The sequence below is a fragment of the Pedobacter sp. MC2016-05 genome, from assembly GCF_026239735.1.
Classification (GTDB): Bacteria; Bacteroidota; Bacteroidia; order Sphingobacteriales; family Sphingobacteriaceae; genus Pedobacter.
The window spans coordinates 1-57,671 of record NZ_JAPIVT010000023.1; the positions used below are offsets into that span (position 1 = coordinate 1).

General features: G+C 39.9%; 39 protein-coding genes and 1 riboswitch (1 of these 40 running past the window's edge). Of the genes, 14 read left to right on the plus strand and 25 right to left on the minus strand.

Features of this window, described 5'->3' with window-relative positions:
• The first annotated feature begins 376 nt into the window (after positions 1 to 376).
• The gene (locus tag OQZ33_RS21075; RefSeq protein WP_265801407.1) at positions 377 to 2,329 is read left to right on the plus strand and encodes a glycoside hydrolase family 97 protein; all 1,953 of its coding nucleotides are present in this window, start codon (positions 377 to 379) and stop codon (positions 2,327 to 2,329) included.
• A gap of 177 nt (positions 2,330 to 2,506) precedes the next feature.
• Here OQZ33_RS21075 and OQZ33_RS21080 read toward each other — a convergent pair whose 3' ends face one another.
• A complete protein-coding gene (locus OQZ33_RS21080) occupies positions 2,507 to 2,782 on the minus strand; it encodes a hypothetical protein (protein ID WP_265801408.1) in 276 nt (91 codons plus the stop codon).
• 176 nt (positions 2,783 to 2,958) lie between these two features.
• Between OQZ33_RS21080 and OQZ33_RS21085 the strand changes: the two genes are divergently transcribed.
• Both OQZ33_RS21085 and OQZ33_RS21090 read left to right on the plus strand, forming a co-directional pair.
• The gene (locus tag OQZ33_RS21085; RefSeq protein ID WP_265801409.1) at positions 2,959 to 3,108 is read left to right on the plus strand and encodes a hypothetical protein; all 150 of its coding nucleotides are present in this window, start codon (positions 2,959 to 2,961) and stop codon (positions 3,106 to 3,108) included.
• A 6-nt stretch (positions 3,109 to 3,114) separates the two neighbouring features.
• Positions 3,115 to 3,912, plus strand: coding sequence for a type 1 glutamine amidotransferase domain-containing protein (locus OQZ33_RS21090; protein WP_265801411.1), 798 nt, complete (start codon positions 3,115 to 3,117; stop codon positions 3,910 to 3,912).
• Positions 3,913 to 4,100: 188 nt separating this feature from the next.
• Here OQZ33_RS21090 and OQZ33_RS21095 read toward each other — a convergent pair whose 3' ends face one another.
• From OQZ33_RS21095 to OQZ33_RS21135, 9 genes are all read right to left on the minus strand, one after another.
• Complete coding sequence (locus tag OQZ33_RS21095; protein WP_056850087.1) at positions 4,101 to 4,331, minus strand: helix-turn-helix transcriptional regulator; 231 nt, start codon at positions 4,329 to 4,331, stop codon at positions 4,101 to 4,103.
• 257 nt (positions 4,332 to 4,588) lie between these two features.
• Positions 4,589 to 5,521, minus strand: coding sequence for a hypothetical protein (locus OQZ33_RS21100; RefSeq protein WP_265801413.1), 933 nt, complete (start codon positions 5,519 to 5,521; stop codon positions 4,589 to 4,591).
• Between the two features lie 120 nt (positions 5,522 to 5,641).
• A complete protein-coding gene (locus OQZ33_RS21105; RefSeq protein ID WP_265801414.1) occupies positions 5,642 to 6,850 on the minus strand; it encodes a DUF4998 domain-containing protein in 1,209 nt (402 codons plus the stop codon).
• 9 nt (positions 6,851 to 6,859) lie between these two features.
• A complete protein-coding gene (locus OQZ33_RS21110; RefSeq protein WP_265801415.1) occupies positions 6,860 to 8,125 on the minus strand; it encodes a DUF5000 domain-containing lipoprotein in 1,266 nt (421 codons plus the stop codon).
• A 16-nt stretch (positions 8,126 to 8,141) separates the two neighbouring features.
• Positions 8,142 to 10,067, minus strand: a complete 1,926-nt coding sequence (locus OQZ33_RS21115) for a RagB/SusD family nutrient uptake outer membrane protein (protein ID WP_265801416.1) — start codon at positions 10,065 to 10,067, stop codon at positions 8,142 to 8,144.
• A 9-nt stretch (positions 10,068 to 10,076) separates the two neighbouring features.
• Positions 10,077 to 13,319: a SusC/RagA family TonB-linked outer membrane protein gene (locus tag OQZ33_RS21120; RefSeq protein WP_265801417.1), complete on the minus strand. Its 3,243-nt coding sequence runs from the start codon at positions 13,317 to 13,319 to the stop codon at positions 10,077 to 10,079.
• 84 nt (positions 13,320 to 13,403) lie between these two features.
• Entirely contained in the window at positions 13,404 to 15,098 is a 1,695-nt protein-coding gene (locus tag OQZ33_RS21125) for a trypsin-like peptidase domain-containing protein (RefSeq protein WP_265801418.1), read from the minus strand.
• Between the two features lie 38 nt (positions 15,099 to 15,136).
• Positions 15,137 to 16,270, minus strand: coding sequence for a TlpA disulfide reductase family protein (locus tag OQZ33_RS21130; protein ID WP_265801419.1), 1,134 nt, complete (start codon positions 16,268 to 16,270; stop codon positions 15,137 to 15,139).
• A gap of 53 nt (positions 16,271 to 16,323) precedes the next feature.
• A complete protein-coding gene (locus OQZ33_RS21135; RefSeq protein ID WP_265801420.1) occupies positions 16,324 to 17,733 on the minus strand; it encodes an alpha-L-fucosidase in 1,410 nt (469 codons plus the stop codon).
• Between the two features lie 223 nt (positions 17,734 to 17,956).
• Here OQZ33_RS21135 and OQZ33_RS21140 point away from each other — a divergent pair, with 223 nt between their 5' ends.
• Together OQZ33_RS21140 and OQZ33_RS21145 are read left to right on the plus strand one after the other, a co-directional pair.
• Complete coding sequence (locus tag OQZ33_RS21140) at positions 17,957 to 19,393, plus strand: sensor histidine kinase (protein ID WP_265801421.1); 1,437 nt, start codon at positions 17,957 to 17,959, stop codon at positions 19,391 to 19,393.
• Positions 19,394 to 19,401: 8 nt separating this feature from the next.
• A complete protein-coding gene (locus tag OQZ33_RS21145; protein WP_265801422.1) occupies positions 19,402 to 20,106 on the plus strand; it encodes a response regulator transcription factor in 705 nt (234 codons plus the stop codon).
• A 36-nt stretch (positions 20,107 to 20,142) separates the two neighbouring features.
• Here OQZ33_RS21145 and OQZ33_RS21150 read toward each other — a convergent pair whose 3' ends face one another.
• Entirely contained in the window at positions 20,143 to 20,685 is a 543-nt protein-coding gene (locus OQZ33_RS21150) for a hypothetical protein (RefSeq protein WP_265801423.1), read from the minus strand.
• A 259-nt stretch (positions 20,686 to 20,944) separates the two neighbouring features.
• Positions 20,945 to 21,047: riboswitch (TPP riboswitch) on the plus strand.
• Positions 21,048 to 21,133: 86 nt separating this feature from the next.
• Between OQZ33_RS21150 and OQZ33_RS21155 the strand changes: the two genes are divergently transcribed.
• Genes OQZ33_RS21155 through OQZ33_RS21170 form a run of 4 tightly spaced genes read left to right on the plus strand, consistent with a single transcriptional unit; the run spans position 21,134 to position 23,819 of the window.
• Positions 21,134 to 21,850, plus strand: a complete 717-nt coding sequence (locus tag OQZ33_RS21155; protein ID WP_265801424.1) for a class I SAM-dependent methyltransferase — start codon at positions 21,134 to 21,136, stop codon at positions 21,848 to 21,850.
• 6 nt (positions 21,851 to 21,856) lie between these two features.
• Positions 21,857 to 22,900 (plus strand): AIR synthase family protein, encoded by a 1,044-nt coding sequence (locus OQZ33_RS21160; protein WP_265801426.1) that lies wholly within the window; start codon positions 21,857 to 21,859, stop codon positions 22,898 to 22,900.
• The gene (locus OQZ33_RS21165; RefSeq protein WP_265801428.1) at positions 22,891 to 23,547 is read left to right on the plus strand and encodes a thiamine phosphate synthase; all 657 of its coding nucleotides are present in this window, start codon (positions 22,891 to 22,893) and stop codon (positions 23,545 to 23,547) included. The genes OQZ33_RS21160 and OQZ33_RS21165 overlap by 10 nt, the downstream gene beginning before the upstream one ends.
• Positions 23,548 to 23,549: 2 nt before the next feature.
• Positions 23,550 to 23,819 carry a Trm112 family protein gene (locus OQZ33_RS21170; protein ID WP_265801430.1) on the plus strand — a complete coding sequence of 90 codons (270 nt, stop codon included), beginning with the start codon at positions 23,550 to 23,552 and terminating at the stop codon, positions 23,817 to 23,819.
• A gap of 140 nt (positions 23,820 to 23,959) precedes the next feature.
• Here OQZ33_RS21170 and OQZ33_RS21175 read toward each other — a convergent pair whose 3' ends face one another.
• From OQZ33_RS21175 to OQZ33_RS21205, 7 genes are all read right to left on the minus strand, one after another.
• Positions 23,960 to 26,260: a GH92 family glycosyl hydrolase gene (locus OQZ33_RS21175; RefSeq protein ID WP_265801431.1), complete on the minus strand. Its 2,301-nt coding sequence runs from the start codon at positions 26,258 to 26,260 to the stop codon at positions 23,960 to 23,962.
• Positions 26,260 to 28,476, minus strand: a complete 2,217-nt coding sequence (locus OQZ33_RS21180; protein WP_265801432.1) for an alpha-N-acetylglucosaminidase — start codon at positions 28,474 to 28,476, stop codon at positions 26,260 to 26,262. Before OQZ33_RS21180 ends, OQZ33_RS21175 begins: the two co-directional genes overlap by 1 nt.
• Position 28,477: 1 nt before the next feature.
• A complete protein-coding gene (locus tag OQZ33_RS21185) occupies positions 28,478 to 29,692 on the minus strand; it encodes an acyltransferase family protein (protein WP_265801433.1) in 1,215 nt (404 codons plus the stop codon).
• Between the two features lie 49 nt (positions 29,693 to 29,741).
• Positions 29,742 to 30,722, minus strand: a complete 981-nt coding sequence (locus tag OQZ33_RS21190; protein WP_265801434.1) for a purple acid phosphatase family protein — start codon at positions 30,720 to 30,722, stop codon at positions 29,742 to 29,744.
• Between the two features lie 97 nt (positions 30,723 to 30,819).
• Positions 30,820 to 32,418, minus strand: coding sequence for a RagB/SusD family nutrient uptake outer membrane protein (locus OQZ33_RS21195; RefSeq protein ID WP_265801435.1), 1,599 nt, complete (start codon positions 32,416 to 32,418; stop codon positions 30,820 to 30,822).
• Positions 32,419 to 32,429: 11 nt separating this feature from the next.
• On the minus strand, positions 32,430 to 35,471 hold the full coding sequence (locus tag OQZ33_RS21200; protein ID WP_265801436.1) for a SusC/RagA family TonB-linked outer membrane protein: 3,042 nt from the start codon (positions 35,469 to 35,471) through the stop codon (positions 32,430 to 32,432).
• A 68-nt stretch (positions 35,472 to 35,539) separates the two neighbouring features.
• Positions 35,540 to 36,427 carry an inositol oxygenase family protein gene (locus tag OQZ33_RS21205; RefSeq protein ID WP_265801438.1) on the minus strand — a complete coding sequence of 296 codons (888 nt, stop codon included), beginning with the start codon at positions 36,425 to 36,427 and terminating at the stop codon, positions 35,540 to 35,542.
• A gap of 482 nt (positions 36,428 to 36,909) precedes the next feature.
• On the opposite strand from OQZ33_RS21205, the gene OQZ33_RS21210 reads away from it, so the two are divergent.
• The 5 genes from OQZ33_RS21210 (at position 36,910) to OQZ33_RS21230 (ending at position 42,627) form a co-directional block, all read left to right on the plus strand.
• Positions 36,910 to 37,917 (plus strand): LacI family DNA-binding transcriptional regulator, encoded by a 1,008-nt coding sequence (locus OQZ33_RS21210; protein WP_265801439.1) that lies wholly within the window; start codon positions 36,910 to 36,912, stop codon positions 37,915 to 37,917.
• A gap of 120 nt (positions 37,918 to 38,037) precedes the next feature.
• Entirely contained in the window at positions 38,038 to 39,666 is a 1,629-nt protein-coding gene (locus tag OQZ33_RS21215) for a sodium/sugar symporter (protein WP_265801441.1), read from the plus strand.
• A 30-nt stretch (positions 39,667 to 39,696) separates the two neighbouring features.
• Positions 39,697 to 41,112: a glycoside hydrolase family 28 protein gene (locus tag OQZ33_RS21220; RefSeq protein ID WP_265801442.1), complete on the plus strand. Its 1,416-nt coding sequence runs from the start codon at positions 39,697 to 39,699 to the stop codon at positions 41,110 to 41,112.
• Positions 41,099 to 42,076, plus strand: a complete 978-nt coding sequence (locus tag OQZ33_RS21225) for a family 43 glycosylhydrolase (protein WP_265801443.1) — start codon at positions 41,099 to 41,101, stop codon at positions 42,074 to 42,076. Before OQZ33_RS21220 ends, OQZ33_RS21225 begins: the two co-directional genes overlap by 14 nt.
• Positions 42,077 to 42,261: 185 nt before the next feature.
• Positions 42,262 to 42,627, plus strand: a complete 366-nt coding sequence (locus tag OQZ33_RS21230; RefSeq protein ID WP_265801444.1) for a hypothetical protein — start codon at positions 42,262 to 42,264, stop codon at positions 42,625 to 42,627.
• Positions 42,628 to 42,765: 138 nt separating this feature from the next.
• Here the strand turns inward: OQZ33_RS21230 and OQZ33_RS21235 are convergent, their stop codons facing one another.
• From OQZ33_RS21235 to OQZ33_RS21265, 7 genes are all read right to left on the minus strand, one after another.
• Positions 42,766 to 45,102 (minus strand): glycoside hydrolase family 31 protein, encoded by a 2,337-nt coding sequence (locus tag OQZ33_RS21235; RefSeq protein ID WP_265801445.1) that lies wholly within the window; start codon positions 45,100 to 45,102, stop codon positions 42,766 to 42,768.
• An 89-nt stretch (positions 45,103 to 45,191) separates the two neighbouring features.
• Positions 45,192 to 47,765 (minus strand): helix-turn-helix domain-containing protein, encoded by a 2,574-nt coding sequence (locus OQZ33_RS21240; protein WP_265801446.1) that lies wholly within the window; start codon positions 47,763 to 47,765, stop codon positions 45,192 to 45,194.
• Positions 47,766 to 47,886: 121 nt separating this feature from the next.
• A complete protein-coding gene (locus OQZ33_RS21245) occupies positions 47,887 to 48,228 on the minus strand; it encodes an L-rhamnose mutarotase (RefSeq protein ID WP_265801447.1) in 342 nt (113 codons plus the stop codon).
• A 55-nt stretch (positions 48,229 to 48,283) separates the two neighbouring features.
• Positions 48,284 to 49,939 (minus strand): alpha-L-fucosidase, encoded by a 1,656-nt coding sequence (locus OQZ33_RS21250; protein WP_265801448.1) that lies wholly within the window; start codon positions 49,937 to 49,939, stop codon positions 48,284 to 48,286.
• A gap of 56 nt (positions 49,940 to 49,995) precedes the next feature.
• On the minus strand, positions 49,996 to 54,066 hold the full coding sequence (locus tag OQZ33_RS21255) for a hybrid sensor histidine kinase/response regulator transcription factor (RefSeq protein ID WP_265801450.1): 4,071 nt from the start codon (positions 54,064 to 54,066) through the stop codon (positions 49,996 to 49,998).
• A gap of 220 nt (positions 54,067 to 54,286) precedes the next feature.
• The gene (locus tag OQZ33_RS21260; RefSeq protein ID WP_265801451.1) at positions 54,287 to 56,272 is read right to left on the minus strand and encodes a glycoside hydrolase family 97 protein; all 1,986 of its coding nucleotides are present in this window, start codon (positions 56,270 to 56,272) and stop codon (positions 54,287 to 54,289) included.
• A gap of 59 nt (positions 56,273 to 56,331) precedes the next feature.
• A protein-coding gene (locus OQZ33_RS21265; protein WP_265801452.1) for a sugar-binding domain-containing protein crosses the window boundary here: on the minus strand, positions 56,332 to 57,671 show its 3' portion. 1,147 nt of this gene lie beyond the right edge of the window; the window shows 1,340 of its 2,487 coding nt (coding positions 1,148-2,487); the start codon falls outside the window, past its right edge; the stop codon is at positions 56,332 to 56,334.

Genomic DNA, 57,671 nt, shown 5'->3' on the forward strand with positions numbered 1-57,671 from the left:
ATATTAATTTGTTGAAGATCGATCAAATCCATGAGTTTTTAGTTATGTTATGGAAGTTTTTTTTATCGATTTTTCTTTAAAGCTAAGCCTTAAAAGACAGCTAAAATACTATTTATCAATACATTAAGCAGTAAATAGGATTAAATCACAACAAAGTTATCAGCTGCTCTGCATTAAAAATCAGGTAATTATAAACGTGTTAGTAACATTTAAAAAATTATCCGTAATTTTCTGCCATAAACCAAATATTAAAACCAGCCAGACAAGCGCTAAAAACCGATTTTGTTCAAATCAATTTTTGCGTGAGGGTAAGCAATTGCTATAAAGCTGACCATTTAGTGTTTGGTTTAACCAATTTTATCTAATCGACTATTTTATGACTTCGTTTAAAAAAATTTCTTGTGCATGCTTACTTCTATTTAGTTTTTTAGCATCATCAGCCCAAGAACTAATGGTTTCTAGTCCTGATAAAAAACTTAACGTTAAACTTAACTTAACAGATGGAAAACTTTTCTACGAAGTGAACTTTGCAGGCACACAAATGCTTGAAAAATCTCCTTTGGGTTTAAAGGGTACGAAAGTAGATTTGTCTGCCGGCTTAAATTTTGTAAGCCAGCAGTCGCGTTCTATTGACGAGACTTATTCGGAAGCCAAAATCAAAAAAAGCACTGTCAGGTACCAGGCCAATGAGCTTACTTGCAAATTTGCAACCGCGAATAAGAACGAACTACAGATAATTTTTCGGGTGAGCAATAACAATATAGCTTTCCGTTATCACATTCCGCAGGTTGGCGAACCCGCTAATTTTACAGTAGAAGAAGAATTGAGCGGTTTCAACTTCCCTGCAGCTACCACAACATTTTTAACACCACAAGCCACCCCAATGATTGGGTGGATGAAAACCAAACCCAGCTACGAAGAAGAATATATTGCCGATCAACCGATGGGGACAGCTTCCAAATACGGCATTGGATATACCTTTCCTGGTCTTTTTCACTTGGGCAATAAAGGCTGGGTGCTGATATCGGAAACTGGCGTAAACAGTTTGTACTGCGGATCTAAACTTGGCGAGGGTACCAAAGATGGATTGTATCAAATCGCTTTCCCGGAAATGGGAGAAAACAATGGATTAGGAAGTGCTAAACCAGCAATGTCGCTTCCAGCTTATACGCCATGGCGAACCATTACCGTTGGCAACGATTTGAAGCCAATTGTAGAAACGACCATCTCATTTGATGTAGTAGAACCTCAATATCAGGCTTCGAAAAACTACAGCTTTGGCCGTTCTACCTGGAGCTGGTTACTATGGCAAGATAATAGTATCAATTTTGATGACCAGAAAAAGTTTGTTGATTTATCATCAGCAATGGGTTATGAATTCGTATTGGTAGACAATTGGTGGGATGCCAGAATCGGCAAAGAAAAAATTGAAGCGCTGGCAAAATATGCCAAAGGTAAAAACGTGGGTGTTTGTTTATGGTACAACTCAAACGGTTTTTGGAACGATGCGCCACAGACCCCAAAAAACAAAATGAACAGTGCTTCTGCCAGAAAAAAGGAAATGGCCTGGATGCAAAGCATCGGGATAAAAGGAATTAAGGTGGATTTCTTTGGTGGCGACAAGCAGGAAACAATGAAGCTTTATGAAGATATTTTGTCGGATGCCAATACTTATGGGCTTAGCGTAATTTTTCACGGCTGTACCTTGCCGCGTGGCTGGGAAAGGATGTATCCGAATTTTGTAGGGAGTGAGGCAGTATTGGCCTCAGAAAACCTAATTTTTACACAGGCAGCAAATGATAATGAGGCATATAACGCCAGTTTGCATCCATTTATTAGAAATGCTGTAGGTGCCATGGATTTTGGCCCTGTGTTGCTGAATAAACTTCATAACAAAGAGAATAACGGAGGGAAAATACGCAAAACTACTGAAAGCTTTCAGCTGGCAACCGCTATCTTGTTTCAAACACCTGTGCAAAATTTTGGTATCACTCCAAATAACTTGACGGATATGCCTGCCCATGTAATTGATTTTATGAAGACCGTACCTACCACATGGGATGAAACGATTTTCCTGGATGGTTATCCCGGCAAATTTGTAGTGCTCGCCCGTCGCCATAAAGATACCTGGTACATTGCTGCTATTAATGCCGAAAAAACTGAAAAAGAAATTGATATTGCCTTACCAATGCTAACGAATAAAAGCCTGCAGGCTTTTAGTGATGGCACAAATCGAGAACCTCAACTTAATAAACTTTTGTTAAACAGCACCAACCATATCAAAATTAAACTACTGCCTGATGGCGGTACGGTATTAATCGGAAAATAAATTTTTGAGAGCAAAAATTTCGTGTTCAAGCGAATCTATCATTCAGCTTATCGTCGCATACCACAACTGAAGAGACTCGACCTATGCAGCAGCTTTTCTGCTCTGCATTTGATCGTCTCATCTTTTTGTCATCGAGAGTATAAATAAACTCACGTACAATTCATCGATGATTACTGATTATTCGATTTCGCCATCAGCTAAGCCTTCCAGAAACCAGCCAGATTTATATTCAAATTTGGCAAATGCTGTTCTACTTTCGTTTGTAACCGTGCCGGCAAAGTCATGAGCAATTTCTTTTTGCGACTCCAAAACCTCCTTAATCACTATCGCATATTCTTCAATGTTAAGGCCATCTTTAATTACATAGCTCAGCTCGCCATTTTCACTCCATATTGATTCTACAACACCTTGATCAAATTTTGCCTGCGTTTCTTTGCTTATTTCGCTCATCATCATTTAATATTTACCTCATTAAACTCTCCAATCCACTAAAAAGTTTGCAGGTTGTATCTTTCCAAATATTAACTGATGTTGAAATATATATTGACTCAATTAGAATTGTCATGTTTTGAACTTTTGCGAACCTTTAAAGCTTATGTAATGTTATCCATGTACTAAAACTAAGAATTATGATAGACCCAAAAGACAAAAACAACGAGGCGGAGAACGAAAAAACGCAACCTAGTGATTCGCAAGCTAAACAAGAAGAAACGAATTGGGATGAGCATCAGCGTATAGATGAGGAAGGAAACGAACTGGATGCAGAAGATATTAAATAAAGAGAGATGAAAAATATATTGATGATACTGACCTCTCACAGCGAGATGGAAAATACCGATGGCAAGACAGGCGTGTGGTTGGGTGAATTTACAGATCCATATTACGAATTTATTGATGCTGGATTTAATGTTACCCTTGCGAGTGTAAAAGGCGGAAGACCACCGGTTGACCCAATGAGTGAGCTCGCCGAAAATATTACGGGTGCAAACAGGAGGTTTCAAGAGGATGAGGATGCAAAAGCTGCATTCTCGCATACGCAGCTGCTAAATCAGATGAATGCTTCGGATTTTGATGCCGTGTTTTATCCTGGCGGCCATGGCCCGATTTGGGATTTAGCTAAAGATAACAACAGCGGAATTTTGATCCTTGATTTTATCGATGCAGGTAAACCTGTTGCTGCTGTTTGCCATGGTCCGGCTGCTTTAATTAGCGCAGAAAACCAACGCCCAGGCTTTTTGAAAGGGAAAACTATTTCTGCTTTTAGCAATACAGAAGAAACGATGGTGGGTCGAAGTGGAAATGTTCCTTTTTTATTGCAAACAAAACTCGAGGAACTAGGTGCGGAAGTTAAAACGGCATTGGTTCCATTTTTATCGCATGTGGAAACGGATGGTTTGCTCATTACAGGTCAAAATCCGTTATCCGCTGGCCCGACCGCAAAAGCACTTATTGAGTTCCTTAACCAAAATAACACAACGGCAAATCAGCAGATTAAAGATGATGAAACTCCGTTAGCTGAGCAAAAGCAATGGCAAGAAAATGCTGAACAATATATCGCGGCGAAACCTGATGATTTAATTTAAATAAACGAGATTTTGTAATAAATAAAGGGATTATTGATGAAATAACCCCTTTATTTATTGGATCAGGAAAAGGATTTCGATTGTTCTCCGTTACCTTATTTCTTGAAGTGGTTGATCTCCAAATAAAAAAGCAATCCTTTTGAAGTAAGGTTTTGTTGGTAACAAACTAAACCACACTTTTTCAACTGTTATACCTTTAGTAACCCATATCTATATGCAAACGACACCAGGGAAGCGGTATTTCTCGTTCTTGTTTTGCTGATCAGAAGCTTTCTTAGGGTTTCAACTTTGCTTGGCTTTACTTTAAGTTCCTCGCTTATTTCACTATAAGTTCGTCCTTCAGCAATTAATTCAATCATTTTAATATCCTGGGTATCAATACCCATAATACTTGGTACAACGTCTTTTTCTCGGTTCATGTCTCAAACTTAAAAAAAATTAAACGTTTAGTAGCTAAAATGACTGTTTACAACTACAAAACAGGCGTTTTTTTGACATTTATCATCATTATTCGTATGGATTTGTAATATTTAACATTCAAAATAAGATCGAAAAAGTAGACAAATGATCATATTTTGAGACGATTTTGACCGTAGACACTGTACTAGCTGAGCAAATGTTATGCACCTTTTTCTAATTTATGGACTGACAAGGAATATCTATCATCTGAAAACGATCAATAAATCACCCCTGAAAACTCTTTCTTAGCTTGTTGCAATTGGAGTTCATATTCCATTGGCCAGCCAAAAGCTTTTTCAGCGGTTTTCTTTAAATCCACGCCCGCAGCCCCACTCCAAAAATGAACAAATTCTCCATAGTTTAAATCACGTTGAAAGCGGTTACCCCTACCTTTTGGAAAATACTGTGCCAGCAACGCGAAATATTTGTTTAAAACTTTGCCCTTTCCATAACCGCTATAGATCGGATAAAACCAATTTTTAAACCATTGCGTTCTGGCTCTTGGAAAATCATCATACTGTGATTGCATCTGTGTAAACACTCTTTCCGCTTCTGCTTTCATTCCAATATTTAACAGTACATCATAATTGAAAATTTCCATAAATTTACTGTCACCCCAAAGCGCATCAGAAGGCGAGCCTTTTGCACCATGACTAGCACTGGTTACGATGTGGCCCATTTCGTGAATAGGCATACCAATTTGCTCGCCTACGGGATTAGTCCAGTTTCCAAGCCCACAATCGATTACGTTTTTATAATCGTGGCTTCGATCAAAAAATGGCGAAGGATGCCCACCACCATAATCTTTTCCATTTACCTGGTGGAGGATGACGTATAATTTTGGATCAGCGCCAAAAGCACCATAATTTTGTTTTACATAGGCCCAGCACTTACCCATCACCCCTATTGGCCAGCGTACGGAGTTTGGCATCTGGTCGTCATAGTAAACCGCAACATCATCATTGCTTCCTACTAACTTGAGTTGTTTTTTGTGCTCAAACCAATGTTCTTGCCATAGGCTATCGAGGGGCTTTTGACTGGTAGAAGAACCATCAGCAGCGAGCTGTTGAGCATGTATTTCGTTTGAAGAAAAAAATAAAGTAAGGAGCAGCACGAAGTAGAAATGATTTCCGCTAGAAAAAATGTTCATGTATAAATAGGTGTTTAAAGAATGACAGAGATTAGGATTAATTGGTGAAAAGACCAACAATAATCCGTTGAAAAATAAAGGTGGGCAAGATCATTCAGATCAATATGCCCACCCTTTATTTTATTTGTTCCAGAAAGAAACTTCGCTAATGTTGCTATAGTAAGCATCGCCACTGGCAACAGAAATTACCCTGATTCGAATATATCTAACCGTTGGTAATCCATCAGGAAATGCCACTTTGAAAGGCGCAGATCCGTCATCGCTTCGTTCAACCGTTTTAAGTAATTTCCAGCCACGACCATTAGATTCGGCGGTCCAGCCCGGAGAATCTGCCGGCGATTGCGTTTGAGCACCTGTTAAATCGGCAATCCCCCAGATTTCGAATTTGGTTGGGTTGTTACAGCAATCGCGACCAATGATTTCAAACTGGGCAAGGTTTGCCACCTGTTTTCCCATATCAAAAGTGAAGTGGTGAGGCAATGGTGTGCTATCATCACTATGAAAAATATCAGGGTAACCTGTTGGCGCCTTATTCCCATTCCATAATTTCGATAATGAAGTTTCACTGCTATACGTACCTACATCATTAGTCAGTTTTAAGGGTTTAAATAACGATTTATCTACCGGGACCATGATATTACTCAAGGAGTCGAAACCTGCGGTATAAAAGGTATCAATAGCAGATTGAACAGGAACATAGGACGACCTGAAATACACTTTAGTTCCAACCTTGTAATCTGCTAAACGTATCGAATTTGCATCAGGCCCAAGTTTTGCCTGGCGAACGGTTCCATCTTTGTAAGTATATCGGATTTCGGTGCTGATGTTGATCGTATCGGGGCGTTCAAACTGCAAAGTGATGCCATTGTCATCAAGCTGGTAAGGCGCACTAGCCACCAGGAAACGATTGGTTAAACTCGTTTTATAGCTATCTCCGTATACTTTAACATTGTTAATTTGAACCGGAACGGATTTATTTCCAGCTTTATCAAATGAGTAAATGGTAAATGAATAATTGTATTCTACCAGATTCGAAATGATTACTGAAACGTTAGCCACCGACCGGTCTGGCGCCTGTAATGCCAGTGAATCTTGTGCATTGTTCCAATAAATCATATAGCGGCTTACACTTGGATCAGGACTGGCCTTCCAGGTAAGCTTAATACGGTAGTTTCCGGGAGAGGCGGTTACCTTTTCAGGGAAACCAGGATAAATCTTTTCCTTGCCGTCTAAATAGTCTTTATAATCAAGCGCATCTTTACTACATCCGTAAAAAAATGCGATAGCCACCAAGGCTAATAAAATCCGCGTTATATTTTTAGTTGCCATGTTTTCCTTTTAATTGGTGTTTCCCCAAAATGATAGTTCCATTACGTGAGCAAAATCTGCGTTGCCCCAGGTACTGTTTACAGCCAGCCTGATAAATCTCACTTTCGGCGCATCAATGCCGATATTAAATTCGAAACCAGCTTTTACGGCTGCTAAATCTGCAGGGGTGGTTTGCCCTGGTGCATTGCCCGAAGGCGGCGGTGGACAAGTGAAGTTGCCAAGATTTACCCAGTCACCCACTACGGTACCTTTTGCAGAGGTAGTCGGCAAATTTGTATCAACAGGGGCCGTTTTAGATGAACCCCAGAGTGTCCACGTTTTTGGGTTACCATGATTATAAGAATAATCATTTCCATAGGCTTCGCCCCGCTCCCATAACTTATACCGGCTCAACTTAGCTAAAACACCCATATCGAAAGTACAAAGCTGTAAAGGCTTACCAAATCCAGCTTCGGTATGCCAGCCAGGATCGTTGGTATTGGTATCCCATAACCTGGTGGTATTCCAACCCAAACTAGTTGCACCTAAAGGAGAATCTGAAGCCAGGCGATACTCGCTAAACCTTGTTTTAGGAACCAGAGTTTCGAAAATAGGATTGATAGACTTGTACAGCGTATCAGAAATATTTCCCCATCTATCTGTAACGTACACACCGAAATCTCTCTTTAACGTATCAAAACCGCGTACACTGAAATTTATGGTTTCGGCTTCTGTGTAAAACTGTTCTACAGGCAATAATTTTCCAGTAGTTTTATCATTAGAAATGACAATAACCCCAATGGCTTTTTTTGATGGATTAGTAGCCGAGATATTTACACCACCAAAATCGGCCTGAAGTTGGATAGTGGGATAAGCCATCAGGTAAGCTGGGGTGGTTGGCCTTACATTAACTTTAATAGGATCGCTTTTAACATTCGCACGTGATACTGCGTAAAGCGTTACTTCATAATCACCAGCTTTTTCAAAACCCTCTACCCTTAAGGTATCGCTGTAATAAGAGGCTTTAGATTGGCGCACTGTACGCGAATTGATCCTGTATTCTGCCTGTACATAAAGTAGGTTTTCAGAATTGGGCAGCTGATAAGAAAGCACTGCCGCTCCTGCCTGGTTATCTACCCGCACACCTGTAATGATGCCCGGTTTCGCCATATCCTGAGATACCACATCGTTAAAACCTTCTGTTTCTTTACACGCATTAAGCGAGCATAGAAGAAGCAGGGCAGCCATAAGCTGCACCATGCTCCAACCAATATATCTTATTGAATTCGTTTTCATCATCTTAGTTTTTAAATTACCAGTAAGGGTTTTGAACAAGATTTGGATTGACAATTAAGTCGTTATATTTTATTGGCCATAAATAATCTTTAAGGCCGAAGGATGGGATCACGAGATTTCGCTGTCTGTAATAACCTTCAGGCGTAGCATCCTGAATGTTCCAGCCTTGCAATGGTTTACTTAAAACATCCTGTATAATTTTCCAGCGGCGAAGATCCCAGCCTATACGTCCTTCAAAACAAAGCTCAATTCTTCTCTCCTGTTGGATGATAGCTCTTAAACCATCTTTAGAAGCTGCCTTACCCGGATTTGATGAATATAACGACCACGATTCCTGAACACCTTTTAAACCAGCACGGGCACGAACTTTATCAATGTAACTATAGGCTTCTGCCGATGGTCCGTTTACTTCATTAAGCGTTTCTGCGTAAAGTAGATACAGGCCAGCTAAGCGCATCAGCGGCAGTTTAAAACGTGCCTGAGTAACTTCAGTTCCGAAAACGGATTGATAGTTTACCAGTTTGCTTGGCCAGTAACCCGATACATTTACTCGAATGTTATCCTTAGGACCAGCGATAGAAGTTGCGCCACGGGCTTGAACAAATAACATATTTTCAGGATCGGTTTGACCGTTTCCAAAGAAACAGCTTCCATCAAAAGATAAATCTGCATAAAATCTCGGCTCTCTATCCATGTGCATTTTAATGGTTTGATAACCGCTTTTCATATAATACTTATGATCTGCTGCAACTGTTGCAACGGCATACCTGCCGCGATAATCATAATTTGGATCTTCGTTAATTGGAACGCCATTTTTTGAATAGAAAAGTTCGGCCATCCCGATAGGTACGGCAAAGTTTCCAGGCGCTCCGCCCATATTCTGTACCATCGCAGCGGTTAATCTTGGCATTGCCATAGATTGCAAATTGAAAGTTGAATTTAACGCCCAGATCACCTCCGAATTTTTTTCCAAGTTTTCGGTTATACTCTGCCTGATATCCATAACCGTTTTTAGCGGCGCAGGGATAGTTGGAAGATTACCCGGAGATACGAAGTGGTAAAGCGACATATTGCTTTGTTCACATGCTTTTACAGCTTCCTGGCAAGCTAACATCGCTTTCGACCATTTTTCTGCCTGAAAAGCTGCAGGGAAAAGATTTACGCCGTCTTTATCCTTGAAACTGGCATAATCACGGTTGCCATTAAAAAGCGGACTGGCCTGTGTGGTCAGTATCTCGGCTTTTAAAGTAAGAGATATCAGTTGTGTAATTCTGCCTAAACTTTGTGCCGGATCCTGTATTGTTCTTGGCAAATCTGGCGTGGCCTCATCCAATAGCGAGGTGATGTATTGAAAACAAGCATCAACTGGTTCACGCTTTACCCTCACCTCTTCCGTTCCTGCATCAATAGCCAAATTATCTTTTATCAAAGGAATAGGACCATACATTCTCAACAGATAGAAATGATAATAGGCTTTTAAAAATTTCACTTCAGCAATCCATCTGTTTCGCTCAAACTGCGGCAAATCTTTTGGTTTGCTAATATTTTCTAAAAATATATTGCACCTTCTGATGGCTTTAAAAATGGGTTGGCCAAGTTGCTCCCCATCCCAGTAATTCAGCGATGGATTGTCGGTATTTTGTACCCCTCTAATTAAATGGAAACCTTGTTCTGCTTCCCTGTTCCCTAAAGTAGCTTCGGTAAGCGTATTAGGAAAATAAATTTCGCCAGAAGTGGTAAAGGCCGCATCATTGTTAGATGGCACCATATTTTGCAAGGTAGAATAGCAGGTGAAGAGATAATTCTCTGCCTCATTTCTATTTCTGAAAGCGTAATCGATGGTGGCCACATTATCCGGCGTAACATCGAGGTATTTTTTGCAGGATTGCACCATACCCGAAACAATTGCGATAAGTATGATTATTTTATAATTGAGTTTCATGTGATCTGCTTAAAGATTTACGTTGATTCCAATGTTATATACTTTCTGGATAGGATAGCTAAAGCCGTTCGAAGCCAACTCCGGATCCCAATCTTTAAACCTGCTCCATGTAAATGGATTCAAGGCATTAAGGTAAATTCTGCAGTTAGAAAGGAAAGCCTTTTTCGCCAGTTTATCAGGGAAGGTATAACCAATTTCCACCGATTTTAAACGGATAAAAGCACCGTCTCTCATCCACCACGAGCTCGTTTGCAAATTGTTGCTAATCTCTGGTGCAGTTGTACCCAAACGTGGATATTTTGCGTACAAATCCTGGTTTTCTTCTGTCCAATGGCTATCGGCAAAAACCTGTAGCACCTGGCGGTTCTGTAAAAACGGACTCACATCAGATGGATTAATGAAAAAGCTGGTTCTGCCTACACCCTGAAAAAACATCGATAAATCGATCTTTTTGAAACCCATGGATAAACCTGCACCATACACAATTTCTGGTGTAGACGGCAAACCAAGAAAAACCTGATCGGCCTCGGTAATTTTGCCATCATTGTTTAGGTCGGTGTATTTAATATCTCCTCCTTTTGGTGCAGAAGCACCTGAACCGAAAAGCTGTGCCGGCGATGCCGCTGCCTCCTGATCATCCACAAATAAACGTTCGGCTATATAGCCCCAGCGTACACCGATTTTTTGACCCGAAAGTATTCTCCAAGGTTCACGGTAAGCCGGTTGTTCGTATTGGCCATATTTGTTTTGCGAGAATGTAAAGTTCATTCTGCCTGACATCCAAAAGCCACCGCGGAAGGTTTTGCTGTAATCGGCAGAGAAATCTATCCCTCTCGAATCGGCTGTACCCAAATTTGCACTCACTGCTGATTCTAAACCCATACTGGTCGGAATCGAAGCTCTTTCCATTAAAATATTATAACGATGTTGTTTGTAAACCTCCGCGATAATGTTCAGGCTGTTAAAAAAGCTCATCTCTAAACCAATGTTCGTTTGGCGAGAAGTTTCCCAGGTTACCGCATCGTTTGCATAATTTGTAATGCTTACACCCGGACGGGTAACGCCATTATTTTGACCAAAGAAAGCTGGATTGCCGCCATTTAAATTCACATTCGAGAGATAGAAAAAGCGTTGCGCACCAATGGCATCATTACCCACCAAGCCATAACTGGCCCTAACCTTTAACTTATTCATCACCTTTTTAACACCTGCATTCCAGAATGCTTCGTTTGATACTACCCATGAGCCGCCAATGGTCGGAAAGAAACCAAACCTGTTCTTCTCGGCAAAACGCTCTGAACCATTGTATCCAAAATTGAATTCGGCAAAATAACGGCTGTCATAAGAATAGCCTAAACGACCAGATAGGCCCACGTTTCGGTAAGGAAGTGAATATTGTAAACTGGGTAAATTAGTTTGCGGATCGGTTGCATTCGCATATAACCGTTGTTGCCTGGTGGCAATAATGGTGCTGCTGATATTGTGTTTGTTACCAAATTGTCGCGAATAATCAATCACCCCCTGCATGTAAACAAAGGTGTTCACATCCTTAAAGCCTGGCTCGAAACTTAAATATTCTGAGGCCTGGCCTGGTTGATTATTGATCCAGTTTAATGAATATTGATTGCTGATTCTATCGTAAGAGGCAACATTGTAAAAGAACGGAGAATATTGTCTTGTTAAATCAAAATAGGAATACCTGTTGGTATTAAACATACCCTTAAACGAAAGGCCTTTTGTTAAAAATCCTAAGTCTTGATTAAGCTCAAGCTGTGCAGACATTCTCGATCTTGAAAACGACTTATAGCCTTTCATCATGTCTGCATAAGGATTTGAATAACCCACGGTATTACCAGTGCCTTCTGTTGAGCTGTTTCCAAACAAGATGTGCGTATCGATATCGGTTGAAGGATCAGCAGGGTAAAATGCAGGAAAAAGCACCGGACTGGTATGCAACGCTTTTTTGTACAGATCGGCAGAGAATGAGCCATCATCTGTAATTGGTCCGTTATATTCATCAAAAGTACCCGAAAGCCTAAGCACAATTTCGGTAGTTTTTGTTACGTTGATGTTCACATTAGAGCGCAGCTGATAATTTTCCAGCTTCACATTGTTATTGAAATTGTTAACTGGACTCACCTTTAAAATTCCATTATCACGGCTATAAGATGTTCCGATATAATATCTGGCTACCTTTCCACCACCGCTCACACTTCCGTTTAAACGCTGGTTATTTGTACTTTCTTTAAATAATTCATCAATCCAGTTTACGGCCGGATAAACATATTTATTGCTTCCCGGAGCATTGTTAATGGTTTGCTCACGGTTAAAGATATCATTTTGGGTAAAACGAGGAACGCCCAGCGGATTACGGGTGGTAATCGCTTCATTATACATCTGCATAAATGTAATCGGATCAGCAATATCCAGATTTTGGGTGGATTGGGAAATAGAATTCTCAAACCTCACATTTACCTTTGCATTACCTTCAACACCTTCTTTGGTGGTGACCAATATTACTCCGTTTGCACCCCTGGCGCCATAAAGTGCAGTTGCACTGGCATCTTTTAAAATGGAGAAACTAGCAATATCATCAACCTGTAAACGGGCAAGATCGTTGGCAGTGAGCTCTACGTTATCTACCAAAATCAAGGGGTCTTGTTTATATCCAAAAGTAGTTACCCCTCTGATGAAAAACGTCGAATTATCAAGGCCGGGCTGTCCGCTGCGCTGATAAGCCACTACACCCGCAATTTGTCCGGCCATAGCATTGGTTAAATTACTTGATGGAATTTTGAGTTTAGATGGCGTGATACTGGTTACCGATCCGACCATTGCTTCCCTGCGTTCTTTCTTGCCGAAAGCAGTGACCACAACATCGCTCAGGTTATTATCATCACTGCTTAAAATCAGGTCTACCCTTGTTTTATCCAGGCTGGCGATAAATGTTTTGGTTTTAAAACCTACTGAAGACACCACGACTGTTGCATTGGCAATTGCATTCAAGGTAAATTTTCCATCGCCATCGGTAACGCTACCCATATTGCTTTGTCCTTTTACCTGCAAGCTTACGCCTGGTATACCCAATCCAAGAGAATCTTTAACGGTTCCCGTGATTTTAAATGTGGTGCCCTGTTGCGCCATCGCAGGGTTTATAAGTTGTAGAATTCCGATTCCGAGAATGGCAAATAGTATCCACAGATTTCCTGAATAAGGCCTGCGCCTTACCCGAATAGTAAAATTTTGGTTCATAAGTTTGGTTGGTTATAGTTTATTTTTACTGAATCATCAGCACAGTTAATTGGTTACTTGTAATGGTTACATCATAGGCTGCAATTAGGAGTGGGTTTTAAATTTATATTGATAAATGAAAGCTGCAATTTTATAAGAAGGCATGATCAATGTGGAAGTCCGGCTAAATCTGGCGATATTAATTCCCACAAAATTCCCTTCTAAATCGTAAACAGAAGTTCCTATTTGTTGGGGCAACAACGCTAAGTCATGGGTATAAACGGCATCAAAACCATCTCTCCTTTTTGATTTCCCGCCGGCAAACCGATCTACCGGATGCTTTGAAACACTTTGTGCCTGCCATGCAAAAGTTACGGCTCCTTTGTAGAGCTTTTCTTTTCTTTTCCAGCTTATTAGCACTTCATCGGCAGGCCAGTACTGAGAAACCGCAGCTACAAATTCCTTGCTGCTTTTTAGTTCATGCCCACCGAAGCTCACCAGCTCATCACCTACCTCTAGTCCAAGCGCTTCTGCAGGGCTTTTTTGTTTAATCAATGAAAAAACTGCCGGACTAGATTCATACACCACCATTGCACCCAAAAGTGGCTGACTCATTATTTTGGGCAAAGTGATCTCCTCGCTTCCGATGATGCTCGCCACCACTTTACCATCTGCCTGCTTTGTAAAAACAAATTTGCCCTTCAACTTCGGGGTATCAACGTGGTAGTTACTGTCCAACTTTACTCCATGCTTAAAGTGTTTGGTAGTCGCTAGCATGACCAGATCATTGGTTTGATCACGGGCTAAAATGTTTAGGTTGTAAAGTTTGCCCTCGTAAACAAGATGGGCAGAATCGCCAATCATACTGCTCTTGCTCACCAAAACCTGCACCGGTTTACCAAGATTTTTTCTTAGATTAAATACACTTGCTGATACCTCCACCTTCTCCCCGTCTATAAAACTATTAACCACCAGGAATGCTCGTTTAGCATTTTGCTCAGTACTTAACTCGTTAAAAGCGTACTTTTCATTTGGGCTGAGGTGAGGAGATTTTTCGGTGCTGCTATCAATATCAACAATAGCTGGCAATGCAGTGTAATTTTTTTCTAACTGCAAGGCCGACCAATATTTCCGGTAAATATCTACCGGTATCTCAAAATTCATATCTTCCGAAACGTCAATGGCACTATGAATCGCAACTACTTTTCCATCAAGGTCAAATAATGGTCCGCCAGAGTCGCCAGGTTCCATTTTGCAAGACGACTGTACAAATCCATACTGGTTTTTTACATCTAAAATCTTCCCGAAACGAATAGTAGGCAATTCCTGATTAAGACTCTCGGGATAAGAAATGCTGAGGCAAGCTTCACCATTCTTCAACGATGACGAAAATCCCATTGCAGCGTATGGCCATTTTCCATTACCTTTAATCTTCATCATACCAACATCTGGTATGCCTGGAGTTTCTTTCACATCTATTCTGCCGAGTGCCACAGCGATAACATTTTTTCCATCAGGAAAGAAAACTTTGTAGCTTTTACCTGGCTGAATAACATGTGCGGCGGTTAGAATATAGCCTTCGCTAGTTACCACAACCCCGCTAAACTGTGCGGAAGTACGTTCATTTCTTACCGTATCGAAACCCCAAATCCGCACACTTGCCTGATAAGCTTTGTCCACTGCTGATGCAACATGCTGCTCCAATACTTTTGCGCCATTCTTTTGTGCATAGCTTGTTAGGGTACTCAGGATGCAGCATAAAGCGACACGACCAAAGATCGAAAACCAATGAAGAAGCATAACACTCTTGAATCGCATAATGAATTGACTATCAGTTATTAATTAAATAGTGAAGCTAATTTTTTATTCAAATCTTCGCCCCTCAAATTGCTGGCGATCACTTTTCCATCCTTATCTAAAAGGAAATTGGCTGGTACTGCCCGTATTCCGTATAATCGGCCAACTTCATTGTTCCAGCCTTTTAAATCGGAAACATGAAGCCATGGTAACCCATCCTGTTCAATGGCTTTTAACCAGTTTTCTTTTGATTGATCTAACGATACCGCAAGAATTTCGAAACCTTTTTCTTTATATCTACTGTAGTCTTTCACCAGGTTGGGATTTTCTGCTCTGCATGGACCACACCAGCTTGCCCAAAACTCTAAAAGGACAACTTTTCCTCTTAACTGCTCAAGCGATACGGGTTTGCCAATCACATTATTTTGAGAAAATAAGGGTGCAGAAGAACCAATTGCGGTGGCACTATTTGCTGCAATTCGCTGGGCCAATTCTTTTCCCATATCCGTATCTCGCAGGTTTTGCGCAAGTGCCTGATAAACCGGCGAAACTTTGGCAACATCTACACTCGTTCCAGCAGATTCGGACAAAGCGACTAAACCGAAATATGAATTTGGATGTGTTTTGGCAAATAAAAATTGTTTTGCTTCTCTCGCTTTAATATTGTTCCTGAAACGGGCATCTACCGCTTTAATGTAAGCAGCGTCTCGCTGTTGTTCTGGCGTACCACTGTTAAAGTCTGCATTTACAGCTTTTGTTAGCGCCATGATGGTCCCGCCGATTTGTTTGTTGTACGCTACAAATTCATCGTAAACTTTCGAACCACTCACAACAGCATTTTGTAAAGAGTCTTTCGAAGTAAAAACAATTTTTTCCTTACTGAAATAGATATAAACCACGTCGCCGGTATAGATTGCTTTTTGCTTTCCTCCACCATGATGATCCAACGCCAGTCTGGCATTTGCCACTCCTGAAAGCGGCCCTGTAAACTGGAAGGATCCATCCACCACTTCGGTCGAATCTTCGCGGCTCACGCCATTATCCATATAATCCAAATAGGCTTTTGCAGGCTTACTAAGGTTTCCAATTTTGCCGGATAGCGTGAAGTCGTTTGCTTGCCCAAGTGCAAAAAAGGGCAAGAATCCTGACAGTAATAAAAGCGTTTTAAATTTCATGAGTACAGCGTATTAAGCGTAATTTAATATTGAGGTAAATGGAGGGTCGGCACTTAATTGCGTTCATCAAATACGGCGAACTCTGCTATTGCCGGCGCATGTTTGAAACCAGAAAGGTTCACCCTGATTTTCTCACACCAGATTCTCTCAAATCTGAAAATGCTCACCTTTTTCTCTCCGGCTGCTTGTGCTTTTAGTGGTAGCCATTTTCCATCTGCAAAGTATTCCAGATCATATCTGGCACCTGAAGAATTACCAGCGGTAATCACGATCATGTTGCAAGGCATTGATTTCTCAAATTTTACCTCGTACCATGGTGCTTTAACAGTAGGATTAGAAGACCAGCTCGACCTGAAATTGTCGTCGTTTGCAAAATCCATGATATTCATGTCATCGCTCCAGGTACTGTTACTGATTACGCCTTTTGCAATGTTGCTTGAAATAATTGGAGCCGGATGTTGTGGCAATTTTGGTGGATTAGCCGAAGGCTTATAAAGTTTCCCCATTTCTTTTAATGCGGTAAGGGCATTATCATCAATCAGACCATTTTTATTAGGAGCAACATTTAAAATGAAATTGCAATAGGCACCATTGTATGGGATAATGAATTTGTTCACCAACTCATTTACATCTTTAACAGGCGTAGTTGGAAATGATGTTTTCCAAAACCAATTTTGTTGCAAGGGAAGGCAGGCTAAAGCAGGTAATTTGTTGCTTTCTTTAGAGATAAACTGTCCGGCTCCCTGCTCATAAGATTTGATATCCGTATAAAATAGTGCTTCCGTTGGGTATTTAGCTGCATTTAAATCCATTACCAAACAGTTTGGCTGTAGAGATTTAATCAGATAGTAGATATCTTCAAAAGGAACATCATCATAAGAAATTCTCGACCATGGAGCATCCCAACCATCAATAACCAGTGCGGTAATTTCTCCATAGTTGGTTAACAACTCCGTAATCTGCTCTTTAATTAATTTGATATGGGCTGGCGTAATTTGGTTTGGGCGAATACCATTATGAGTATCCAGAATAGAATAGTACAACATCACTTTTAAGCCATTCTTCCGAAATGCATCAGCATATTCCTTAACCACATCGCGTTTAAGTGGCGTATTCATTACATTGTAACTGGTTGTTTTGGTATTCCAGATCGGGAAACCGCTATGATGTTTGGTAGTTAAGCAACCGTAAGTCATATTTGCCGACTTTGCCGCTTTCGCCCATTGATCGGCATCAAGCTTTGGCGATTGAAACAAATTAAGCGCTGCATCTGGATCAGACCAATCCTGATCCATAAAAGTTGGCATACCGTAGTGGATGAACATGCCTAAACCCAGATCAACAAAATCTTGTTGTAAATCGGTTAAGTTTTTCTTTTTTGCATTTTGTTGGGCAGAAACCTGCTCAACAGAAGTCAGTGCTGAAACGAAAAGGAGAAGCGCTATGATTTTTTTAATAGTCATCTTTACTGGAAATTTAGGTTTGTAGGGTTTTTAAAGGTTCATTTAAGAAACAACTGATCGGTTACAATTCACTGTAAATCAACGCACAGGAGCAATCGATGTTTCTATAATCCAAAGCTAGTGTGGCTAAGGCAATAATTTATCTAACGGAAACCTAACAAAAGCCTAACAAAAACTTAACAGCATAATATTTCGGAATAATAGACCTATTTTTAGGCATAAAATGAAAGATCGCATCTATAAATCCGTCGTATTGGTTAGTTTTCTCATCCTGCTTTTGGTTCAGCTGAGATTAACCTACAATACTTACATGCTTCGCGATAGAGAATACAGCATCAAGGATAAAACTTTGATTAATGATGAATATGGGCGGAGTATTTCTGATGATAAGTTGTATCCTGGCGGCGGAAAGATCATCGATACCATTTTATCCAGGAATATGTCGCGGCTTAAAGCTGCCTACTATGCCAATAAAAATGAATTTAAAGCCTTATCACAAAAAGTGAGTGATACGTTATTGCTTAATCTGAAAGCAAATAGCTCGATGGATAGTATTTTTAAATCAATTGTTAAGCGTAACGGCTTAGATGCTAACCTTCAGTATCTGCTTACTTTCGAATCCATTGAACTTACTTTTACCAAGAAAATGGGAAACGTGTTCATCTTTAAACAGAAAAGCAACAATGAAACCTTACTTCCAGCCGTAAATCCTTTTGGGGTAATTATTGATGGCACGCTCGGTAGCCCGAATAGCCAAAATCGCGTAACTAACCTCTCTGTAAGCGGAACATTGGTTTACGATTATCGCATTACCTTTAATTTGTTTGTTGATGCTCCGGGCAGACCATTAAAAGTGGCGATGGAAATGCTTCCAACGTTTCTTCTGGTGGCCTTGTGCATTGTAATAATTGTAGGCATAAACTATTACACCTACATCAATTGGATGCGCCAGAAGAAAGAGGCTGAGGTAAAATCAGACTTTTTAAACAGCATCAAACATGAGTTTAATACCCCAATTACGACCATTTTAGTAGCCAGCAAAAGCCTGGATGAAGAAGAAGTGCTAAACGACAGGAGCCGGGTAAAAGCTTTGGTTCATATTGTGGAACGACAAGCAATGCGGTTGCATTCTCACATCAACCAAATGCTCGAAATTTCTGAGATAAACAACAACATCAACCTGGAAGAGACTGATCTTAATTATATGGTACTCACTATTGTTAACGATTTTAGCATTAAAGTTGAAGAACCACATTCCCTTACTTTTGATCCCTATCACCACGAAATTTTGCTAGTAATCGACCCATTTGTTTTTACAACCATGCTGCAAAACATGCTCGATAACTCTTTCAAACACAATCAAAGTACCGTTAAAAAAACTTCCATTTTTATTACTGAAAACGATAATGACTATGTCCTTCACATCGCGGATAATGGCAAAGGCATAGAAGAAAGTAGTAAGCCAAAGCTATTTGATAAATTTTTTAGAGCAGACCGTGAAAAAACTGTTTCTGGCTTGGGCTTGGGACTATATTATGTTAAACAATGCCTTGATTTGCATGGCTGGAATATTGAAGTAAATTCACATCTCGGTTCAGGCACCGAATTTATGGTACACATCCCTAAAAATCCTGTTAACACAAATGAGCACGTAAACTAAAGTTGAACATGAAATATGATATCATAATTATTGAAGATGAGGTTGACTTGGGAAATGTGATTTCGGAGTATTTAAAACTTCGGGGTTTTAGCGTACTCTGGTTTAAAACGGCTACCGAAGCACTTGAACATTACCGCCAGCATCAACTCGATAATAAACTCATGATTGTGGATATTCAACTTCCTGATATGAACGGCTTCGATTTGAGTACAGAAATTATGAAGCTTAACCCCAACCAGGCATTTTTCTTTTTAACGGCACATAATGAAAAGCAAGATCGTTTACGCGGATTGAAAATTGGCGCCATTGATTACATTTCCAAACCATTCGAAATTGAGGAACTGGTGCTTAGGATTGGAAACATCGTGAATAAGTTCTCAGATACCACGATTATCTCCAAAACGCAGGTGGCCGGCATCATTAAAATTGGTGATATCAGCTATCAAAAAGATCAGCTTTTTGTGCTTTTACCTGATGAGAAAGAAATCTCTTTGACAGTGAGGGAAGCCGAAGTTCTGGATCATCTATCAGCAAACATCAATCAGGTTGTAAAGAAAAAAGACTTGCTTTTGGCTTTATGGGGCAATGATGATTACTTCAATGGCAAAAGTCTGGAGGTTTTTATTTCCCGGCTGAGGAGGCTTTTTAAAGCTTCTGCCCAGGTGAGTATAGAAAATGTTTATGGACTCGGTTATATCTTAAAGGTGAAATAAGATCTCAAGGTCGATGCTTCTAAAATATTCAAGTTGCTATAATTTTATCTTTTGCGCCTCATCAAGATTGCTTTGTAACGAAGAAATCTTTTCTCTTGCCCAAAGCCGCAGTCGTTCATCCTGCACACCCTGGTTGGATGAAGCTTTTACATGGAGTCCGATCAGGGTTTGATCAGAATCGATAAGCATTGACAAGAGCGTACGCAAATGCTCCGCTCCCATCTTTTTATCAGCATTCTCCAGGTTAAAGACATGACTCTCTGAGAGATTGAAGCTATCCGTATCCTTTAAAAAATCAAAGCTAGCCAGATCGTTATGATAAGCAACGGACGATAATCTTCTTTTATTCGCAAGGTCAGCAAGTGCAGGATTTCCCTGGCCTTTTTCCAACTTAGCCAACATCTCGTTTTGATAAAGGTGCTCCTGCTTCACAGAGATGGCAAATTGTTTGGCATCCATCACATAGCCTTTTTCATCTTCTTTATGGCAGGCACTGATGAACATTCCAATCAACAAAAGAAGTCCAAAAACACCTGTTCTTTTTTTTAGAGAAATTTGTTTACTGATCAATCTGCGCATTAAATATGTTTTGTGATGGTTTAATATTTTCTTAAAATCTTCAAGGATAATTGTGTTCGTCATCGCCCAAAATGATGATCAAATCTGTTAGTAGTAAACATGTCCAGACTTTTTAAAGTTTAAAATTTTTATTTTTTTTCCTGCAGGGATGAAGCATGTTGTTTTGACAATCCTCAAAATGCAAACAAGAAAGCAAATACATTGATTCATTATATGATGTCAGAAAATTTCCAACTCTAATCAGAATTTATATATTTGCTGCTGTTGCACGGGGTGCTTTTAACAAAATGTTAAAGGCTGAGATGAATACCCGCGAACCTGACACGGATAATACCGGCGTAGGGATGCACCTGCTCAAATAGATTGCGGCCACCTGGCTGTTTGAATTTAAGCGCTGTTCACTATCCGAATTCCGGTAAACAGTAAGGCGTTTAAAATTTTCAAGCATATGCAATTAGAACAAAAAAGTTTCAATGTACTTTCCGAAAAGCTCAGCAACTGGCAGGGCCGAAAGGAATGGTTTTTCAACCGTGAACATACCGACACTTATGAACAGTGGTATGAAGGACGGTACAAACGTGCCGAAGTTTGGCAAAAAAAGGTGATGGCTGAACTTGTGGGGAAGGATAAAAACATTAGCGAGTTATTGGAATTTGGCTGTGGCACAACCCGCTTCACCAGATGGTGGAAAGAAATAGGGATTGAAGCTACTGGCGGCGATCTTTCGCCATTTATGCTGGGTCAGGCAGTTCATCTTTTTGATGGCGATCTGGTCAATGCCGATTCACACTTTATGCCCTTCAAAAACAACAGCTTTGATGCCGTGGCCTTCATTACCACATTCGAATACTATCGCGATCCCATACAGGTGATCAGGGAGGCTGCTCGGGTAGGCAAAAAAGGAATTGCATTCGGAATGATGAATAGAAACTCACCAAAAGTGTTGAGAAGACGAGTTCAGGAAATCTTTGGCCAAAACCCCTTTTATCTTACTGCAACATTTTACACCCCAAAGCTGCTCAGCCAAAAAATTCATGAAGCGTTAAAAGGGCGTGAATATACCATAGAATGGACCTGTACAGGACTTCCGAAATGGTTTCCTATGCAGCAGTGGAGCTTACCGATTGGTGATTTTTTCGGTTTATATGTTCGATTTAATGACTGATAAAAGATGAGTTCAGGAAAAATCAACAATACTGAATTTGAGGATATCATTTTGAAAAAAACCGGAAAAGCCCGTAGCGAAATACACTGTGGACCTGCTTTCGGAGTAGATGTATCTGTTGTGAATCTGCCGAATGGCCTGGCATTGGCCATGACCAGTGACCCACTTACGCTTATTCCATCCCTCGGTTTGCAAGAGTCGGCCTGGCTATCGGTGCATCTCATGGCTAACGACATGGCTACCACCAGCTTTGCACCCATGTACGCACAGATGGTTTTAAATCTGCCCACTTCACTCAGCGAACAGGATTTTAATACCTATTGGACCTTTGTGCATCAATATTGCAGCTCGATTGGCGTAGCCATTACGGGCGGGCATACCGGAAGAATTGAAGGACAGAACTCTACGATTTCCGGAGGTGGTACCATGATGCTTTACGCCCCTCGCGAAAGCATTTTGTTAAGCCGATATGCGCAACAAGACGACCTGATCCTCGTAACCAAAGCCTGTGCGTTATCTTCATCAGCAATTTTGGCGATGAGTTTCCCCGAAACGGTGAAGAATGCCATCGGAAAAGAACATTATGATCTGGCTTGTAGCTTGTTTTATCAAACATCCAGTTTGGCTGAGGCTTTAATAGCAAAAGAATTTGGGAACAATGCTGTTAGGGCCATGCATGATGTAACGGAAGGTGGAGTTTTAGGAGCGGTTTATGAAATGGCCATTGCTTCCGGTAACGGGGTCGAAATTGAAAACAGTGTAATTCCCGTAAGCGAGACCGTACAGGAAATTTCTGATCTGTTCGGGCTTGATCCAAGATTTACTGTAGGTGCCGGCAGCATGGTTATGGCAGTAGATAAATTTCAGGCAAATGCACTTATAAAAAAATTAGCAGACCAGCATATTCAGGCCACCATCATCGGAAAGTTTACGGCCAGAGAGCGTGGATACAAGCTCATCAGCAATGGAGAGGCTAGTGATTTACCCTACTTTTCTACTGACCCTTATTGGAATGCATTTTTTACTTCAAAACAAAAAGGATGGAAATAGTTAAAAAAACAATAGATGGCGGCGTTTATTTGGTGGTTGATCCCGCTATGGAAAGGGAAACATTACTCAAAAGCATTGAATCGGCATTGGCTGGAGGAATAAACATCGTACAAATATGGAACAACTGGCCTGCGCAAGTTGATAAGTTGTCGCTCATTAGCGAAATCGCCAGTCTTTGCGCCCCCTATTCCATTCCGGTACTGATTAATGAAGATTGGAAATTGCTACTTGAAACCGATCACCTCGACGGTGTACATTTTGATCAACTACCAGATAACCTGCTGAACATTAGACAGGCTGTAGGAAGAAAAATTATTATCGGAGTAACCTGCTCGGGCCATCTGGATACCGTCCATAGCGCAAACCAGTACAACATTGACTACATTTCCTTTTGCGCCATGTTTCCATCAAGCTCAGCTGGGAGCTGTGATATCGTTTCGCCAGAAACGGTCCGGCAAGCCAGAGCGATTACCAATATTCCATTCTTCGTTTCAGGTGGAATGACTCCAGACAACACCGCCATGTTAAAACTGAAAATACCATTTGATGGTGTTGCTGTAATTTCAGGAATACTGGGAGCGAGCAATCCCGAAAAGGAAGCAAAGGCCTTTCAACTTGCACTAAATGACCAAAAGAATAAGATATGAGAATGAAAACCATAAATAAGTTATGCTGTCCTTTTGATAAGGCGGATCTTCAATTGAAAATTTTTGTAAAAGACACCAACTTGAATGTACTGGAAGGCATTTTATCCTGCTCAGCATGCCAAAGAAACTATCCCATTGTACATGGTGTGCCCATTATGTCGCCTGATGAATATCGGCAGATTGAGCTCGAACAGCCCATTATAGAAAACTGGAAAATTGAACACGGACTGGAAGAAATCCGCCTTATTCCCGGCCAAATCGATCAAAGTTAAAACCATTTTCATTTTGCCTACATCTTGTTCAACTATTCAAAAATGAGCTTGATGTAGGCAATTTCACCTGCAACAAGCTTCGTTATCATGATAAAATTGAATGGCAGTCAAGGAAAATTGTGGCTGACCGCAGAACGAAATTAGAACGTGTAGTAAATCAGTTCACCACCTTTAATCAAATCTGCGTGATTTAATCTATAGCCTTTTATAGTTTTCCCGTTGAATACTATTTTTTCAATGTAGCCTTTACTTTTCTGTCCTGATATCTTTTTTATTTTTAAGGTTTTACCATTTGGGAAGCGCACCAATACTTCATTAAATGCGGGTGTAGTTGCTTCATAAAATGTTGAAACCGGATCTACCGGATAAAATCCGAGTGAGGCAAAAACGTACCAGGCCGACATTTGGCCAGCATCATCGTTTCCGCTTAAGCCACCTGCTCCCTCATCGTATTCTTCATTCAGGATTTTGTTAACCTGCAGCTGGGTTTTCCATGGCGAAGCGGTAAAATTGTACAGAAAAGGTATTTGATGACCAGGCTCATTTCCATGCCAATATTCCTGTTTGTTAAACAAAGAATCTAATTCATTCTCTAGTTTTTTAGGTCCACCCATTAACTTAACCAAACCTGGTACATCTTGAGGCACATAAAAACTATACTGTCTCGGCGTCCCTTCTGTGATATAAGGTTCACGGTGATCGGCAAGAAACGGTTCGAACCAAGTTCCATTCTTGTAGCGCCCTCTAACCATCCCGACACTGGTATCGAAAACATTTTTATAGTTTAATGCCCTTTTATCTAACATCTTAAAATCTTCTGTTTTAGCCAAATCTTTCGCGATTGTACTTAATGCATAGTCATCAAATGCATATTCCAGCGTTCGGCTAACCTGCTCCTTTTTATGAAACGCATTCGGAATGCTATCTTCCATCGGAATATAGCCATATTTTAGATAGCTGTTTATTCCCCGTCTGCCTTTTCCATTTAGATAATCTGCAGAGTCTGGCATCTCGAAAGCATTTTTCCTCATGAGTTGATAAGCTTTCTGGATATCATAATCCCGAATCCCTTTATTGTAAGCAGAAGCAATAAAGGCCGTTGAATGATCGCCAATCATCGCAGCAGTATAGCTATTCCAGCATGGAAAAATAGGTAACCATCCACCCTGCTCACCTTTTGATATTAACGATTGAACAAAGGCATTGGCCAGCTTTGGCTGCAACAATTCCACCAAAGGGAGCTGAGCCCGGTAAATATCCCACATGGAGAAATCATCGTAATAATTTCCCTTAGCTATTTCGCGTTGATAGTTTCCTGCAAAACGAGGGTAACCGCCATCAACATCATTAAAAAGCCTTGGATGTTGCTGGGCATGATAAAGTGCTGTGTAGAATATTTTTTTTTTTTTCTCATCGCCACCTACAATTTTAATTTGTGAAAGCGATTCAGACCAGCTTTTTCTGATCTGGCTTCTCACCTCCTCGAAACTTAAGGAGCCAATTTCTTCTTCCAGATTGGCTTTTGCAGCTGCTATACTGGTAAAAGATGTTCCGGAAGATATGACGATTTGCTCGCCATTTTCCAGTTTGAACCCAGCATAAACGCCAATATTTTTCTTATTGATTATGGATGTTGCAGTGTCCGTTCTGCCTTCGCTAAAAGCACCACTTCTAGTAAATTTCCTATTAATTTTGATGAAGAAGTAGCCGCTAAAACCAGCAGGCTCTCCCCAGCCCTGATAAATACGATGAACAGGATTGTAGCCAGAAATTTCACCCTTTGATTGATCAATTTTAATGAAACCCTTTTCCTGATCGCTATTTGGGCTAATTAACAGATAAATACTGTCTGCTTTTAGTGCCTTTACCCGAAGCATACCACTGCGGAGCGTAGCCGTGATTTCTGTTTCCAACTGATATTTCTGAAACACTGCTTTATAATAATCCGGCTGCGAAATTTCCCCTTGATGACTATAATTTTCGGCATAATCATTGGAAGCAGTTTTCAGTTTTCCGGAAATTGGCATGATGGTGAAACTGCCATAATCTTGCGTACAAGAACCACTGATCCAGTGACTGGCTCTAAAACCAAAAATTTTATCGTTATTGTAATAATATGGCGCCAGACATTTCTTCTCGCTAAGCTGTGTTTGCGGTGTCCACTGCGTCATTGCAAAAGGCGGTGCAACTGCCGGAATGGTATTGGCCAAGCGCTCCGTTTTATCCTCAATATGTTGGCTTGCTTTCGTGGTACTGCCAGAAGTTCCAGAAAATGGCTGGACATATCGAATCAAATCCTTTTGTTGCGCAAAAGAAGAACTAGAAAACAGGCAAATGATCAACGTAATCTTCACGGAGAATGCACATGCATGTTTAAAAAAACCAATAACCGCTTTTTCGGCCAAATCTGTCGAGTAATTAGTGCTAATCGATTGAGTCATTATTTTTTCTGATGGGTTCCTCCAACTTCTTTTCTGTATTTCGCATACATCTCAACGGAAAGGGTTACCGGATTTCCAACTGTTTTTGTAGGATAATCCTGGCGTTTGTTCACCCACTTCCATTCCCAGTCGGCTAATTCACTTTGAATGGTTGCAATATCCAGCTTCTTATTTTGGATGATCGCATTACCGGCTTTAGCAATAAACATTTCCCAGCGTGGTTTATAAAAATCACTTAATAATCCACTCCATTGGCGGCAAGCGTATTCATTCAGGGGACTTTTAGCATCGCCCCAAAGGGTGATTAAATCTTTCGCATTCATTTCGTAAAGCGCCTTTTCTTTTTCGGTTTTCCCCCATCTTCTCGCATCACTTACCCATGGACCAATTAAAAAGTCTTGTCTTGAGGCTAATAGTTTGTCCATGTCATCAATCAAATTTAAAAATCTTTTGCTCTCGATCTGGAATGCCTGAAGATCCTTTCTTTCATATGCAGCAACAAATTTTCTTTGAATCGGCAAGGCATAATTGGCGAGTACTTGGCGGGTTAAATCAACAATATCGTATTGATAACCATCACTGGCTTCACAATTTTCACTGGCTTTTATCAACGCATCCCATGCTGGAAGTAAATCCTCCTCATGATAGTTCAGTGTAGTTTTCGCCCATCGTGAAAGGGAATCTAAAGTTGGTCTGGCCTGAATTATAGATTCTGCACCATCTCTGATATATTTGTCAGCAGGTACATTGTAAACCGTTTTTCTTAAAATCTTCCAGGCATCTTGTGCATGCTGATCATTGGTTCCATAACGGTTGGTAACAAACTTAGGAAGCCATTTATTTAAATCGATTGGTGTTTTTTGCCAGGTATTGGCCATCATCAACTCATATAAAACCGGATTTTGTTCTATCCCTTCCATACTCAAACCGATACCTTTCATTTTACCACTTTTTGGATTTGCCAGCGCTTCGGCGGGTGCGGTTGCCACCACATCCATGCGACCAAACAGATTAGTGTTGCCACCGAAATTGTGAAGCATATTCCAAATCCAGGGTTTACCATAAAAGCCTTCCGTTCGTTTCCAAACGGGTTCAATTTCTGTAGCCAGATCCAATAAAATCATTTTATCATCCGGAACTGCTTTCAACAAAGCTTCGGTTTGCGGCTCTTTCCAAAATTTTCTGTCACTATAAAAAAGCCATCCCTGCATCACCCAAACGGCTTTTGGATCGGCCTGAGACATTCCATCATAAATTCTTGCGCTCAGTTTACCTAAATAATCAGGTGCTGATGATGGTGGCTCATTTTCATTAAAGGTATCTGCAGAATAGAGATGATCCGTTCCTAAAAGTTCCGTTTGCTTCTCCAGGAACTTTTTACCTATTTGGGCAAACATCGGATCTTCAGAATCCAGAATATAAGTATCTGCAAAACCATTGGTCCAGTTGGTTGCTTTTAATTTTGCATTCGGGTATTTTGCCTTAAAGGCGGCAGGAACGTGACCAGTAAATGCCGGAAGCACAGGTTTCATACCAAGTGCCCGCTCCCTTTGTAAAATTTTCTTTTGCAAATCGAAGTGTTCTTTCATCCATGAAACGGGTAAAGGACCACCCCATCCATCGATGTTGCCCATCCAAAACCATGAGAAATATGCCGGACCAGTAAAAAAGCCACTTAATTCTTCATCAGAAAAACCCATTTCTTTATACAAAAGATACCAGGTATACTCTTCGCCCGTAATGGCCAGCGGCATATTGATTCCGTGTAAAGCCATCCAATCAATCTCTTTTTCCCATCTTGCCCAGTCCCACCAACTCATACTGTAGTTAAATGTACAGTAGTTCAAGTAGTAACGATATTCGTAAGGCGTTTCTTTTCTCACTTTGGCTGGTACCTTTGGAAGCGTAGCAGGCAGTTTTAAATTAGTGCCGTTCCAGGTGATTTGACAGTGTGCATACTCCGTTAAATAGTGATAAAATGCCGAAGCGATGGCCACGCCGCTTGAACCTCTTAATAGGATTTTGTTGCCCTTGCTTTCAATTTCGAAGATATCTTTTCCATCTTTGGCGTTCAGTTTTTCTGTCAGAAAATATGATTGGTGCTTTGGAACCACCCTTGCAATAAGTTCGTTTGATGTTTTTAAATAATCTTGCGACCACGATTTGCCGTAGCCCAATAAACAGATTGCAAGAACAAAAAGGAATTTCAATTTCATATCAAATTTTTAAGAACCACTTCTTATCGTAAAGAAATTTAAGGATAAATAATTGGATGCCGAGGATTGCAGTCCATAAAAGTGCCGATTGCCAGATTGCCGGAATCTTTTGAACTAAGCCACCGAAAATAAAAACCGCCGTAGATTCAAAATTAATAAGGCCATGGGCACAAACGTATATGAGGATGGAGTTGCTGCCAATCCAAAGAAATGGAACACACCATTTTTTAATCGACTGCACATCAATAACATAATAAAATAGGGTAAATAACAAAATGCTACATCCGCCAGCAAATAATACGAAAGTACTGGTCCACATGGTTTTGTTAATGGGAAAAATGATCGACCAAAGTAAACCTAAAGCGATACATGCAAGACCTGCAAGAAATAATTTGAGTACTTTTTGATTGGGTGAGCTTGATTCGGATTTAATAAAAGTACCAGTAAATATGCCAATCATCGCAGAACAAATTGCAGGAATAGTGCTTAAAATCCCTTCCGGATCGTATACAATGCGATGGAGTTTCCCTGGCAAAAGTAAGCGATCTATATAGGCTGATAAATTGCCTTCAGGTGTTAGCACACCAGCACCAAAATGAGGAACCGGAACATACATCATGATAAAATAATAACCGAAAAGGATGGCTAAAAACCAAATGATTTGTTTTGGTAGCGAGAAGTTAAGATAAATCAGCGCAGCGAAAAAAGTAGAAAAAGCAATTCGTCCGAGTACACTGGCAAAGCGGGTATTTTCAAAACCATTCCACTGCAATAATCCATTCACAATAAAACCCAGTACAATTAAAATCAAGGTTCGTTTGATCAACGAATAATAAACCTGATTAGAAAGGCTTTTGTCGTTCGCCCTATTTTCAAAATATTTTTGGTACGAATAAGGCATTGATACGCCAGAAATAAAAATAAACAAGGGAAAGATCAAATCGTAGAAAGTGAACCCGTTCCATGGAGAATGGTGCAGCTGATTGCTGATACCAACCATCATTCGCTCTAAAAGCGACAAATTTTCTGTACCTATAATCTGCCAGTCTTGATGGTTTTGAGCAAGGCCATGCTTTTGCTTTACGGCGTTAGCTAAACCATGGAAAATCCCTTCGCCGCTAATAATCCAAAACATGTCGAAACCACGCAAGGCATCCAAAGAAATTAATCTTTTTGGTTTACTTACTGGCAAATCGACCCTGGCGGTTAATTTCATTTATATGTTGGTGGTGAAGATTATTGATTAATTTTTGCTTCCGCAGGAACTATTTCTTTATTGCAGTTTGATAAATCACGTAGCCTTCATCGTTAATCACCTGAACATTTAGGCTGTTATTGCTTACAGAAAACAGCATAAAGCCATACTCTGATGCGACCATCTGGGCATCAGGAATCAGTTTAACCGGCGTTTTCTCTGAAGCTGCGCCAGAAATGAAATGATGCGTTTTGCCTTCAGGTTTAATATACTGCAAACTATGCTCGTGCCCGGTTAAATATACATCAACCCCGTTGCGATCTAGCAATGGCTTCAATGAATTTCTAATGGCTTTGGTATCATAACCTTCCGTTCGGCTACCTCCGGTAAACATAGGATGATGGCCTACCACAATTTTCCACTTTATGGAGGGATCTTTTTCGGCAAGTGTTTTTTCGAGCCATTTTTTTTGAGCAGTAGTATCCTGACCTTTCACATTTGGTCCGTATTCTGCGTTTTTGTAAAACTCAGGAATCAATGGATTGGTATCTATAAAAGCAATTAAAACCTGATTATTCAGATCTCCATTGATGGGGAATTTCTTTGAAAAGTATCTTGCAGGCATTTTCCAGCGTCTGCTGATTTTTGAGTATTCAACCTGCGCATCAGGATTTGACTTATAATCGTGGTTACCTAGAATAACATACCAGTCCCATTGCAATGAAAAATCAGTGTAGATATCTTCAAACGAATATTTAAACAGCGGATCTCTTTCGCTGATGACACCGCTAGGGTAAAAATTATCACCTGTAGAGATTATAAATTGAGCCTTAACATCTGCAGCAGTAATTCCCATTTGTTTCGCTACCTGTTTCTGGTGATCGGCACCATTTCTGCCCCAATCGCCCATGGCAATAAAATTTAAAGTACCCATTTCTTTTTTGAGGGTTTTTGTTGCAGCAACCGTTTCTGAAGGATTTTTTGTGATGATTTGCGCAAATAAAGATCCTGCAGAAATAAGTGGAAGAAGAAATAGTAGTCGTTTATTCATGAAAATGAATGGGGTCTTTTTAATGAAATGGATAAAATTTTAAAAAAGAAATTTCTCTAAAGATAAGCTAGAGAAATTTCTTTTCATGTTATCCCAATTAATTGTAACCAGGATTCTGTTTTAATTTCGGGTTTAAGATCATTGCCGAATTAGGAATTGGCATCAGGCGGTGGAAAGTTTGTGCATCGGTTTTGAAACCCCACGACCCTTCGTACTTACCAAAACGAATCATATCGTTGCGGTGCCAGCATTCCCACGAAAGCTCTCTGCAACGCTCTTTGTATATATCTTCCAAGGTTACAGAAGTCCACGCTGGTGAAGTGGTTCGCACTGCTCTTAACTGATTTACCAAAGATAATGCAGTTTGACCTTGTGTTGGAGTAGCGCCTCTTAATATCGCTTCTGCTTTCATCAACAAAATATCTGATAACCTGAAAATGGGCACATCATTATTTTGATTTCTGTTTGAGGAAGTACTATCGCAATAGAATTTATTGTTGCGGTAACCCATGTTCCAGGCCACTTCATCATTTCCAACGTCGAATGGTCTCGATGCATCTCTCAAGGTTAAATTAGGTGTAATATCGACCTGATAAGTAATTGGAGCGGAAGCATCTGCACCAGTGTAAAACTGGTCGTAACCTTTTTTGGTTGTAGCTACAGTAACCGGGCGGCCATCATAAAAAGTTTGTAAACCTCTAATCCATTGCGCATTTCTTTTATCATTAGGATCGTTGAAGTTTGCATAAAATTCTGGCAAAGTACTCATTGGTGCACTTGGCGTATGTTTAAGACTATATTTCGCCTGCAATGATCGTGGTAAAGAATACCTCGAATAAATCATAAAACCATTGCTATATCCCGGATCGTAAGGGATAGCAAAAATAAATTCTTTTGTTTGAGGTCCGTTATCAATAAAAAACATCTTTCTGAAATCAGATTCTAAACTATAAGGTGATCCTGTTGCCGTTGTAATCAAATCACACATGGCTACGGCTTCATTATAACGGGCGGTTCCGGTATACACTTCAGAGTTAAGATACATCTTCGCCAAAATTGCATAAGCGGTGTACTTGTTCGGTCTGCCGTAATTTGCTGCACCAGTGGCTATGCTTAGGCTTGGTAATATATCTTTAAGTTCTGCCTCTATGAAAGTAAATACTTCTGCTCTCGGTTTGGTTTCTGGAGAAGTTGTTTCGCCGAATGAAGTTACAATAGGGATATTGCCCCACAAATCCATCATCATAAAAAGTGCTAAAGCTCTTGTTGCACGAAGCTCGGCTATTGAGGTAACTTTCGCAGGTGATTCTGGGGCATCTTTTAGTAGAAACAAGCTCTGGTTTGCTTTACTAATCACACCCGAAAGCCATCCCCAACCACTACTCACATGTCCGTTATCTTTAGTCCAGGTATGTTTGTGGTGCATTTCATAAGTTCCGCCATCATACCAGTTACCACCTCTTGCAGGCATAATCGCCTCATCGGTACTTAGTGTTTGCATGAAGAAATAATCGGTACTCCAACCCTGACGAAGCTGTACGTACACCTGGCCAGTAAGCTGAACAAAGTGTTGTGCCGTTTGCGGAAATGTTTCTGGGGTTAACTGAGTTTCAACTTTTAAATCCAGTTTATGGCAAGAGCTTAACACACCTAATGTTAAAGCTGCACCTGCGATATATTTAATAGGACTTTTCATCTTTTTTGATTTTAATTAAATGATACGTTTAAGCCGAACAAGAATGTTCTGGTTTTAGGATAAAAGTTATTGGTATCTACACCTGGAGCAATACCGCCCTGGTTAATTTCCGGATCGATGCCTTTGTAACCAGTGATCACAAAAAGATTGTTAGCAGTAGTATACAACCTCAACGAGTTTACACCCGGGATCAGTCCTTTTTTGAATGTGTAACCCAGGGTGGCGTTATCTAACCTCAAGTAACTACCGTTTTCTAAGAAGCGGCTTGAATATTTGTAGGAGTTAAAATCTGATGCTGATTCGTTTTCTACCTCAACCGGTATATTGGTGAACTGTGCTGTGCTTGGGCGGAACAAATCGGCACGGGTTACGTTCATGATTTTGTTACCCAAAACGGCTCTCATAAAAATACTTAAATCGAAGTTTTTGTAACGAACATTGTTGCTCCAACCGATTAATGCTTTTGGCTGTGCATTTCCTAAAATATAATAGTCAGTTCTATTTAGTAAACCCTGCGTTTTAATATTGCCTGCCGCATCGTAGTATTGCGAAACACCGTTGGCATCTTTCCCTGCATATTTAAAAGTGTAGAATGTTCCAATCGCCTGGCCTGGTGCTAAAATCTGTAATGATGCTCCACTTTGACCAGCGCCATCAGGAGTTACCGTCAACCTGTTATCGATATTGAAACGAGTATCAGATAAGGTAATGATTTTATTTACGTTTCTGGCAAGATTGATGGCTGTTGTCCAACTGAAATTATCGCTAATCACTGGCGTACCATTTAAAACCACCTCTATACCTTTATTACTTAGTTTGCCCACATTTGCGGTAAGCTGACCAGAAGGATAAAGGTTTTGATCAACATCGAAGGTTAAAATTAAATCAGTAGTTTTTTTGTTATACCAATCTACCGAACCACCTACTCTACCACCGAATAAACCAAAATCTACACCTAAATTTGTGGTTGCTGTTCTTTCCCAGCGTAGATCTTTGTTTTCATTTTGGATGGCGCCATATGCACCCTCTCTCGGTGAACCGTTGTAATAAAACTGCCCTACCTGACCATAAATCAATTTGGTTGTTAGTGGCGCAAAACCCAATGAATTTCCGGCAATACCATAACTTCCACGTAATTTCAATGACCTAACCACGTTTTGATTTTTCATGAAATTTTCCTGGTCAAGGTTCCATGCTGCACCAACTGATGGATAGTAACCCCAGGTTTCATTTATACCGAATACGTTAGATCCATCCCTTCTAATCGATCCTTGAAGTAAATACTTGTTTTTATAATTATAGTTTACTCTGGCAAAATCAGAAATCAACAGAATTTCCTGATAGGTAACACCAGGGTTAAAATCTACCCTGAAATCGGTTACCGCGTAAGGATTACCTAAACTTAAGTTGTTATAACCCACCTCATTTACAGGAAAATTAGTAGAAGTTGATTGGAAACCATCATTATTTAAAGATTGTTGATAAGAATAACCAACAACCGCATTAATATCATGATCGCCAAACTTTTTGTTCCATGTAAGATAGGTTTCTATAATCTTATTTGTATTTTGATAAGCATTTCTTACTGCCACACCATTCTGCCCCACTAAAGAGACGAAAGTTGGGTTTGCTGGCGGATCTGGCGTGTTTCTTACGTTGTTATAACGAGAAGTATAAATGCTATTGTAAAACGCACCATACACATTTTGGGTATTTTGATAAGATACGTTTACATCATATGTAAAACCAAAAGGAAGTTTTAAGTTAGCACTCAAGTTCCCTAAAATATTTTTAGTTTTTAAATTTTCTTTTGCATTCTCCAACATCGAAACCGGGTTATAATAACTGGTTTGAACCAAGTTATCAAAATAACTACCGTCGGCATTTCTTACCGGTGCAGTTGGCAAATAAGTAAGCATTTGCGATAATATCGTGTTTCTGTAAGGAACCAGATCTGCATTACTTACAGAGTTGCTTAAGTTGAAAGAGATTTTCAATTTATCATTGAAAGCCTTTTGCTCAACGCCAATACGACCAATAAACCGATCTAATCCGCTTGTTTTAATTATCCCCTGCTGATTGAAATAGTTAACACTTGCATTATAGGTTGTTTTTTCGGTACCACCACTTAATGAAACGTTATGGTTTTGAGACATGGCATCGCTTCTTTGCACTTCATCCTGCCAGTTTGTATTTGCACCTTTATCATTTGCTGGTGTTAGAGCAGAGTTTGTTTTCGCTAAAAAAGCCCGCAACTGGTCTGCATTCATCATGTCATAGCGATTGGAAACATTTTCAATTCCAAAATAGCCGTTATATGAAATTTGTGTTTGCCCACTCACGCCTTTTTTAGTAGTCACCATAATTACACCGTTTGCCGCCCGGTTACCATAAATAGCCGCTGCAGCCGCATCTTTTAATACATCAATAGAAGCCACATCATCTGGTGCAATAATTGAAATATCTGCGCCAACTACACCGTCGATAACGAATAAAGGAGATTGAGCGCCTTCACGAAGTGTAGATGCACCTCTCATGATAATCGCGGCGTTACGGTTTGGATCTCCACTACGGCTAATATTTAGTCCCGGAACTTTACCCTGTAACATCTGGCCAACATCACTAATGGCGCCTTTATTTAAATCTTCGCCTTTAACGGTTGATATTGAACTTGTTAACGCTTTTCGGGTGCTTTTACCATAACCCACCACTACAACATCAGTTAGTGATGCCGTTGCTTCTGAAATGGTTACCTGATAAGTTGAAGCGGCCTCTACCGTTAGCTCTTTGGTTTGATAACCTAAAAAGCTAAAAAGGATTTTGTCGCCAGTTTTTGCAGAGATCGTAAAAGATCCTTCTGCACCTGTTGAGGTAACTTTGCTGGTTCCCTTTACAGAAACCGAAGCACCTATGATAGGCTGTTTGGTATTATCTATTAAGTTACCGGAGATTTTTCTTTCTGTTTGGGCAAATGCCATATTGAAAGACTGGCCGATAAGTAAGAACAGCAAAAGAAAGCCGCCATACTTTATGCTCGTAAAATTAAACCTCATGATTTTTGTAGATTTAGGTTCATAAATGGTTAGTTAAATTTGTTTAATGTATATGTTTTGTTTTTGTGTTAAAATTTAATGGTTGCTGGAAGGTATTTACTAACAAGCGCCTCGTAATAAGGCTTTAATTCTTCCCAGCTTTTTTGATTAGGATTTTTAGAGTATAAATCATAAGGGTTGAATAATCTTACCCATTTAAACATTTCGTGGTCTTTCTCACTCATTAAATGATCGTAAGCATTTTCTTTATGCTGCGAGTAAAATGAGTGGTAACGCAGCATGTATAATCCTGGTTCAGGGATATAGGGTTTCATCATGTGATAAACATACTCATCGTGCCCCCAAGACATGTGAACGTTATCGAGGCCGCAGTTTTGACTGTAAACACCCAGTTTAGTTTGGTACTCTGGATTCTTGAAATCAGGATTCAGTTCAAAAAACTCCGGATAAACAATTTTATCTGAATAAGCACAACCAACCGGAAATGTATCGCCCACAACTGCCCATTGCGGCTCACCGTAAAGACAAAGCACTTTTCCCATATCATGGATTAAACCCACAAGCACCATCCAGTCCGGGTGGCCATCATTTCTAATCGCTTCTGATGTTTGAAGCAGGTGTTGCATTTGATCTAAATCTGTATCCGGATCAGAATCATCAACTAGTTTATTCAGAAAATCAAAAGCACTCCACACAGGCATTTCTTCCTTATCAAACTTCAAATAATCAGCTTTTTTCTGCTGAACAAAATCATAAGTTTGGTAAGTGTGGTTCAGTTTATAAAACTCTTTTACACCATCTTTTTCGGTTTCGTCGTAGTTTCTAAATTGTTCTTCTTTTTTGTCTGAATTGATATTGGACGGGTCTGGATAACGGATTAATAAATCCTCTTCCCATTGATCAATATTCTTCAATGGATTCTGATCTTCCTTCGAAAATATTTCTTCGTTTCTCATAAGGCTAGAAATAATTTGGTTAAAATATGCTTTGTTTGATGATCTAAAGTTGAGTTTTTGAAACCTTAGATTTTTATGATTTGGGATTTTTATTTACGTAAACGATTAAGTAAATCAAGATAATTTAATATAACTAACTGACTTATAATCTCTTGTACTTTGACTCTATACAGATTGATGCAGCGTTGGGTTTTATTAAGCAACCAAGAATGCTGGCACCTAAATAACTAAAGCAGGTAGGCAAATTGTTATTATAATTCCTTAGTTTAGTAGCAACGAATTTGTTACGTTGCATGCAACTTTCAAATTCGTTTTTGATAACCAGACAATCATCCCTGTAAGTGAGTCGTGGAGAAACAAGGCATATTAGCATTGGATATATATCTTCCAATTTTGGTTTGTAAATCCAGCTGAAATGATCATCATTACGAGATGAAAAATGTTTTTGGTTATCCTGATTAACTAACAAAACGAGTAACCAAATGTCGGGAGAGGTAAATATCAAAAGACTTGCGCAGGAGTTAAACCTGTCGATAGCAACTGTCTCAAAAGCACTTAATGATAGCTACGAAATTAGCTTAAAAACAAAAACCAGGGTATTAACACTGGCAAAAGAACTTAACTACACTCCAAACCCTGCGGCCAGTAATCTACGTAGCAACAAAACTAAAACCATTGCGGTAATTATACCGAACATTGCTAACAACTTCTTTTCCCTGGCCATCAAAGGGATCGAAGAAATTGCCAGGCAATATGGTTATCATGTCCTCATTTATCAAACACATGAAGATATTGAGATGGAAATGTTATTTACCAATAGTTTACTAAACGGCCGGGTAGATGGCATTTTGACTTCTGTATCGAGCAACGAATACAATAATGATTATTACCGCGATCTGGTTAAAAAAATTCCGCTGGTTTTTTTCGATCGGGTGTACGAATCTTTAGATGCCTTTAAAATTACCACTGATGATTACCAGATTTCCTTTAATGCCACCGAACATTTAATTGAGTGTGGCTGTACTCAAATTTCCTATTTATACGGTTTGGAAAAACTACCTGCCGGCCGAACGCGATTTGCCGGATATAAAGATGCACTTGCAGCACATGGCATCAGCATCGATGAAAACCTAATTTTACATTATCAGCCAGAAGAAAATGAGAATGTGGCCAACATTATCAATTTGTTCCAATCGCATAAGCCAGATGCAATTTTCTCCTCAATAGAAGAATTTGCAATTCCGGCATACCTTGCTTGCAGGGAATTAAAACTTAAAATTCCAGATGATGTAAAAATTATCAGCTTTTCTAACCTGAGTTCTGCAAAGTTGCTCAATCCTTCTTTGACAACAATTACGCAACCTGCATTTGAAATCGGGATTGAGGCTGCTAAATGCCTGTTTAAAATCTTAACTAAACGTGGTATTGGAGATGATCAAAATATTGTGCTCAAATCAGTGCTCATCAAAAGAGAATCAACTGGTTGCTAAGAAAAACCTGCTTAAAATCGGTTAAAACCCGAAAACGTTTACGTAATTAAATACCTTCTTTCATCCGCTTTGATTCGGATTTTTTCTGACTTTTAAAAAAACCAAATATATTACAACGCTATGAATCACCTTTCAGCGCTTGACTGTGCCGTTTTCTTTTTGTACTTCGTTATCGTTTCGGCCTACGGTTATTATGTTTATAGATCTAAGAAACAAAAGAAAACAGATACTAAAGACTATTTTCTGGCTGAAGGATCTTTGACATGGTGGGCTATTGGCGCATCCATCATTGCTTCAAATATTTCTGCAGAACATTTTATCGGTATGTCTGGCTCTGGCTTTGCCATGGGACTGGCCATCGCCAGTTACGAATGGATGGCTGCAGCAACGCTGATTATTGTAGCGGTTTTCTTCCTACCAATTTACCTTAAAAATAAAATTTATACCATGCCACAGTTTTTATCTACCCGGTATAACAATACCGTGAGTACTTTAATGGCTGTTTTTTGGTTACTGGTTTATGTGTTTGTTAACCTTACCTCTATCTTTTTTTTAGGTGCTATCGCCATAGAAACCATTACAGGAATTCCTTTTAGTACCTGTATCATTTTTCTGGCCATATTCTCTGCATTAATTACCCTTGGGGGGATGAAAGTGATTGGCTATACAGATGTCATCCAGGTTTTTGTTTTAGTTATCGGCGGATTAATCACTTGCTACATGGCGCTAAAACTCGTGTCGGAAAAACTGAATGTAGATACCGTTTTAGGTGCGCTGCCGATGTTACGCACCGAGGCTGCTGATCATTTTCACATGATATTTTCAAAGGGCGATAAGTTTTACAACGAACTTCCAGGTGTGGCTGTATTGGTTGGCGGTTTGTGGATTAACAACCTCAATTATTGGGGTTGCAATCAATACATCGTTCAAAGGGCTTTGGGGGCAGATTTAAAAACCGGAAGAAGCGGATTGATTTTCGCTGCCTTTTTAAAATTGCTAATTCCGGTTATCGTAGTGATTCCGGGTATTGCTGCTTTTGTGCTTTACCAGCGTGGCTATTTTCAGGCAGAAATGTTAGACAGTTCAGGCGTACTCAAACCAGATCATGCCTATCCGGTCTTAATGAACTTATTACCTATTGGCGTAAAAGGAATGGCTTTTGCAGCATTAACGGCAGCTATTGTGGCTTCGCTAGCAGGAAAATCAAACAGTATTGCCACCATTTTCACCTTAGATATTTATAAAAAATATATTAATCCTACTGCAAGCGAAACACGGATGGTTGCCGTTGGGCGATGGTCAGTGGTCATCGCATCGGTAATTGCCATTATTGTTGCTCCGGCGTTAAGAAGCTTTGATCAGGTATATCAGTTTATCCAGGAATATGTCGGTTTTATTTCGCCGGGTGTATTTGCCATTTTTTTACTTGGCTTTTTCTGGAAACGAACAACATCAAGGGCAGCACTTTGTGCCGCACTGCTAACCATTCCTCTTTCCATCTTCTTCAAATTCCTGCCCTCAATAAGTCAGGGTTTAATTGATGATATTCCTTTTCTAAATAGAATGTCGTGGGTTTTTGTGACTATTATCGTGGTGATGGTGGTAATCACACTTACCGATCCTAAAAGTAAGAACAATCCGCAGGGCTTAGAGATTGACAAAACGATGTTTAAAGTTACGCCTGCATTTATGGTTGCATCTGTAATTATTGTAGGCATTATGGCCGCCCTTTATACAGTTTTTTGGTAAAAATTAAATAGTACGCTAAATATAACATAGATGAAGTTAAAATTAATTCTAGCAATCTTCCTTCTTTCGGGCTTTTTTGCCAATGCGCAATCAAAATTTAATATTAAAACCTATGGTGCGGTTGGCAACGGCAAAACCAATGATGCAGTGGCGATTCAAAAAGCTATCGATGCGTGTTCAAAAGCTGGCGGTGGCCAGGTAGTTGTTCCCGCCGGGCATGTTTATCTTTCGGGGCCCTTCAACTTAAAATCATTTGTAGAGTTAAGAGTAGAAGGCGGAGCCAAAATTTTAGCAAGTCCGGATGAAAAACTTTATACGGAAAGTGCCTTTGGCGATAACAAAGGGGAAGGAACCGTATGGATTGGTGGAAAAGATTTGCAGCAGGTAAGCATTACGGGTAGCGGTGAAATTGACGGAAATGGCATTTCATTTATGGGAGAAGAACTAGACGATTCTTATGTGCTCAAGCCTTTTAATGTTGTAGATCCGCGGCCACATTTACTCACTTTAATTGGTTGTAAAAAATTAAATATCGACGGCGTTACTTTTAAAAACTCTGCTTACTGGACGGTTCATTTAATAGGTTGTGACGATGTTGCGATTTCAAATATCACGTTGCTCAATAGTATCAAAATTAGAAATAGCGATGGTATCGATATCGATCATAGTAAAAATGTAAGGATTACCAATTGTTATATCGAATCGGGTGATGATTGTATCTGCTTAAAAAACAGACGTGAATTTGAAAAATATGGTCCATGCGAAAATATTGTCATTAGCAATTGTACTATGACTTCCAGCTCTTGTGCCATCAAAATCGGCTCTGAAAATATGGACCGCATTAGTAAAGTACTGATCAACAATTGTAATATCGTTAATAGTAATCGAGGCATAGGCATTCAAAACAGAGATGAAGGAACGGTAAGTGATGTAATTTTTTCAAATCTGGTTATCGAATCCAAATTATTCTCAGATGTATGGTGGGGCAAAGCCGAGCCTATTTACATTACCGCGTACCCACGAGCAACAAGCAATAACAAAGATGCGGGCTGGCGGTTACCGAAAGGTGAGACAAAAGGCCGCGTGGGTGCTGTAACAAATATTTATTTCTCCAATATTCGATGCACTGGAGAAGGTGGAGTTTACATTAGCGGCGAAAATCCTGAGAAGATTTCGAACATTTATTTTGATCAGGTAACTGTTGCAATGGAGAAAACAACTAAGCAGCCTGGCGGAGTTTATGACCGCAGGCCGAGCAATGTAGAGGGGATGGTAAAAAGTGATATTGCTGGTTTTTATTTCGAAAATACAGGCTACATCAGTTTACAAAACAGCGAAGTAATTTGGGGTAAAGCCAAACCTTCTTATGCAGGTAAAGCATTGGAAACAAAGGATGTAACTAAAATTAAATCAGTTAATTTTACAGAAAGAGATGCGGATAAATAGAAACAACAAAAATATTGGCAGTTTTTCAGCATTGCTGATGCTGATGCTTATTTCGCTATCATCGATGGCGCAGCAGGTAAGTAATCCTATTATCCCCGGGTATTTTGCCGATCCAACGGTTGTAAAGCAAAATGGCACCTATTATATTTATGCCACTATTGATCCATGGGGCGGAGATGAACTGGGTGTTTTTGAAACGAAAGACTTTGTTAACTTCACACGCCACCATTTAAATTGGCCAACCAAAAAAGCCTGTAACAGCCCAACCTCCAATAATTCGATGGTTTGGGCACCTTCTGTTGTCAGAGGTAAAGATAAGAAGTTTTACATGTACGTATCTGTCGGGAGCGAGGTTTGGGCTGGAGTAAGTGATCAACCTTTGGGGCCATGGAAAAACCTCAAAAAAGATAACACGCCGCTAATTGCTGCGAAGTATTTTCCTGCCGTTCATAACATTGATGCTGATTGTTTTGTCGATGATAACGGCAATGCCTATCTCTACTGGGGTTCGGGATTTAACTGGATTAATGGAAAATGCATGGCTGTAAAGTTAAAGCCAGATATGTTCAGTTTTGTAAATAAGCCAGTGGAGGTAACACCATCCGGTTATTTCGAAGCACCACACCTGATTAAAAGAAATAACGAATACTTGCTGATGTTTTCTGAAGGAAAAGCAATTGATGAAACCTATCGAATAGGATATGCAGTAGGCAAAACGCCCTTTGGTCCTTTCCAAAAGGGAAAAAATAGTCCAATTCTTTCAACTATACCTGGTACAGCAACAATAGGCCCCGGTCATCATACCGTAGTCACTTTAGGAAAACAGGATTACGTTTTATACCATCGCATTGTTCCGCAAAAGGAAAAGTATGTGCTTAGGGAACTTTGTTTGGATAGCCTTAAATACGACAATAAAAACCAACTCATGAAGGTTGTTCCGGTGAAAACGAAGCATATTAATTGAGCTAAGCAAATGCGGTTTTTTACGTAAACGTTTACGCAAATAAAGTAGCTCAGATTTAGTAAACCGACGTCTTTTTTTTACAATTTACAATAGACATCAAGCCAGCCATAATTTAAATTTAATTGTGCTCAATATGCTTTAAGGGTACTTTTTAAATATGGAAACATGCTTACTGTAAACGTTAAATGGGAAAGAAGGTTAATATACTTTTTGATTCGACCAATGATGGAATACTAGATTTCCAGCTGACTTACCATGTAACAGCGTCTCGCCGGAAATGGAAAGTTGACTGTTCGATAGTCTTATTATCTGATCAGAATTTTGAATGGTTGGAAAATGATTCTTTTGCTTTCAATGTTCAATCATTATTGATTGAAAACACCCTTGTAATCAGCTTTGGGAAATTGCAACCGCAAATTAATGCAGAGTATTACAAGCTGATGAATATTATTGCAAACTACGTTCAACTTATTGACTGTGACATTAATTGGGTCCCAGACCAGGAACTGATCATCGGCCCGCAACCGGAACAACTGGTAGACAATTATTAGCGCAGTGTTATTTCTTATTATCAAGAAAATTCACAAGAGTCAGAGCAAATAGATCAAAACTTAAGGGTTAGCAACATTCTGAATTGCTAACCCTTCAAATTACTTTTATTTGTGCAGTCGAGATTGGCTAGCCTCGAATTAAAGCTTCATATTAATCAACTTTCCATTGTAGGTAATCGACTTCGAACGCCCAGCCGATTTACCATCAGCAATTAATACCACATTAAATTTCCTGGCACCTAACATCCCTTTGAAACTACCGGTTCTATCGCCTACACTTAATGTTTTTTCTTGATTATTCCACTTAAATGTGATGGTAGAGAACTTTCCTTTTTCATAATTATAGTTATCATTTTCATCTTCGTACAATACAAATTCACCGTCGGCCCCACCATAAACACGAACAGTTAAATTATCCCATTTTTTTTCTGTTGAGTATTGAACATCCGGTCCGATTGGAATAATTGATCCAGCCTTAACATAAAGTGGAACGATGTTTATTGGCGCATCAGTGTTTACCTCTCTCCCACCGTTGTAATATTGGTTGGTCCAGAAATTATACCAACCGCTTCCCTCTGGCAAATATACAGGCCATTTTTTAGTCTGATATTTTGTTACCGGAGCAACCAAAATCGATCGGCCAAACAGATATTGATGACCGATTTCATGTGTTTTTTTATCGGCAGCAAAATCCATCACCAGCGGACGCATAAAGGTTCCATCATTTTTACTAACATCCCACGAGGTGCTATAAATATAAGGTAACAAGCTGTAACGGAGCTTGATAAACTTTTCCTGTGCATCAAAACACCAGGTACCGCGGTCGCCAAAATTCCAGATTTCTCTTGGCAAGTCTGTTCCATGAGAACGCATCATAGGACTAAAAGTTCCAAACTGCATCCAACGAACGTAAAGTTCCTGAAATTCGGGATTTTTATTTCCATCTCCATTACGCCAGCGACCAGCAAAAAAGCCACCTATATCGCTGTTCCAGTTCGGAATGCCCATAAGCGTATAATTCAAAGCCGCAGGAATTTGTTTTTCGAGCATATCCCAGGTAGAACTTACGTCGCCACTCCAGGTGTTAGAACCATACAACTGTTGACCGATAAAGCCAGATCTGGTGAGAATGACGCCCCTTTTCTGGCTGTACGTTTCCCGCTGGTGGGTTGCGATGCCTTTATTATGCATCAGGCTGAAACCATTTTTTACACTTCGGTAACTGCCCAGGTAAGTGGGCAAATCGAAATCAGATTCTTTTTTATTGATGTGATCCGGCTCTGTAGAATCCAGCCACCAACCATCGTTTCCGATATAGCTAAAAATACCTTTATCCAGATATTTCCAATAAATATCTAAGGCCTTAGGATTGAAAACATCATAAGGCCTCGCCCCGCTGTTTGGTGGCCAGGTATCAAAATTAATGATCATCTTTTTACTATCGAACTCTTTGCGCTGATCCGTTTTTGGACCAAAGCCAGGCCACGTAACAATAAGCAGTTTAGCATTTAACTGATGAATCTGATCCACCCATTTTTTTGGATCTGGAAAGCGTTCTTTATCAAAACTTTGAGAGTTCCATGCACTATCACTTTTATTATATTCGGGCCAGTAACGCCAGTCTTGGATTACCACATCAAGCGGAACTTTTAAATCGCGATACTTTTTTAACACATTTAAACTTTCATCCTGACTATTATATCGCTCCTTACTCTGAAAAAAACCAAATGCCCACAATGGAAGCATGGGAGCTTTCCCCGTTAAAGTTCGCACTTTTGAAATTACGCCATCCGCATTTTTACCGTACATAAAATAGTAATCTGAACAGTGACCTAAACCTTCAAAAGAAAGTTCCTGAGGATTATCATTAAATTCTGAAATGGAATAGTTATCCCAAAAAACGCCATAACCTTTAACCGAATGAAAAAACGGCGAATAGGTTGACATATTTTCATTTTGCATGTGATGAGCAGAATTGCGGCGGTTAAACTTGTTATCCAAAACTTGTCCTACCCCATAAATGGCCTCATCTTTATCCAGCAAAAAACCGTTTCGAACTTTAAACGATGGTGTACCAGCATCATCTAGGGGAGAAAATTGTGTTCCATAATCTTTATCATTCAACAATTTATTTCCCGAACGATCTGAAAAATAAATACCACCTGTTTCTACGTTTACTTCTAGCTGAATTGAATCACTTTTAATCAGCGTATTTTTTCCCATCTGAGAAAATTCAACCGGGGTTTTCACCGCTTTACCAACCACAGAGAGGCTCTTTTTGTCGTATGGTTTTCCGCCAGGTGTTTTAAACACACGCACAATGCTCGGCGAATAATATTCAATTTTAATATCCATTCCCTGAGTGGAAAAGGAAATCCCCTGCGGAAGTTTTTGAACTGACTGTGCGTTTAAATCTCCCGAAAAAGTCAGCATTAGCACTGCCGTTATAAAATAAAGCCTTCGATAAATTCTCATATTATAGGTTTATATTTGGTATTTGATGACAGCAAAAATAGATTCAACAACCTCAATAGAGACAACACCAATGTTGATTTTTTTGATATTTACGTTGATTTTTTCGCATTTTGAGCATATTCAGAAGGTTTACAGCCATAACGTTCCTGAAAGCATTTGCTCAAATAGCTCGAACTGCTGAAGCCTACACGATCGGCAATTTCAGAAATATTAAGGGTTTCTTCAAGAAGTAATTCTGCAGCTTTTTCCAACCTGATGTTACGGATAAATAGCGAGGGAGATTTATCAAGTAAGGTAATCAATTTGCGATACAACCCGGTACGGTCCATATTCAAATCGCTGCTAAGCTGCTCAACAGAATAGTCGCTTACATTTAAATTATTCTCGACCAGCAACATTGCTTTCTTTAAAAACGTAGCTTCCATCGGGTTCATGTTTTCCGTGTACTGAGGAATTTCTGTTCTTGGCGGGGAAGAAGGATTTGCAAATTCGAGTTTCCCACTTAATAAATTTTGCTGATCAATTAAGCTCCTAATTCTGAGCAGGAGAAGATCTTCCCTCCGATTTCGTTCTGCATTTTTTCTGGCGTTACGCAAATAAAACCTAATGCTAAGCCAAATGGCTACAACCATTAAACCAAAATAGCAAAAATATGCCACCGTAGTTCGCCACCATGGAGGATTAATGGTTAGGTTGATTGTGGTGATTTCTCCTGGCCATTCCAAATTGGTAGTAGAAGCCATTACCTGAAGTTCATATTTTCCTGGCGGGAGATTGGTGTAAGCTATTGTGAGCACTCCATCCCTTCCAGAAAAATCGTTTCCCTGTGCACTTCGGTTTTCTCTCCACTCCTGGTCTATAGCGATCAGTTTGTAACTATAGTAAGTTTGGGCGGGATTTTGATAGTTAAGTGCCGAAAAACGGAAGGTGAGAAAATTTTGGTCGTATAGTAAAACTAAGCCGCTAGTATAAGGCACCGTTTTGTCCAAGATATTATTATCCCCTTCAACATCTATCTTCTTTCCATGCACCAAAAAATCAGTAAAAACCGGTTTAAATGGTAATTTATCATTCTGTGCAATATTTTGGTTTAAAACCGAAAAGCCATTTACGCCACCAAAGTAAAGTGTTCCATTTTTGCTTTCAAATACAGCATTCCGCAAATATTCGCCTTCCAAGGCACCTGTCGAAGCATCGTAGTTGATAAATGTGACATCCTTTGCGGCTTTACTAAGTTGCACCCGGTTAATTCCATAACTTGTGGCAATCCAAATATTTTTACGGCTATCTTCAAAAATCGATTGTATGAAGTTGTTGGAGAGCCCGTTTTGAGTATAGAAAAATTGTTCCTTACCAGTAACAGGATTTAATACACTCAAACCATCTGTGGTGCCCGTCCAAATCCAACCCTTACTATCTTTAAATTTGGCTGTTTGGTTGCCAGGCAAGTTTAATACCTCCGTTTTCAATCCTTTAAGTACTCCAGAGGGAATTAACTTTGGGGGCAGAGGTCGTAGCGAATCTTCGTTTCCAACTCCGGGCTTGTACAAATATACTCCAGACTGCGTTTTAACATAGATGTTGCTGAGATCATCTTCGGCAAATGACTGAACCATCACCTCTTTAAAAGTACTACCAGGAAACGAAGATTTTTTTACGGTGTTAAATAAATACCGATGCGGATGATGGTATAATAATCCTTGATTAGCGGTTCCGAGCCATAAACCACCTTGTTTATCGTATAATAGCGTACTTATTTCTGTATTGAGTTTAGTTCCATCTGCCTGCTCAATAACTGGAATATACTGGCTGTTGTTATGCTTTACATCCACAATCCAAATTCCATTCGCACAGCTGATGGTTGCTTTTCCATCCCAATCTACCACCAGAGTATTGAGATGATATGGCGTTTCCAATACTTTTTTCCAATCGCGTTTACGGGTATCAAAAAAGAAGCAGCCACCATTACTCCCATTCCGAAGTTGATAAAATCCATTTTTCGCCTTCACCACAAGTGATGTACTTTGAAATTTAGACTGTTGAGCAGCAGGATATGCAGCCAGTTTAAATTGCTGACGCTTTGCTTTCAAATTGTAGCAAATTACTTCGCCGGTGCTGTAAAAAAGAAATAAATCGTCTCTTTCATTACTCACATCTTGCAGTAGCCCAACATTATGATTTAGATCTATTGAATATTGATGATTTTTCGACTGTAACTTTTGGTTGTTAAGAAGCCACATTCTACTATCTGAATCTAGAAAAAAATCATCAATCGGGCCGTTAAAACCAGCAGTTTCGAAATAGCGGTTAAGGTTTGATTGATATTTTCCTTCATACAAATCAACCCGCATTAATTTATGATGATCTTTTATCCAGAGAATGGAATCCCCACTCTGGTAAATCCGATAGAAACCATCGTAACTTTTCAACGCATAGCCTTGCTTACTTTTATCATGAATATAGGTAAAACGCGAACCATCAAAAATATTGAGGTTCCCACTGGTTTTAAAAACCATTCGGCCGTCTGGAAGCTGGATGATGTACCGTATTTGGTTATCACTTAGTCCCTGTGAAACGGTTAAAGGTGAAAAAACGAAATCCTGAGCAAATAGCTTTGGCATTAAATTCAGCAGCAATATAATGGTCAGTAAAATCGGCTTCATTTATAGGATTTAAGTTTTGTTGCCTTTAAAGATTTCGTTTTAAATGCTGAAATTAAGTCGCAGCTATGAGTCAATAGGTTTAGCAATTATTTAAACATCAATGCGGTTTCCGTTTGCAGTATTATTTATTTGGATTTAACTCAAAAACCTGTTTCATTAATTGCCATTTTTCTCCTGGCACCGACCCGGGCAAAGGCTGTTGAAATTTCCACATCAACGCTTCCCATTCCAATACCTTCTCATTTGCTTCGTCCATCATCTTCTTATTTTCAAACGTAAAGTCATCTGTTGTTTCCATCACCATAAATAAACGGTTCGAAATGCGATAGATTTCCATTGAGGTAATGCCAGAATCTACTATACTTTTGGTGATTTCCGGCCAACCATTTTTGTGGTATTCCTCATATTCACTGATCAGTTTTTCATCGTTTACCAGATCAAGCGCAAGTGCATATTTTTTCATAGCTATAAATTGTGATGTCATCAATAACCCAATGGTTATCTGCCTCTTGGCTTAATTAAACAATTTTCAAAGCAAAGGTGTAAGCAAGTTTAGGTTTATAATCTTTAATGTCGATCTCCAGATAATTTTCATTCTGTTTAAAAGAAAGATTTTGCCCCGTACCTAATAAGCCAATGCTGCTAATCGCTTTTTCCAAATAACTGCTCCCTTGTTTCATCGATTTTATCTGTACGATACCATTTTCTGGCCAGGCCATCACCACGGCGTAAATTGCATTTCCCTTGGTGGTGAAGCGAATATCTTCCGGTGTAAAAGGCTTACTTTTACCTTCATTAAAACCCTGATCTTTTAAAGCCTGATTATTTTCAGTTGAAGGACCCTCACCAAAAACTTTCCATGGCCGGGTATCATAAATCGCATCACTATTGGCCTGCATCCATTCTCCAACCTCCTCTACAATGGCTCGTTCCAATTCATCAATACTGCCGTTGCCACGCACAGGGATGCTCAGCAGAAAGTTACCGTTTTTACTCACTACATCGGCCATAATCTGCACTACGGTTTTTGCACTTTTATAGCTTTTTTTATTGTAAATGGTTCTGTCGTAATGCCAGGAACCGATGCAAGTATCGGCCTGCCATGGCAAAGGTTCTATTTCATTGCTATGGCCGCGTTCAATATCCCAAACCATACATTTACGCTGCTGCTTATCCAGTATCTTCCCGAAAATGACCGCTTCAAGTTCGTTGTTTTTCTGAATACTTTTATTGTACATGTAAGATGCTAAACGCAATCCGACGTCGCTCACTGGCCAGAGTGGTAAGGCTGTATCATCGAAATAAATAAGATCAGGACCATAATTATCAATCAGTTCGACAGTACGATTGTAAAACTTTTCGCAGTAGGCTTTAGAAGGGATAGCGGCTCCGTTTCCCCAATCCCACTGTTTGCCAGAAGCATCGTTATCCTGACTATCTTCGCTAAGCGGATGATTTTGAGCATACAAATCCTGCGGATTTAGACCATCCCACCATTTTCCTTTTCCATCGGCAGCTGTTAGCTTTCCATCATAAGGAACGCCCGCTAAATCACCTTTCAAATCAGCACGTTGGGCAGTTTCTAACCAGGTCCAGGCATGTGCCGCATGAACGCTTACGCCGAAATACATTCCATTTGCCCGGGCTGCTTTTTCCCAACCTTTTATAATATCCTTCTTTGGGCCAATTTGGGTGGAGTTCCATTTTTTCTGATAAGTACTTTTATACAGATCAAAATTATCGTGGTGATTGGCGAGCGCCATAAAATATTTTGCTCCTGCTTTTTTATACAAGCTTAGCAGCTCCTCCGGATTCCATTGGTCGGCTTTCCATTCATTGATTACGTCTTTAAAACCAAATTTAGAAGGATGTCCATATTTTTCGAGGTGGTATTTATACTTCTTGCTGCCTTCCATATACATCTCCTGGGCATACCAATCTCCATACTCAGGTTCGCATTGCGGACCCCAATGAGCCCAGATTCCAAACTTTGCATTGCGGAACCAATCTGGTGTTTTGTAAGCAGAAAGCGATTCCCAGGTCGGCTTGAACGGACCCGGCAGGTATCCTATCCCTGGTGCATTGAAAATGTTTTGGGCTGCATTAAGATTTTTTCCCAGTGCTAAAGCCGGCACTCCAATGGCAAGCTGCTTAATTAAATCTCTTCTATTCATTGTGGTTTATGGGTTTAAGATAATATTTGATTGGCGTCTTCGATATTATTCCTTGTTTACACTTTATTTTTTTGATACTCGGAAGGAAGCTGACCGAACTCCTCTTTGAAACACTGCCTGAAATAAATGGAACTGTTTATTCCCACCATGAACGATACTTCGTTGATGTTGTATTTCCCCGAATCAAGCAATTGGGCAGCCTTTTGCATTCTCACTTTTCTTACCAGCTGATTAATATTTTTTCCTGTTAACGCTTTCAATTTCCGGTATAAAGTAGATTGGCTCATATTCATATTTTCGGCCAATGTAGCAGCGTCCAAAACTTCCTGGTGCATTAATTTTTCTACTAAATTTGCAAACTCCTTAACAAAATCATTTTCACGCCAGGGGTCGGCTTCCACTTCAGCAGCTATAACTTCTGTAGTTTTTATTTGATTAGATAACTGAGACAGCACTTCTTCATATAAACTTTTCCGTTTGGAAAGCAAATTATCTATCCTTCCATAAAGCAATTGTGTGCTAATCGGTTTGGTGAGATAAGAATCCAAACCCAGCTCGTAGCCACGGTGTTTATCCGTTTCAGAACTTTTCGCAGTGAGTAAAATCGTTGGAATATGGCTGGTTTCGCGTTCCAGTTTCAAAGCCTGGAGCATGGCAAACCCGTCCATTTCAGGCATCATTAAATCGCTCACAATGATATCCGGAACATGGCTTTTTGCAAGTTGAAAGCCTTGCTTACCATTCTCTGCAGTAATCACATTGTATTTTGATGCTAACAAAGTAGATAAATAAGCCCGCAAATCAACATCGTCTTCTACCAGCAAAACCATTGGCAACGATTCTACCTGTGGTTTCTTTTGTTCATCAAGCACTGCATCGTGTTCGGATAGATAAGGAATTTGGGGCGATACCGGATTAGCCAATAACCTGACACAGAATTCGCTTCCCCAATCCAATTCACTTTTTACACTCACCTGCCCGTGATGGATGGCGGCCAATTGTTTCACCAGTGATAAGCCGACACCAGCGCCATCGCCTGTATTTTGAGGAACCTGATAAAACTTTTCAAATATTTTTTCCAGATGTGCTGACGCTATTCCACTACCTGTATCTTTCACTTTTATAACTGCCCAGTTTCCCTGGCTATTTTGCTCATAAGCTAAAGAAACCATTACGCTGCCAGCTTTTGTGTGTTTGCAAGCGTTTGATAAGAGATTGTCGACAATGAGTTGTACAATTTCTCGATCGAAAATGGTTTCAAAATCTTCAGTGTTGGCCGTTAAACTGATGTTGATATTTTTGCTTTGACTAGCCTCAACATATTTTTGAACAATGTCTTCTAAAAGTTGCCTTAAAAATCCAGGCTGCAAAGCAAGTGGTTTATGCTGAGATTCAACTTTTCTAAATTCCAACAGTTGATTAACCATCGAAAAAAGCCTGGTGGCACTTTTTTGAACAATTGAAAGCCGTTCCCGGTGTTTAGGCGACAGTTGGTTTTCATGCAAAAGATCTTCCAGCGGACCTAAAATCAATGTTAGCGGTGTACGTAGTTCATGCGTAACATTGGTGTAGAAATTCATCCTTTCGGTATGCAAATTTCCTTCTTGTTCCAGTTGCTGCTTTTTTAAACTGAGTTGCGCTTCTGCATTTATTCGTTTAATGTAAAAGAAAAAGAATGCGATTACGGTGGCCAAAACCACAACGATATAAAATGCAATGGCCAATATGCTTAGGTAAAAAGGCGGCTTGATCGTGATGTGGAGGCTTTCATAATCTTCAGACCACTGCTCATTTTTTTGTCTGGTTCTAATTTTAAGTTCGTAACTGCCGTAGGGAATACTGCGGAAATCTATATTTTTTTCATCACCGAGAGAAATCCATTTGTTATCAAAGCCCTGCAACTTATAACTGAATTCCAGAAGATCATTCATGGCATAATCCATCACAGCCAATTCTATGCGGAAGCTGTTTTCGCCGTGCTTCAGATGAATTCTTTTTTCAGCATCTGGAAATTTTTCAGTTTGTGCCCTGCGTTCATCCGTGTTGAAAACCATCAGTCGGCTGATGTTAATTGGTGATGAAGGAAGTTTTAACGGGATGTTTACCGGATCAAAATAACAAGCGCCACTCGGCATTCCGAAAAAGAGTCGTCCGTTTTTATCTTTGGATACGCTGTTGTTGATGAAGCCGCCGAGTGGCAATCCAAAGGCCTGATCGTAACTTAAAAGCCTTTTTTGAGCCGGAAGGTAACGGATTAACCCCAATTTCGTTGCACACCAAATATTTCCTTTCGGGCTTTCCGTGATGGAATTGATCGTTAGCCAGGCATCTCCGAGATGAAGTGGAAGAGTTTCAATTTTCCCCAGTTGATTACCCGATGATTGATAAGACAAACCTTCATTTGTCGCAATCCAAATCGTATTTTCCGAATCGCGATACACATGGTTAATGGTATTACTGACCAGTCCTTCCGCTTTGCTGACGCGTTTGATTAGTTTCCAGTTTCGATCGTAAATATAAATCCCCTGACCGTAAGTGCCCACCCACATATTACCAAGATGGTCTTCTACCAAAGTTCGTGGAGAAAAATCGCCCATCATCGGCGTGGTGATGGTGATTTTCCGCAGCGTGTCTATTTCCTGAGCGAGAATAAATAGGCCTTCCTGTGCGGCAAAACAGATATTTTTTCGGCTATCCTGCATAATTGCCCTAACTTCCGACATGCGTTTTCCGCCATCAATTTTCTTCCAGCTATTGCTAGCTGGTTGATAACAGGAAACGCCTCCCTTTTGTAAACCAAACCATTTATTGCCGCTTTCATCTTCAAAACCCGACAAAAGGAAATCATCTCCCAGCAAGCTGTTATTGGCATTGATATGATCAACACGGCCATTATTGTCTATCTGTAGAATACCTTCACCGGTAGTAGCCAGCAAGGTTTTGTTTTGCTGATCGTTAATGACGGCCGTAACGGTAGCCGTTTTATTTCTTTCGCTCGAAGATTCTTGCTGTGGAAGAATAGAAAAAAACGGTTTTAAGTGAGAGGAAAAGGCCAAACCACCACTATAAATGGCTAACCAAACATTCCCAAACTGATCCTGATCGATGTTCTGGACGGAGGTATTGCTTCCATGGGTAAGCGCCAATGGCAGCGACACGCTGTAAGAAATTTCGTCATTATTAATATTGAAATTGGGCGTTAAAGCAAATAACTGAGAAGACTCTGCCCCCACCCAAATTTGATGTTGTACCTCTTTGATGGAAAAGATAAACGGTTCATTACGTTTAATCGACTTACTCCTGAGTTTAACTTGATTCAGTTTTTTTGAAACCGGGTTATAAACAGCGAGCCCTTTTCTCGTGCCAATCCAGATGTTATTTTTGCTATCACAAAAGAGCGATTTCACTTCATTATCTGGCAGAATTCCACCCGTAGTTTTTACATCCAGCAGTTGAAGTTCTTTGGTTGCCGGATTTAATATCGAAACCCCTTTATTTACATGGCCAATATACAAAAGACCGTTTTTATCTTCAGCAAGCGACCATACACTATTCTCTGGCATTGCCAGAACACTCTTCTGGTTAAAATGGAGGAACTTTTTTGAAGCCGTATTAAATTGTTGAACCCCCTGGTGAAATGTAGCCAACCAAAGTTTTCCATTTTTACTTTTAATGATATCAGTAATGTCGTTCGTCGAAATTGAACCTTCATCCTTGGGGTGATGTACGAAATAGGAAAAGGTGTTCGTTTTTAAATCCAGTACGTTTAAACCATCAGATCGGGTGCCGATATAAAGCTTTTGGTTATCGTACAAAAGCGTATTTATTTCACTGCTATTTACTGATTTACCATCCGGCTTTTCCGCTTTGTAAAAGTGTTTAAACGAATTGCTCGAGAAACGATTCAATCCTAATTCAGTTGCTACCCAAATAAACCCGTCGTGATCATGAACGACATCTAAAACCTGCTGATTTGATAATCCATCTTGTAAAGAAAGGTATTTCGTTTTTCCTTCCTGAGCAAACGAGAGAGCGGACAAGTGTAATAGCAACACCAAAATAAGACCACTTAAAAAGCCACAATCTTTCAGTCTGTTAATAAAACTTTTGTGGATTTTCTTATTCATAGCATTTGTGTTGAGACTATCTTGCTTCCATGCGAAAAACTGGAAAAATAGTATCAGCGATATATTTGGTCTTTTCAAATATAGCAATAACCGTTAAAATAACATTTATAAATGGACTGATTTTAGTCTTTTAATTTAAGGAATTATTTTCGGCCTATTCCCTTATTTTATTTTAGCAAATACCCAACTATCATTTCAAATTCATGCAGCCAGCAATTACTTATTTCATGTAAATTACTGTTCCACCATTTGGCGCCAAATCGAATTCAAACATCGTATTCTGATCAAACTTTTTAGTATCTAATTTAGCGTCCTTTCCAATACCATCGCTGATAATTATTGCATTTTGACCAGCTAGCATTGGAAATGTCACTTTCACTTTTTTTGCAGTATTTTCTCCGTTAATAGCGGCGATATACCATTTCACACCTTTCCGTCTGGCCAGAATGCAAAACTTGCCCGGGTAACCGTCAATCAGTTTTGTTTCATCCCAAACGGTTGGAACAACTTTTAAAAAATCGAACAGGAAAGATGGCTTTTCTTTTAGATTTTCTGGTGTAATTCCCCAATGCTGTATTGCAGAAAAGAACAAGACGCCAGTCGCAATTTCAAAGGCATCGGTCGTTTTGCGTATGGTACCCTTTTTAGGGTCTCGGTTTAACCTATCATTTAAGAAAACAGGACCGAAATCCATAGATGCAACCGCATTCCGGGTAAACGGGTAGATGGTTGCCGTTTGTGCATAACGGTCGGCAAAACTTTGTTCAAAAACTAAATTTTCTGATGCCATCACCGATTCACTGGTAGCAAATGCGGGATACATGCGTTCCCATCCCCTCGGTAAGGTTGTGCCATGGAAGTTAACGCTTAACCCAAATTTCGCGGCATCCATTAAAATATCGTGGTAAAGCTTCATCGTCACCTGCTTATCGCCACCAAAGAAATCCACTTTCATGCCTTTAACACCTATCTTTTGCAACCAGGCCATTTCATTTTGTCTGGATTCAGCAGTGTTCATTAAATTTTTTGGTGTTTGTGGTGCACTATTCCAACTGCCGTTAGAGTTATACCAAAGCAGTACGCCTACATTTTTCTTACTGGCATACTTTACCAGTTCAGCCATTTTATCCCTACCAATTTGGGTATCCCACAAAGCATCTATTAGAATGTATTCGCAATTTAAAGTAGCCGCAAGGTCGATAAATGTCACCTGATCGTCGTAGTTGCAGCTGGCATCCTGCCAAACAATCCAGCTCCAGGTTGCTCTGCCAGGGTTAAAGATTTTTGTTTGTGCCGACAATGGTTTAACCACATCCGTAGCTGCTGTAGATTCAACAATCGCACTCAAATTTGTACCAAGGGTAATTGTTTTCCAGGAGGTTTGAAAAGGCAATTTGGCCGTAACTGTGTTTGCACCAACACCTTTATTTTCGCCTGACTGAGGAAATGAAACTTTGTAAAGTCCATCCTTCGAATCGCTTAAACGAGTTCCGACATAATTTTGATCCACTCCGGTTTCAGAAATCATCATCCAGCCTAAGTTGCCCAGATGGAAAAGCGCCGGATAAGTGTAACCTAATCCGTATTTAGATTTGGTGTTAATCGGCTCTTCAATGGTGTAAGCTTCTTCGTAAGAGGGTTTGGTATTTTCCCAACCGCTTCCAGCTGGTGCCTGCGGACTGATAAAAGCTGTACTTCCATTTGGTAAATGAAAACCTGTGGCTTCTAATTCAATTGTTGCATCCGTTCCGCCATTTTTCCTTTTCGGAAGATGATAGCTGAAAGCCACGTCTCGGTTAGTGATTCTAAAAATAATCTGAATAGCATCGTCTTTCGAATTTACCAGCCAACAACTTAATTCATTTGCGTTATAATTTACATTGCTTACTTTGGAATGTGATAAATTGTAGCGCTCTTTAATTGGCTTCACCTGATGACTTTTGAGTTTTAAACCCCGGGTAAAATCTCCCACAGAAGTGATTAATCCGAGCGGAGATTTACCCATAAAAACTTTATTGTTGTAGGTAATTTGATAGGTAGGTTTTCCTTCTTTTATCTCCAACTCAAGGCTGAGTTTCTGATCGGGGCTTCGCTGAACAATTTTATTCTGCGCATGAATACATGTTAGTCCCAATAAAAAATTTAACATCAATAACGCAAAAAACCTAAGATTGAAGATGTACACTTTACTTTTATATAAATTCATTTAAAATTTTGATTTTTGGCGGTTTATATCTGATCATCTACAATTAAATTATAGTTATTCTAAAATACTTTAACTTTAACGTCGGCTTTATTAAGCCATGGAGAACTAAACCTCACCAATACCTCATCATCAGCTTTTGCAGTCACTTGTACATAAATAACCATTTTACCATGAAAAACCCGTTGGCGGTTGTCGGTATAGTCACCCATATCGCTATTGTTTCCAGATTCCATGCCTAATAACCTTGCATTGCCCACAATTTGACAGGTAATTTCATTATCAGACAGTTCTACGCCGACGCCGTTTTCATCAACAATTTGAATTTCTATTTGCGCAATGCCTTTATTTCCTTTGACCTTCATTTCTGAACCTTGCAGGATTTTGATAGCGTATGGGTTTTTGCTTGTTTGTAATTCGTGACGGGTGATTTCTTTATCATTCTCATCAAGCCCTACCGCTTCTAAACGACCAGCTGTATAAGGTATATCCCAATAAATGATACCATATTTATCATCGTATGGCTTGGTTTCTCCAATCTGTTTGCCGTTGAGTTCTAGTTTTGCTTTTTTAGCATTGGTATAACAAACCACCCGAATTTGCTGCCCTTCCTGGTAGTTCCAGATTGGCCAGGCATCCATTGATGGTGTAATATCTTTTTTCGCTCCCTGGCCAGACTCCAAAAGCGACCAGGCATCTTGAGCATTTCCACCATCTTTAAGCGGATAAGTACCCAGGTAAGCCATTGGCTTGTTAGACCAAAGCGCCTGGCGGAAATATCCGCGTGGCTTAACGAAACCGGCAAAATCAACTAAACCCGAATAAAAACCACGGGCAGGCCAGCGGCCAGATTCGCCAAGGTAATCAATACCTGTCCATAAAAACTGACCGAAAATATGTTCATTATCACGTACGGCTTTCCAGGCTTCAAAATCATGACGGTTTTCGCTACCAAAAAGAACACGTTTTGTATAGCGTTGGTGATCGGTTTGGTAACGGCTTTCGGTATAATTGTAACCTGCAATATCAAGCGCTCCAGGATATTCGGTTTCGTTAGACATTGCTACACCAGCCAAACCTGCCGTAACCGGACGATATGGATCGTATTTTTTAACCACCGCAACAAGCTTTTTAGCGATATCACCCAGATGCATCGCATTAGGGGCGTCTTTTTTGTAGCCTCCAAAAATAGGCTGTGTAAATCCACCTTCTTTTGCACCAGCCAAAATTGGATGAGAATATGGATCGTTCGGATAATCAACCTCGTTACCGATGCTCCAGGCGAAGATAGAAAGGTGATTACGATCGCGTTTTACCATATCTGCTAAATCTCTTTCGCCCCATTCTTTAAAATAATCAAAAGAACCCTGGAAACCTGGAGTACCGACATTCCAACCCTGCA

Coding starts and splice junctions, on each gene's coding strand:
- OQZ33_RS21235 (WP_265801445.1), bottom strand. CDS start 45,102: ATGAGAATTTATCGAAGGCTTTATTTTATAACGGCAGTGCTAATGCTG.
- OQZ33_RS21080 (WP_265801408.1), bottom strand. CDS start 2,782: ATGATGAGCGAAATAAGCAAAGAAACGCAGGCAAAATTTGATCAAGGT.
- OQZ33_RS21085 (WP_265801409.1), top strand. CDS start 2,959: ATGATAGACCCAAAAGACAAAAACAACGAGGCGGAGAACGAAAAAACG.
- OQZ33_RS21210 (WP_265801439.1), top strand. CDS start 36,910: ATGTCGGGAGAGGTAAATATCAAAAGACTTGCGCAGGAGTTAAACCTG.
- OQZ33_RS21255 (WP_265801450.1), bottom strand. CDS start 54,066: ATGAATAAGAAAATCCACAAAAGTTTTATTAACAGACTGAAAGATTGT.
- OQZ33_RS21135 (WP_265801420.1), bottom strand. CDS start 17,733: ATGACTATTAAAAAAATCATAGCGCTTCTCCTTTTCGTTTCAGCACTG.
- OQZ33_RS21175 (WP_265801431.1), bottom strand. CDS start 26,260: ATGACTCAATCGATTAGCACTAATTACTCGACAGATTTGGCCGAAAAA.
- OQZ33_RS21245 (WP_265801447.1), bottom strand. CDS start 48,228: ATGAAAAAATATGCACTTGCGCTTGATCTGGTAAACGATGAAAAACTG.
- OQZ33_RS21155 (WP_265801424.1), top strand. CDS start 21,134: ATGCAATTAGAACAAAAAAGTTTCAATGTACTTTCCGAAAAGCTCAGC.
- OQZ33_RS21115 (WP_265801416.1), bottom strand. CDS start 10,067: ATGAAACTCAATTATAAAATAATCATACTTATCGCAATTGTTTCGGGT.
- OQZ33_RS21260 (WP_265801451.1), bottom strand. CDS start 56,272: ATGAATTTATATAAAAGTAAAGTGTACATCTTCAATCTTAGGTTTTTT.
- OQZ33_RS21105 (WP_265801414.1), bottom strand. CDS start 6,850: ATGGCAACTAAAAATATAACGCGGATTTTATTAGCCTTGGTGGCTATC.
- OQZ33_RS21180 (WP_265801432.1), bottom strand. CDS start 28,476: ATGAAATTGAAATTCCTTTTTGTTCTTGCAATCTGTTTATTGGGCTAC.
- OQZ33_RS21110 (WP_265801415.1), bottom strand. CDS start 8,125: ATGAAAACGAATTCAATAAGATATATTGGTTGGAGCATGGTGCAGCTT.
- OQZ33_RS21130 (WP_265801419.1), bottom strand. CDS start 16,270: ATGAAATTTAAAACGCTTTTATTACTGTCAGGATTCTTGCCCTTTTTT.
- OQZ33_RS21200 (WP_265801436.1), bottom strand. CDS start 35,471: ATGAGGTTTAATTTTACGAGCATAAAGTATGGCGGCTTTCTTTTGCTG.
- OQZ33_RS21075 (WP_265801407.1), top strand. CDS start 377: ATGACTTCGTTTAAAAAAATTTCTTGTGCATGCTTACTTCTATTTAGT.
- OQZ33_RS21170 (WP_265801430.1), top strand. CDS start 23,550: ATGAAAACCATAAATAAGTTATGCTGTCCTTTTGATAAGGCGGATCTT.
- OQZ33_RS21165 (WP_265801428.1), top strand. CDS start 22,891: ATGGAAATAGTTAAAAAAACAATAGATGGCGGCGTTTATTTGGTGGTT.
- OQZ33_RS21090 (WP_265801411.1), top strand. CDS start 3,115: ATGAAAAATATATTGATGATACTGACCTCTCACAGCGAGATGGAAAAT.
- OQZ33_RS21100 (WP_265801413.1), bottom strand. CDS start 5,521: ATGAACATTTTTTCTAGCGGAAATCATTTCTACTTCGTGCTGCTCCTT.
- OQZ33_RS21190 (WP_265801434.1), bottom strand. CDS start 30,722: ATGAATAAACGACTACTATTTCTTCTTCCACTTATTTCTGCAGGATCT.
- OQZ33_RS21195 (WP_265801435.1), bottom strand. CDS start 32,418: ATGAAAAGTCCTATTAAATATATCGCAGGTGCAGCTTTAACATTAGGT.
- OQZ33_RS21160 (WP_265801426.1), top strand. CDS start 21,857: ATGAGTTCAGGAAAAATCAACAATACTGAATTTGAGGATATCATTTTG.
- OQZ33_RS21220 (WP_265801442.1), top strand. CDS start 39,697: ATGAAGTTAAAATTAATTCTAGCAATCTTCCTTCTTTCGGGCTTTTTT.
- OQZ33_RS21215 (WP_265801441.1), top strand. CDS start 38,038: ATGAATCACCTTTCAGCGCTTGACTGTGCCGTTTTCTTTTTGTACTTC.
- OQZ33_RS21125 (WP_265801418.1), bottom strand. CDS start 15,098: ATGCTTCTTCATTGGTTTTCGATCTTTGGTCGTGTCGCTTTATGCTGC.
- OQZ33_RS21205 (WP_265801438.1), bottom strand. CDS start 36,427: ATGAGAAACGAAGAAATATTTTCGAAGGAAGATCAGAATCCATTGAAG.
- OQZ33_RS21185 (WP_265801433.1), bottom strand. CDS start 29,692: ATGAAATTAACCGCCAGGGTCGATTTGCCAGTAAGTAAACCAAAAAGA.
- OQZ33_RS21095 (WP_056850087.1), bottom strand. CDS start 4,331: ATGAACCGAGAAAAAGACGTTGTACCAAGTATTATGGGTATTGATACC.
- OQZ33_RS21120 (WP_265801417.1), bottom strand. CDS start 13,319: ATGAACCAAAATTTTACTATTCGGGTAAGGCGCAGGCCTTATTCAGGA.
- OQZ33_RS21230 (WP_265801444.1), top strand. CDS start 42,262: ATGGGAAAGAAGGTTAATATACTTTTTGATTCGACCAATGATGGAATA.
- OQZ33_RS21150 (WP_265801423.1), bottom strand. CDS start 20,685: ATGCGCAGATTGATCAGTAAACAAATTTCTCTAAAAAAAAGAACAGGT.
- OQZ33_RS21250 (WP_265801448.1), bottom strand. CDS start 49,939: ATGAATAGAAGAGATTTAATTAAGCAGCTTGCCATTGGAGTGCCGGCT.
- OQZ33_RS21145 (WP_265801422.1), top strand. CDS start 19,402: ATGAAATATGATATCATAATTATTGAAGATGAGGTTGACTTGGGAAAT.
- OQZ33_RS21225 (WP_265801443.1), top strand. CDS start 41,099: ATGCGGATAAATAGAAACAACAAAAATATTGGCAGTTTTTCAGCATTG.
- OQZ33_RS21240 (WP_265801446.1), bottom strand. CDS start 47,765: ATGAAGCCGATTTTACTGACCATTATATTGCTGCTGAATTTAATGCCA.
- OQZ33_RS21140 (WP_265801421.1), top strand. CDS start 17,957: ATGAAAGATCGCATCTATAAATCCGTCGTATTGGTTAGTTTTCTCATC.